Annotated in this window: 49 protein-coding genes and 2 pseudogenes (1 of these 51 running past the window's edge); 23 read left to right on the top strand and 28 right to left on the bottom strand. The window is 57.5% G+C overall.

Annotated features, from left to right (window positions below; all coding sequences use genetic code 11):
* From AC2FLP_RS19485 to AC2FLP_RS19460, 6 genes are all read right to left on the bottom strand, one after another.
* Positions 1-969, bottom strand: the 5' portion of a protein-coding gene (locus AC2FLP_RS19485; RefSeq protein ID WP_496685612.1) for a DUF6638 family protein. The gene continues 369 nt to the left of window position 1, outside the view; 969 of the gene's 1,338 nt are visible here — the first part of the coding sequence; the start codon lies at positions 967-969; its stop codon lies beyond the left edge, outside the window.
* Complete coding sequence (locus tag AC2FLP_RS19480; RefSeq protein ID WP_496685615.1) at positions 966-1,394, bottom strand: hypothetical protein; 429 nt, start codon at positions 1,392-1,394, stop codon at positions 966-968. The genes AC2FLP_RS19485 and AC2FLP_RS19480 overlap by 4 nt, the downstream gene beginning before the upstream one ends.
* A complete protein-coding gene (locus AC2FLP_RS19475; RefSeq protein ID WP_496685618.1) occupies positions 1,394-1,723 on the bottom strand; it encodes a hypothetical protein in 330 nt (109 codons plus the stop codon). The genes AC2FLP_RS19480 and AC2FLP_RS19475 overlap by 1 nt, the downstream gene beginning before the upstream one ends.
* On the bottom strand, positions 1,720-3,654 hold the full coding sequence (locus tag AC2FLP_RS19470; RefSeq protein WP_496685620.1) for an AAA family ATPase: 1,935 nt from the start codon (positions 3,652-3,654) through the stop codon (positions 1,720-1,722). Before AC2FLP_RS19470 ends, AC2FLP_RS19475 begins: the two co-directional genes overlap by 4 nt.
* Before the next feature lie 53 nt (positions 3,655-3,707).
* The gene (locus tag AC2FLP_RS19465) at positions 3,708-4,826 is read right to left on the bottom strand and encodes a hypothetical protein (protein WP_496685622.1); all 1,119 of its coding nucleotides are present in this window, start codon (positions 4,824-4,826) and stop codon (positions 3,708-3,710) included.
* Positions 4,827-5,103: 277 nt separating this feature from the next.
* On the bottom strand, positions 5,104-6,183 hold the full coding sequence (locus AC2FLP_RS19460; protein ID WP_496685625.1) for a hypothetical protein: 1,080 nt from the start codon (positions 6,181-6,183) through the stop codon (positions 5,104-5,106).
* Between the two features lie 284 nt (positions 6,184-6,467).
* Here AC2FLP_RS19460 and AC2FLP_RS19455 point away from each other — a divergent pair, with 284 nt between their 5' ends.
* Complete coding sequence (locus tag AC2FLP_RS19455) at positions 6,468-7,943, top strand: NAD-dependent succinate-semialdehyde dehydrogenase (protein WP_496685627.1); 1,476 nt, start codon at positions 6,468-6,470, stop codon at positions 7,941-7,943.
* Positions 7,944-8,054: 111 nt separating this feature from the next.
* Here the strand turns inward: AC2FLP_RS19455 and AC2FLP_RS19450 are convergent, their stop codons facing one another.
* From AC2FLP_RS19450 to AC2FLP_RS19420, 7 genes are all read right to left on the bottom strand, one after another.
* Positions 8,055-10,280 carry a HEAT repeat domain-containing protein gene (locus AC2FLP_RS19450; RefSeq protein WP_496685629.1) on the bottom strand — a complete coding sequence of 742 codons (2,226 nt, stop codon included), beginning with the start codon at positions 10,278-10,280 and terminating at the stop codon, positions 8,055-8,057.
* 144 nt (positions 10,281-10,424) lie between these two features.
* Positions 10,425-10,892 carry an Hsp20 family protein gene (locus AC2FLP_RS19445; protein WP_117871046.1) on the bottom strand — a complete coding sequence of 156 codons (468 nt, stop codon included), beginning with the start codon at positions 10,890-10,892 and terminating at the stop codon, positions 10,425-10,427.
* Positions 10,893-11,015: 123 nt separating this feature from the next.
* The gene (locus AC2FLP_RS19440) at positions 11,016-11,831 is read right to left on the bottom strand and encodes a trypsin-like serine peptidase (RefSeq protein WP_117871048.1); all 816 of its coding nucleotides are present in this window, start codon (positions 11,829-11,831) and stop codon (positions 11,016-11,018) included.
* The gene (locus AC2FLP_RS19435; RefSeq protein WP_496685634.1) at positions 11,828-12,619 is read right to left on the bottom strand and encodes a trypsin-like serine peptidase; all 792 of its coding nucleotides are present in this window, start codon (positions 12,617-12,619) and stop codon (positions 11,828-11,830) included. The genes AC2FLP_RS19440 and AC2FLP_RS19435 overlap by 4 nt, the downstream gene beginning before the upstream one ends.
* Positions 12,620-12,738: 119 nt before the next feature.
* Positions 12,739-14,052 carry a glycolate oxidase subunit GlcF gene (glcF, locus tag AC2FLP_RS19430; protein ID WP_496685637.1) on the bottom strand — a complete coding sequence of 438 codons (1,314 nt, stop codon included), beginning with the start codon at positions 14,050-14,052 and terminating at the stop codon, positions 12,739-12,741.
* A 4-nt stretch (positions 14,053-14,056) separates the two neighbouring features.
* The gene (locus AC2FLP_RS19425; protein ID WP_299900226.1) at positions 14,057-15,157 is read right to left on the bottom strand and encodes an FAD-binding protein; all 1,101 of its coding nucleotides are present in this window, start codon (positions 15,155-15,157) and stop codon (positions 14,057-14,059) included.
* Positions 15,158-15,186: 29 nt separating this feature from the next.
* Positions 15,187-16,629 (bottom strand): FAD-linked oxidase C-terminal domain-containing protein, encoded by a 1,443-nt coding sequence (locus AC2FLP_RS19420; protein ID WP_496685641.1) that lies wholly within the window; start codon positions 16,627-16,629, stop codon positions 15,187-15,189.
* An 80-nt stretch (positions 16,630-16,709) separates the two neighbouring features.
* Here AC2FLP_RS19420 and AC2FLP_RS19415 point away from each other — a divergent pair, with 80 nt between their 5' ends.
* Complete coding sequence (locus tag AC2FLP_RS19415) at positions 16,710-17,420, top strand: DUF599 domain-containing protein (protein ID WP_299900231.1); 711 nt, start codon at positions 16,710-16,712, stop codon at positions 17,418-17,420.
* Between the two features lie 35 nt (positions 17,421-17,455).
* Positions 17,456-17,803 (top strand): hypothetical protein, encoded by a 348-nt coding sequence (locus tag AC2FLP_RS19410; RefSeq protein WP_299900311.1) that lies wholly within the window; start codon positions 17,456-17,458, stop codon positions 17,801-17,803.
* Between the two features lie 3 nt (positions 17,804-17,806).
* Here the strand turns inward: AC2FLP_RS19410 and AC2FLP_RS19405 are convergent, their stop codons facing one another.
* From AC2FLP_RS19405 to AC2FLP_RS19390, 4 genes are all read right to left on the bottom strand, one after another.
* Entirely contained in the window at positions 17,807-18,292 is a 486-nt protein-coding gene (locus tag AC2FLP_RS19405) for a flavodoxin family protein (protein ID WP_299900233.1), read from the bottom strand.
* Between the two features lies 1 nt (position 18,293).
* Positions 18,294-18,764 (bottom strand): 23S rRNA (pseudouridine(1915)-N(3))-methyltransferase RlmH, encoded by a 471-nt coding sequence (gene rlmH / locus AC2FLP_RS19400; RefSeq protein WP_117871058.1) that lies wholly within the window; start codon positions 18,762-18,764, stop codon positions 18,294-18,296.
* A 44-nt stretch (positions 18,765-18,808) separates the two neighbouring features.
* A complete protein-coding gene (gene rsfS / locus AC2FLP_RS19395) occupies positions 18,809-19,171 on the bottom strand; it encodes a ribosome silencing factor (protein ID WP_117872906.1) in 363 nt (120 codons plus the stop codon).
* Between the two features lie 161 nt (positions 19,172-19,332).
* Complete coding sequence (locus tag AC2FLP_RS19390) at positions 19,333-20,685, bottom strand: mechanosensitive ion channel family protein (protein ID WP_496685645.1); 1,353 nt, start codon at positions 20,683-20,685, stop codon at positions 19,333-19,335.
* 254 nt (positions 20,686-20,939) lie between these two features.
* Between AC2FLP_RS19390 and leuC the strand changes: the two genes are divergently transcribed.
* The 5 genes from leuC to AC2FLP_RS19365 all read left to right on the top strand — a co-directional run bounded on the left by leuC (position 20,940) and on the right by AC2FLP_RS19365 (position 25,771).
* Positions 20,940-22,343, top strand: a complete 1,404-nt coding sequence (gene leuC / locus AC2FLP_RS19385) for a 3-isopropylmalate dehydratase large subunit (RefSeq protein WP_299900239.1) — start codon at positions 20,940-20,942, stop codon at positions 22,341-22,343.
* A 37-nt stretch (positions 22,344-22,380) separates the two neighbouring features.
* Positions 22,381-22,935, top strand: a complete 555-nt coding sequence (locus AC2FLP_RS19380) for an HdeD family acid-resistance protein (protein ID WP_299900241.1) — start codon at positions 22,381-22,383, stop codon at positions 22,933-22,935.
* A 42-nt stretch (positions 22,936-22,977) separates the two neighbouring features.
* Positions 22,978-23,583, top strand: coding sequence for a 3-isopropylmalate dehydratase small subunit (leuD, locus tag AC2FLP_RS19375; protein WP_117871067.1), 606 nt, complete (start codon positions 22,978-22,980; stop codon positions 23,581-23,583).
* A 332-nt stretch (positions 23,584-23,915) separates the two neighbouring features.
* Positions 23,916-24,746 carry a hypothetical protein gene (locus tag AC2FLP_RS19370; protein ID WP_496685648.1) on the top strand — a complete coding sequence of 277 codons (831 nt, stop codon included), beginning with the start codon at positions 23,916-23,918 and terminating at the stop codon, positions 24,744-24,746.
* Positions 24,743-25,771 (top strand): endonuclease/exonuclease/phosphatase family protein, encoded by a 1,029-nt coding sequence (locus AC2FLP_RS19365; RefSeq protein ID WP_496685651.1) that lies wholly within the window; start codon positions 24,743-24,745, stop codon positions 25,769-25,771. The genes AC2FLP_RS19370 and AC2FLP_RS19365 overlap by 4 nt, the downstream gene beginning before the upstream one ends.
* Here the strand turns inward: AC2FLP_RS19365 and AC2FLP_RS19360 are convergent.
* The gene (locus AC2FLP_RS19360; protein ID WP_299900247.1) at positions 25,763-26,671 is read right to left on the bottom strand and encodes a Rossmann-fold NAD(P)-binding domain-containing protein; all 909 of its coding nucleotides are present in this window, start codon (positions 26,669-26,671) and stop codon (positions 25,763-25,765) included. The genes AC2FLP_RS19365 and AC2FLP_RS19360 overlap by 9 nt on opposite strands.
* 84 nt (positions 26,672-26,755) lie before the next feature.
* Between AC2FLP_RS19360 and AC2FLP_RS19355 the strand changes: the two genes are divergently transcribed.
* Positions 26,756-27,649, top strand: coding sequence for a LysR family transcriptional regulator (locus tag AC2FLP_RS19355; protein ID WP_496685668.1), 894 nt, complete (start codon positions 26,756-26,758; stop codon positions 27,647-27,649).
* Positions 27,650-27,652: 3 nt separating this feature from the next.
* Here AC2FLP_RS19355 and AC2FLP_RS19350 read toward each other — a convergent pair whose 3' ends face one another.
* A complete protein-coding gene (locus AC2FLP_RS19350) occupies positions 27,653-28,180 on the bottom strand; it encodes a redoxin domain-containing protein (RefSeq protein ID WP_299900253.1) in 528 nt (175 codons plus the stop codon).
* A 91-nt stretch (positions 28,181-28,271) separates the two neighbouring features.
* Between AC2FLP_RS19350 and leuB the strand changes: the two genes are divergently transcribed.
* A complete protein-coding gene (gene leuB / locus AC2FLP_RS19345; RefSeq protein ID WP_117871079.1) occupies positions 28,272-29,375 on the top strand; it encodes a 3-isopropylmalate dehydrogenase in 1,104 nt (367 codons plus the stop codon).
* 74 nt (positions 29,376-29,449) lie between these two features.
* On the opposite strand, the gene AC2FLP_RS19340 is transcribed toward leuB, so the two are convergent.
* Positions 29,450-31,624 (bottom strand): transglycosylase domain-containing protein, encoded by a 2,175-nt coding sequence (locus AC2FLP_RS19340; protein ID WP_496685675.1) that lies wholly within the window; start codon positions 31,622-31,624, stop codon positions 29,450-29,452.
* 257 nt (positions 31,625-31,881) lie between these two features.
* Between AC2FLP_RS19340 and AC2FLP_RS19335 the strand changes: the two genes are divergently transcribed.
* From AC2FLP_RS19335 to AC2FLP_RS19325, 3 genes are all read left to right on the top strand, one after another.
* Entirely contained in the window at positions 31,882-32,220 is a 339-nt protein-coding gene (locus tag AC2FLP_RS19335) for a P-II family nitrogen regulator (RefSeq protein ID WP_117871083.1), read from the top strand.
* A 34-nt stretch (positions 32,221-32,254) separates the two neighbouring features.
* Positions 32,255-33,577, top strand: a complete 1,323-nt coding sequence (locus AC2FLP_RS19330) for an ammonium transporter (protein ID WP_117871085.1) — start codon at positions 32,255-32,257, stop codon at positions 33,575-33,577.
* A 105-nt stretch (positions 33,578-33,682) separates the two neighbouring features.
* Positions 33,683-34,051, top strand: a complete 369-nt coding sequence (locus tag AC2FLP_RS19325; RefSeq protein ID WP_496685677.1) for a hypothetical protein — start codon at positions 33,683-33,685, stop codon at positions 34,049-34,051.
* A gap of 22 nt (positions 34,052-34,073) precedes the next feature.
* Here the strand turns inward: AC2FLP_RS19325 and AC2FLP_RS19320 are convergent, their stop codons facing one another.
* The 4 genes from AC2FLP_RS19320 to AC2FLP_RS19305 all read right to left on the bottom strand — a co-directional run bounded on the left by AC2FLP_RS19320 (position 34,074) and on the right by AC2FLP_RS19305 (position 37,035).
* On the bottom strand, positions 34,074-35,258 hold the full coding sequence (locus AC2FLP_RS19320; RefSeq protein WP_496685679.1) for an amino acid aminotransferase: 1,185 nt from the start codon (positions 35,256-35,258) through the stop codon (positions 34,074-34,076).
* Positions 35,258-36,112: a 3-mercaptopyruvate sulfurtransferase gene (gene sseA / locus AC2FLP_RS19315; protein ID WP_299900267.1), complete on the bottom strand. Its 855-nt coding sequence runs from the start codon at positions 36,110-36,112 to the stop codon at positions 35,258-35,260. The genes AC2FLP_RS19320 and sseA overlap by 1 nt, the downstream gene beginning before the upstream one ends.
* A gap of 93 nt (positions 36,113-36,205) precedes the next feature.
* Positions 36,206-36,475, bottom strand: coding sequence for a CBU_0592 family membrane protein (locus AC2FLP_RS19310; RefSeq protein ID WP_496685682.1), 270 nt, complete (start codon positions 36,473-36,475; stop codon positions 36,206-36,208).
* Entirely contained in the window at positions 36,472-37,035 is a 564-nt protein-coding gene (locus AC2FLP_RS19305; protein ID WP_496685685.1) for a helix-turn-helix domain-containing protein, read from the bottom strand. Before AC2FLP_RS19305 ends, AC2FLP_RS19310 begins: the two co-directional genes overlap by 4 nt.
* Positions 37,036-37,142: 107 nt before the next feature.
* Between AC2FLP_RS19305 and ilvD the strand changes: the two genes are divergently transcribed.
* Entirely contained in the window at positions 37,143-38,975 is a 1,833-nt protein-coding gene (ilvD, locus tag AC2FLP_RS19300) for a dihydroxy-acid dehydratase (protein ID WP_299900273.1), read from the top strand.
* 199 nt (positions 38,976-39,174) lie between these two features.
* Here the strand turns inward: ilvD and AC2FLP_RS19295 are convergent, their stop codons facing one another.
* On the bottom strand, positions 39,175-39,993 hold the full coding sequence (locus tag AC2FLP_RS19295) for a sulfotransferase family protein (RefSeq protein ID WP_299900275.1): 819 nt from the start codon (positions 39,991-39,993) through the stop codon (positions 39,175-39,177).
* 143 nt (positions 39,994-40,136) lie between these two features.
* Here AC2FLP_RS19295 and AC2FLP_RS19290 point away from each other — a divergent pair, with 143 nt between their 5' ends.
* Together AC2FLP_RS19290 and AC2FLP_RS19285 are read left to right on the top strand one after the other, a co-directional pair.
* Positions 40,137-41,714 carry a DUF5928 domain-containing protein gene (locus tag AC2FLP_RS19290; protein WP_496685688.1) on the top strand — a complete coding sequence of 526 codons (1,578 nt, stop codon included), beginning with the start codon at positions 40,137-40,139 and terminating at the stop codon, positions 41,712-41,714.
* A gap of 391 nt (positions 41,715-42,105) precedes the next feature.
* The gene (locus tag AC2FLP_RS19285; RefSeq protein ID WP_496685690.1) at positions 42,106-45,630 is read left to right on the top strand and encodes a flavoprotein; all 3,525 of its coding nucleotides are present in this window, start codon (positions 42,106-42,108) and stop codon (positions 45,628-45,630) included.
* Here the strand turns inward: AC2FLP_RS19285 and AC2FLP_RS19280 are convergent.
* The 3 genes from AC2FLP_RS19280 to AC2FLP_RS19270 form a co-directional block, all read right to left on the bottom strand.
* A complete protein-coding gene (locus tag AC2FLP_RS19280) occupies positions 45,627-46,790 on the bottom strand; it encodes a hypothetical protein (RefSeq protein ID WP_496685692.1) in 1,164 nt (387 codons plus the stop codon). The two genes, AC2FLP_RS19285 and AC2FLP_RS19280, sit on opposite strands and share 4 nt — an antisense overlap.
* A gap of 20 nt (positions 46,791-46,810) precedes the next feature.
* Positions 46,811-50,086 (bottom strand): adenylate/guanylate cyclase domain-containing protein, encoded by a 3,276-nt coding sequence (locus tag AC2FLP_RS19275; RefSeq protein WP_299900286.1) that lies wholly within the window; start codon positions 50,084-50,086, stop codon positions 46,811-46,813.
* A 108-nt stretch (positions 50,087-50,194) separates the two neighbouring features.
* Positions 50,195-51,088 carry a LysR family transcriptional regulator gene (locus tag AC2FLP_RS19270; RefSeq protein WP_299900289.1) on the bottom strand — a complete coding sequence of 298 codons (894 nt, stop codon included), beginning with the start codon at positions 51,086-51,088 and terminating at the stop codon, positions 50,195-50,197.
* A gap of 87 nt (positions 51,089-51,175) precedes the next feature.
* On the opposite strand from AC2FLP_RS19270, the gene AC2FLP_RS19265 reads away from it, so the two are divergent.
* The 7 genes and pseudogenes from AC2FLP_RS19265 to AC2FLP_RS19235 form a co-directional block, all read left to right on the top strand.
* Positions 51,176-52,633 carry an aldehyde dehydrogenase family protein gene (locus tag AC2FLP_RS19265; protein ID WP_496685695.1) on the top strand — a complete coding sequence of 486 codons (1,458 nt, stop codon included), beginning with the start codon at positions 51,176-51,178 and terminating at the stop codon, positions 52,631-52,633.
* Positions 52,633-53,607, top strand: coding sequence for a membrane dipeptidase (locus AC2FLP_RS19260; RefSeq protein ID WP_496685697.1), 975 nt, complete (start codon positions 52,633-52,635; stop codon positions 53,605-53,607). Before AC2FLP_RS19265 ends, AC2FLP_RS19260 begins: the two co-directional genes overlap by 1 nt.
* A 4-nt stretch (positions 53,608-53,611) precedes the next feature.
* Positions 53,612-55,300 carry a hypothetical protein gene (locus AC2FLP_RS19255; protein WP_496685699.1) on the top strand — a complete coding sequence of 563 codons (1,689 nt, stop codon included), beginning with the start codon at positions 53,612-53,614 and terminating at the stop codon, positions 55,298-55,300.
* Positions 55,297-55,926, top strand: a complete 630-nt coding sequence (locus AC2FLP_RS19250; protein ID WP_496685701.1) for a DUF3726 domain-containing protein — start codon at positions 55,297-55,299, stop codon at positions 55,924-55,926. The genes AC2FLP_RS19255 and AC2FLP_RS19250 overlap by 4 nt, the downstream gene beginning before the upstream one ends.
* Before the next feature lie 11 nt (positions 55,927-55,937).
* Positions 55,938-56,954, top strand: coding sequence for an Ldh family oxidoreductase (locus AC2FLP_RS19245; protein ID WP_496685703.1), 1,017 nt, complete (start codon positions 55,938-55,940; stop codon positions 56,952-56,954).
* Positions 56,955-57,017: 63 nt separating this feature from the next.
* Positions 57,018-57,350 (top strand): annotated as a pseudogene (locus AC2FLP_RS19240) (transposase); the annotation flags it as partial.
* A gap of 75 nt (positions 57,351-57,425) precedes the next feature.
* A pseudogene (locus AC2FLP_RS19235) lies at positions 57,426-57,536 on the top strand (transposase); the annotation flags it as partial.
* Positions 57,537-57,671 lie beyond the last annotated feature (135 nt).

Here is a 57,671-nt window from a genome sequence, read left to right as displayed (position 1 = left end):
CAGTTGCGCCAGACCGTGATAGGCATCAGGCAGGCGATCCGAGTGGTTTCGCGCCAGCCGCCGCATGTCGCTGCGGTCCAACCCGGTCAGGTCAACATCCGCATCCGCCGCTGCGTCAACGGTCAGGAAATCCATCTTCTGTTGCAGGATCGCGGCGGCATCCACGCCGCGCGCCTTGACGATCGGTTCGACAAGATCGTTGTAATCCAGAAACTTGGCGATTTGGTTCCGCTGTGACGGGTCAAACGTGTACTTGATCGGCAGATCGTCAGGCTTTTCACCCATGCAAATCGCTGCCGGATGATCCACATCTGGAAACAGATAGAGCCCGCCAAAATGCGCCGTCCAGAAATTGCGTTGCTCAAAATCCGTGTGGCGCAGACGGACCGGGTTGCGGGTGACGTCGCCGGTTTCCTTGGCCGTCTCGATCATTTTCGCGATCAGCACATCGTCGAACCAGGCGTCCTCTTCGGTTTTGAACCGCTCGACCATGCCCGCCAGTTGCTGCGCCTTGCGCAGGGTGCCGCCCGCGGTGTCGGCCTCGATCTCGATCTTTTTTATGTTCAGCAGATCGCGCGGGGTGCTGAGTTTGATGACCGAGTTCACCAGCTCTCCGGCCACCGCATCGGTTGCGGTCAGAGCAAACAACTGCGCCTCGTTCATCTCGATGAATTCACGCAGGATATCGCGCGAGGTCGAGAATTTGACGTTCAGCAAAGGCGCGCGTTTCTGCTCGGTTGTCAGCAGGATGAACTGGCGGTTGACGCCATTGGGGTTGAGGTAAAGCTCATCCTCCAGCTCAATCCCCACCTCCGGTGAATAGCCCGAGATATCGACATGAAAATCCGTCAACGCCGTGGTTTTGCCCGACAGATGTTGCAGCGCGCGATTATACCGCTCGACCAGAGCCGGGCTGGAGATGTGGACGAGATTGCCAAACATCAGGCCTTTTTTGATGAGGCGGATCAACTTTTTCTGTTCCTTCGAATAGAGCCTGTTTTATTCAAATTAGCCATTTGCCTGCGTTGACGGCGTATGCGCTTTGCGGTTTCCCTTGCTTCTGTATCCATTGGAAAAAGATCGTGACGGGTATAATAGCCTAGACAACAGATTGACGCCGATATCATCGGGCCAATCACAAGAACCCATGGAAAGGCCAAGACTACAATCACAGTTCCTGTAAGAAGGAATATGGCCCCAGCGCTAAATCTACCAACTGACAGCAGTCCATAGACCTCAATAGCGACGCTAGGCACGAGCGCCATACCTACAAGCGGCGCACAAAGAAGCGCTACAATAAAAGGCACTCTTCCTTCAACTGCGAACCAACCTGTGAAAAAGCTGGCTATCGCGGCAATGGGAAAATAACCTACTTCTAAGAGCACATCGTCCACTACCCCTTCCCCTCCAAATACCGCCGCTTGGCCTCGCTGACTACAATCAGGATCGAGGCAACCGAAGATAGGCAAAAACTAAAAAGAAACGAAGCCCAACCCGCTGCAGCGTAAGTTGTTCGATCATGGCTGAGAAGCCGATGGCCAAGGCCAAGATCGAACAACATTCCGATCAGAGAAAGACACAGGATCGAAACTGCTAGCGCCATAATCCATGCCACAATCGAACGCAGGATGAATGGCAGGCGGACAATTTTTTGAGCAATCAAAATGCATGCAGACAAACTAAGACTGGCTGGAAGTGCGAAGATCACAAAGTTAGCAATCACGACCCCTTCCCCTCCAGATACCGCCGCTTGGCCTCTTCCATCCGGCCCATCTCGCGGACGGCGTTTTCGATGGCGACCTCGTCGCTCTTGTCGGCATAGCGGAACTCGCTGTCGGCGTAGCGGTTGATCTCTTGTATCACCATCTCAACCGTAATCGGCTGGCGCAGGTCCTCGATCATCGCCTTCTTGGTGTCGTAGTCGCGGAACAGGAACAGGTCAGGGTTTTCCATCCACTCGTCGGGTAGTTCGAAATCCATCGCGCGGACCTTCACCGCGTCGGTGATGTTCTTGATCGCGCGGCCCGTGAAACGCTCATCCGCCTGCTGGATCGCCTTGAGGTAGGTGCCCAGCTTGGCAATCGTGTCCATCTGGCCGATATCGCCAGACACCCGGTCATAGACCTGCAGCAGCGCGTCCTCATGCGGGCGCGCATGGCTTTCGAAACTGGCGGCGACGGCTTTCTTGATCTCTTGCGCGGCATAGGCTTCGTGCGCGCCCAGCGGGATGTCGTGGTTGCGGCCCATCAGCAGGTGCAGGATGTCGATGTAATCCTCGCGCGTCTGCGGCCCGTCCACAAGGAACCGCGCGCCCGCGCGTTGGCGCAGGGCGTCGTCCACATTCTCGGGGTAGTTCGAGAACATGCCAAAGGTGCAGTTGCCGCGCACAACGGTGTTTGCGCCCGCAAAGCTCTCCATCAGAACGGCGGTGATTTCCAGTTGCCCGGCCGAGGACTGCCGGTCGCCGCGTTTGCCCGCCAGTTGGTCGATATCGTCAATGGTGCCGAAGCCGATGACCGAGGGGTCGATGATCGTGTTGATAAAGGCTTTAGCGTTCTGGCCGGATTTGCCCTGATAGCTGTCGATATTGTCGGTGCTCAGGTTTTGATAGCGAAACGGATAGCCCGCGTTCTGGCAATAGTCGTTGATCAGCCCGGCCATCATCTGGATCAGGGTTGTCTTGCCAGTGCCCGGTTTGCCATCCCCCATGAAGGTGAAGATGAACCCGCCGAGTTCCGCGAACGGGTTCAGGCGGCGGTCGAAGTCATAGGCCATCACCATCTTGGCCAGCTTCATCGCCTGATATTTGGCGATATGGTTGCCGACCACCTCGTTCGGTTTTTTGAACGTCATGGTTAGGGTGGTGGATTTGGCCTTGGAGGCCGGTTCGAACCCCCGGATGGTCAGGTCATCCGCCTCGATATGCCAGGCGGCGTTCTGAAACGGGGCCAGATGGCCAGCGGACTGGGCGCGCAGAGCGGCCTTGTCCATCAGCTGTTCAGCATAGGCACTGGTGGCCGCGATCAGGTGCGCGTCGTCAGGCGCGTGTTTGGCCAGCGTCTGGTCCAGCTCCCACAACGCTCCGTGCAGGGCCAATTGACCATTGTCAGTCAAAACCTCTTCGATTTCGCCAACATCAACAGTGGTTTCGCCCAGATGCGAAGACATCAGATAGGCCAGCGCATTGCCAAACACATGCGAGGTGACCAGAGCCTCAGCCGTCAGCAACTCCGAAAACTCAGTCTTGCGCGCCGCAGGCAGGTCCCCGGCCAGATTTGCGCGTTTAAGGTCGGACAGCGGGGTTTGTTCCGCATAAGCCTCGGCCACGGCCAGAGCGATGGCAATGGCCCGGCGAATGGCCTGCTGTGTGGTGGCCTGTGGCGGCGAGACCAGCGCATCGCCATCATCCGACGCCTCAATCCGTTCGACCAGATGTACACCATCCGCGCGTGCCGTACGCCGCGTCACCAAACCCGGAGTCGTCGAGCGAAACCGCCGCCCGCTCGACACGCCCGGAGACCGTTCGACGGTGGCCGCAACGGGTTTGGCGATCCGCGGCGCGTGTTCAAAACCGTTCAGCAAGGCGGTCGCTGCCGGGTAATGCTTGCGAATATCGTCTTCGCGCAATTCCATCTGATCTGACGTCAAACTCATTTCAAAACCGCCCTTGCTTCATCTTTTCAAAAATACTCCCGCCGGAGGTCAAACTAATAGCGCAACACCTGCCCGCTCTTGCTGACCACGAATTTGCGCACATCACCAAATCCCGGCGGGTTGCGTTCAGCTAGCACCTGAAACGGGCGCTGGGGCAGAATGATTGATCGCTGAGTACGGGTCGCCCCGGTCTCGGCCCCCTGCCCGCCGAACGGGTCCAGTGCAAAAACCTCACGCTCGACGGTAGAAAACCACCCGGCGCGCTCTTCGATCACTTCTTCGCTTTGCAGCTCTTCAGTGGTCCAGGCCAGCGCCCAGTCTTCCCCCTGCGGAGATTGCGCGTCCTCCAGCACTTGCCGCAGGGGGCCGGACTGCTCGGTGTAGGCTGAGGAATACATCGGTCCCACATGAATGCGGCGCAAATGCTTGGGATGGAGGTCGTCGAAATCCTGATCGAACCCTTTGGCGATCGTCACCAGTTTCAAACCGCCCAGCGCTTGCGCCATCAGATGCGCCTGTACTTCGGGCCAGCGACGTTGATCTTTGGGCAAAGCGGTCTTGCCGCTATCCTCAAGCTGCATCAGGTAAATGACCGGCAGGTTGATCTGGCTGTCATAAACCGCCCAGTGGATCATGAACTTGCGCCGCTCGCCCTCATTCCCGATCCAGTGGCATTCGGGATCGTTGCGGGCCCAGAACAGCTGACCCTTCAGCAATTCCTCGTAATAGAGCCTTTGGGACAGCGCGAATTGCAGTTTGGTGGGGATTTCCTGTTCGCTGATGATGGTGCGCACCATGTCGGTCTTAAGGTCATCTTCCGAGGGCATATTCGCCAGATGCACCTGCGCTTGCTGCGCGTCATTGGCCATGGTCAGCAGCTCGGCCGCCACCGGAAACCCGCTATCACGCTTGTCCATGGCGAGGCTGCCAAAGAACCGCCCGGTATCGCGCCCGACCAGTAGGTATTTCATGCTGAGCGCGCGGAAGGTGTAGAGCAGCCCCGAGAGGTAACGCGACACGATCCGCACCTCTTGTTTCGAGATCGCGCCCTCCGCCTCCATCGTCGCGGCCACGCGCAGAAGGTGAACAGTGATCACCTCAAATTTGCGGAAATACCGTCGCGAGGCGAAAGTGTCGGTCAGGCCGACATGGTCTTGGGTGGGGTTAGTCATTATCCACGCGCTCTTTTCTTTGTCGGTGGCCGAATAACTTCTCATCAAGCTGTTCAAGCTTGATCAGACCGTTGGCGAACAAAACGCAGAGGCAGAATGTCGCCAAGAGAACACCCACTATCAGCACAAGTTTGATCACCAAGTGGTCTGGCATCCAATCGGCTGTCAGAAGAAGCAAAGTCAGGAACCCGCCGAAGACAACAAAGAGAATCCCTATCCTGAACCTGTAGCGTATTCCTTTTGGCTTGCCTTTGGAATGGAACGTCACTGAAGCGCATCACCCCCCGTACAAATTCTTATCATGCTTCTCGACAATCGAAGCAAACCGGCGGGCAAAGCGTTCATCTGCCTTGGCCTTTTTCTCCAGCACGTCGCGGGCAAAGACCATGTGGTCCTCATGCGCCTCAAGCATGTCGGCCATTTTCTGGTTGGTCGCGGTGCCGATTGAGGCCATGGCGGTTTGCGCCTCTTGATCCGTCTGCACGCCGATCTCGTTGATGCGGTGGGCCACGTCCTGCTGCTGGGCGGTTTTCAGCGATTTGGTCAGGGCGTCATACAGCACCACGCGCTGCTGGGTGTCTGTCTGCAGCTTGTTGATCAGCACCATCTGTGTCGCCGCCTGGTTTTGCAGTGAATCGACCCAGGTCTTGCCCTTTTCGATATAGCGTTCAAGCGTCTGCGATTTGGCCAGCTTGACCTGCTCTTCCTGAACCTTGGCGTTGTATTGTTTGTTCAGCTCGGCCAGTTCGGTTTCCAACTGCGTGCGCGCGGCGGCGTCCTGTTCGACGCTGATCTTGTTTTCCAGCGTAATAATGGCCGGGTCCATGCCCTGAATCTCAGCGCGTAAGGCTTCCAGCTCGGCCACGGTCGCCTCGCGATCGTCCAGCGTGCCGGTCAGGTTGTCCTCGACTTTGACGCGTTGTTCTTCCAGCACGGCCAACTGCCCTTCCAGTAGTTTGACGATCACGTCGGATTTGGCGATCAGGTCCTGCAGCTTGTCGTCGATATTGGCCGTGCGCATGCGTTCCTGCCGCATCGACTCGGATTTGCCTTTCGAGAAGATGCCGACAAAGGTCTCCCACCCGGATTTCGAGCGCATCTCGTCAAAATCCTTGGAAAAGGCGCTGGTGACGTCGTCCAGACCCATGATCAGCTCGGCGATATTGGCGTTCATCACCTCGGTATGGGCATGCACATCCTCGAGCGTGGCGTTTTCGATGTCGATATCGGCCTCGGCGGTGCCGATCTTGGCGCGGACGGCTTCAATACGCGAGGTCAGCCCTTCGATCTGAGACTGGCTTTCGCGCACTTTGGTTTGCGTTTCCTGAATAAGCGCTTCGAATTGCTGGTTCGACATCTCTGCTGTCCTCTTTTTCTTTAATTACCCAATAAGATAGGGAATGTTACGATGATTTACATCCCCTGGGTCTCAAAATTCACCCAGACTTTGACAAACTCCTTTGCAAAAGGAAAGGCGAGACCGCCGAATGAAAGAAACAGATATCGAGTGACTTCATTAGATTAACTTGTTAAGTAAATTTTTGATCAAATCTGGATTGATTCCACATCCAGAGTGGCCATAGACAATTGAGACATCACCTGATTGGGTGCGCGCAACCCAATTCACGCCGGAGGCTTATCATGCTGGACGCAACGACCGATCTGAAGTCAATCCTGAAGAACCCCGAATTGCTTGTAACCAAAGCCTATATCGGCGGTCAGTGGGTAGACGGTGACAATGGCACGTTCAAAGTCACGAACCCCGCTCGGGGCGATGTGGTCGCCGAGGTGGCTGACGTCAGCCGTGCTCAGGTCGCCGGAGCAATCGCACAGGCCGAAGCCGCGCAGAAAGAATGGGCCAAACTGACCGGCAAGGAACGTGCAGCCATCCTGCGGCGCTGGTTCGATCTGATGATGGAAAATGCCGAGGATCTGGGCAAGATCCTGACCGCTGAACAGGGCAAACCGCTGGCAGAGGCCATCGGTGAGATCGGCTATGGCGCGTCCTTCATCGAGTTCTTCGGTGAAGAGGCCAAGCGCGTCTATGGCGAGACAATTCCCGGCCATCAGCGCGACAAGCGGATCATGGTGATGAAGCAGCCGATCGGCGTTGCGGCCTCGATCACGCCCTGGAACTTCCCCAACGCGATGATCACCCGCAAGGCAGGCCCGGCTTTGGCCGCCGGCTGCGCCTTTGTTGCGCGTCCGGCCACCGAAACGCCCCTGTCGGCGCTGGTACTGGCGATGCTGGCGGAACAGGCCGGCGTGCCCGCGGGTGTGTTCAACGTGGTGCCTTCATCAAGGGCCAGTGAAATCGGCAAGGAGTTCTGCGAAAACCCCGGCGTGCGCAAGCTGACCTTTACCGGTTCGACCGAAGTGGGCCGCATTCTGCTGCGCCAGGCGGCCGATCAGGTCATGAAATGTTCGATGGAACTGGGCGGTAATGCGCCGTTCATCGTGTTCGACGACGCCGATCTGGATGCAGCCGTCGAAGGCGCGATGCTGTGCAAGTTCCGCAACAATGGCCAGACCTGTGTCTGCGCGAACCGTATCTATGTGCAGGCCGGTGTCTATGACGCTTTCGCGGCCAAACTGAAAGCGGCAGTGGAAGCGCTGAAAATCGGCGACGGCTTGACCGAAGGCACCACCACCGGCCCGCTGATCAATGCCGACGCAGTCGCCAAAGTCGAGGAACATATCAAGGACGTAACCGACAAGGGCGGCGCGGTGCTGACTGGCGGCCTGCCCCATGATCTGGGCGGCACGTTCTTCCAGCCGACCATCGTGACCGGCGTGACTCAGGACATGCTGGTGGCGCAGGACGAAACCTTTGGCCCTCTGGCCCCGCTGTTCAAGTTCGAGGACGAAGACGACGTGATCGCCATGGCCAATGACACGATTTTTGGTTTGGCCTCGTATTTCTATGCCAAGGACCTGAGCCGCGTCTACAAGGTGGCCGAGGCGCTGGAATACGGCATCGTCGGCGTGAACACCGGCATCATCTCGACCGAGCTGGGCCCCTTCGGCGGCGTCAAGCAATCCGGCCTGGGCCGCGAAGGCAGCCATCACGGCATGGAAGACTATCTGGAAATAAAATACGTCTGCATGTCGGTCTGATCCAATACGGTCTCTGTCCCATTGCGGTGGACAGAGACCCCGCATCGGGATACGCGATCGCGTCGTTGTACAGACAAATCTATGGCTGCGGCCCAATCGACGTTGACACGGCTAGTCTGCGGATTTGTCGCGTATCTGTTCGATTGCACGGGTCGCGAACTTTCCCTGCAACGAACCGTCCACCATCGCTTCCAGCGCGGGCAGCGCAGACGACGCCGCGCTACCTATTTTCCCCAATGCAATAGCTGCTTCTTTGCGGACAAACACCGACGGGCTATCAAGAAGCGCGATCAATTCCGGCACCGCTGACTCTGCCTCAGGACCAAACAGGGCCAGTGATTGGGCTGCCGCCCTCTGATCTTTTGCATCCCCCCGGGACAGATCTGCCCTGAGACTTGCTATGGTTTTTTCCGGAGGCAGCGCTGCCAGGCGAAGCCCATCGTTCAGCCGGGCGTTCAAATGCTGGTTTTCTCCGACCCAGCGGATGATGAAAAGGTAATTTTGAACAGCGTCCTGCATGACACCGGCGTGCTTGCCCTTTTGCCATCGGTCGATGATGGCCCTGCCACCACGCCGATCACCATTCAGGGCCAGAACCGAGGCTGCAAATGGCATCAGCTCAGTGGCCTGCGGGTTTCTGTTCAACTCTTTCTCGATCACATCTGCCGCGCCCGTCAGGTCATCCAATGCGTAAAGAGCCGCCGCTTCAAACAGCGCGTAGTGGCTGGGATAATTGGGATCCAGCCGGGTCGCGGCCTGCACAAAGGCCAGACCTTCCTCTGGCTCACCAGCCGCTATCAAAGCCCAACCCATCGTCAGATGTGCCTCGGGGTCGCTAGGTTGCAGCGCGATGGCTTTCGCTGCTTCTCGTCTGGCGTCTTCCGTCCCCCGACCTACCCCTTCGGTACTGTCCCAATCCGGAAGGTTGAGACTGACAATCGCCCGGATAACGTGCACCAGGGCGGTGTCCTGCTCCATCATATCCCGGTAATACTTGTAAAACAGGCCGATGTGCATTTGCGCGCCTGAACCCGCAAATCCATTCCAGTGATGAAAGATGTGCGGTCGCAAATGCGCCAGGGCAAGCGTCGCCCAAGCACGCCCATAATCCGGGTCCAGTTCCACGGCCTTTTTAAAATGCGGAATTGCCGCAAGGTTGTCCTGTTCGTTGAACTGCGAATACAGCTCCCACCCGCGTTGGAAGGCTTCGCGTGCCGCAATGGTCTGGGTTTCCACGCTTTCGATGGCCTGCCGGCTTTGAGGGTCGAGCGGAAGATCCAGCTTCTGAGCAATTGCGAGAACAATGGTTTTCTGCACTTCAAAGATATCATCGATCGCACCATCGAATCTTTCCGCCCAGATCAATCGCCCGTTCAAAGTGTCGGTCAGGCGAATATTGATCCGGAAATCTTCATCCGCACGTCGCACGCTGCCGTCAACGACGTAACGAACCCCCAGCTCTTCGGCAAAACGTGCGATGTCGATGTTGCTATCGCGGTATGCGAAGGATGAATTCCCGGCGATGACGAACAATCCGGATATTCGGGACAGGTCCGTGATCAAATCCTCAGAGATACCGTTGATCAGCATCTCCTTGGAAGCGTCATCGGTGTAATTCGCAATCGGCAACACTGCGATGGAAGGTAGATCCGGCAAGGGGTAAACCATCTGCGCCTCTGAGGCGCGCAATTGGCCAGTCTTCCACGGTTTTGCCAGATAAAGCCCAACGACCGCCAACGTCACCAGTAGAGCCGCCAGTGGCAGCCATCGGGATTTCCTCTTCGTGCCGCGTTTTCGCGGTGAAGGCAAAACTTCTGCTTCTATGCGAAAAGCCTGAACCAGGTCAGTGATGTTCTTGACGTTCTGTGGCCCGATCAGAGCAAAACCGTAAGGCACTTTGTTGCGCGCATAGTCGACGATGGATTGTGAAACAACGATGCCACCGGGATCTGCCAGAGCCTCGAGCCGCGCGGCAACGTTCACGCCGTCGCCAAGGATGTCACCCCCGTTCGAAACCACATCGCCGACATTCAGGCCGATTCGAAACGTGATGACGCTATCTTGATCGGTTCCCGCGTTTCTCTTTGCAAGGTCGGCCTGAATCTCCACGGCGGCGTGAACCGCATCGACGGCGCTGCGAAATTCGATCACAAAGCTGTCTCCAGCAGTGTTCGCGATGCGTCCTGAATGCCGGGCGATCGTTGGCTCTATGACTTCGCTGCGGATCAGCCGAAGCCTTGCGATGGTACCTTCTTCGTCCAGACCAACCAATCTTGAGTAGCCGGCGATGTCGGCTGCCAGGATAGCTGCTAGTCGACGTTTTGGTCGGCTCTCCATAATACCGAAGACTATCAGGCGGATAATTTGCTGGGAACCAGTTTTCGAGCACGCCAAAAACACAACACCCCGCGTCTGGAGGAACGCGGGGCGTGTGATGCGGCAGCCCGGGAGGAGTGGACTGCCGCAGGATAGTCAGAAGCCTCAGTTCACGGCTTTGGCGTCCACCACATCCTTCTCGATGGCCTTGGCCGAGGTGATCTCGATCCGGCGCGGTTTCAGGGCCTCTGGAACCTCGCGCTTCAGTTCGATGTTCAGCATACCGTTTTCGTGGCTCGCACCGGTGACGCGGACATGGTCCGCCAAGGCAAACCGACGCTCGAACGCGCGGGTGGCGATGCCACGGTGCAGATAGGTGCGCTCTTTGTCTTCAGCGGCTTTTTTGCCTGCCACGACAAGTGAATTCTCTTTCACTTCTACGGCCAGGTCGTTTTCCGAAAACCCGGCGACGGCCACCGAAATTCGGTAGGTGTCGACATCGGTTTTTTCGATGTTGTAGGGTGGATAGCTGGGCTGGGCCCCATCGTTGGTCAGAACGCGATCCATCATGTCGGCGATCTGGTCAAAGCCAATGGTGGCGCGGTGCAGCGGTGCAAAATCAAACGTACGCATGTGTCATATCCTCATTCTTGAGCGATTTGCGATAAGTGCCCTCCGATCGGACGGGCGATTTCGAATATCGAACCCCGTTGTGGCGATCCGATATACATCACATGGGTAGCGATTTCGCCGAGTTCAACCCCCGCCGGAACTGATGAATTTCGCACCAGATCCTGACTTGCCGGAACCGACCTGCAACCGGCGAATCGACGCCTTGGGCTGAGGTGCGTCGCGCCGCATAATAGCCTTGAGTTCGGCGACTATCCCGTCAAGCTCCATGCCAAACCCCACCTTTCTGCGACCGTTCGTGCCTACCGCCGAAACCACAGACAGGATCTGCCAGCGGGAACCGTTTCTCGCCAGAATTGCAGACCCGGAAGACCCGAAAGTAATGTCGCAATCAAAGGTGATCAGACCCTGCCTGCGGTCGATGATACGGCACGACCGTTCTCGTGTGATCGCCTCGGACCGTCCCCGCCCGTACGAGGCGATGCTGATCTCATTGCCCGGAACACGGCCGCTGTGCAGCGCAAAGGGGTCGGCGACCGAGTACGGAATAGGCTCGTTCAGCCGCATCAGTGCCACATCCAACTGGACACCTTCTTGTGAAAGTGGGTTCTGCGAACCATAGCTGGGATGAACGACGATTTGCGTGACCTGACGCTCGGCCAAAGCGTTGCCGTTGCTGAGGCCTGCACGAAACGTGATGTCTTCGGGTACGTAAGTCTTCCCGGTACGACGATCCACCGCACAATGGGCCGCGGTCAGCACCATGTCCTGCGCAATCAACGTGCCGGTACAATACGAGGCGTCGCGGACATCCAGCCGTCCGATCGCCTCCCAACCATAAAGGTCATCCCGATCGGTCAGCCTGCGCTTGTTGGATTGCGCATGCAGCGCTGTTGCCAAGACGCTCAGGCCAAGTAACAGGCTCCAGAAGACTCTCATCATGGCCGAATGAACCTTGCGCCTATGTTCTTGTTCGTTCCCGATCCGGACGAGGAAAGCCCAAATCCTCGCCCCGCAGAAAGTTCGTCACGCAGCAATTTCAGCGAATGCTCAACCGCGGTTCCAATTGCAACACTCTGGCCGTCCATACTGGCCTTGGCCGCTACCACCGATACGATCTGAGGGCGCGCGCCCGCGAAGGAAAAAACCGGTGCCCCCGAGGACCCGAAATCAACATCGCAGGACATGATCATAAACCCGGCCTGCCGGTTCATGACCGAACAGACCTGTTGTAGAGACGGAGCTTCTGACCTGTCATGCGCATAAGACACAACGCCCACTTCAGCGCCGCGTTTGGGCTGATCGCCCGACTCAAATGGAATTACCGCGGTATTACGGATCGGCTGCCACAGCTCGATCAAAGCCACGTCCGCGCTTACCCGGTCGGCCGTAGAATCGACGCCATATTGGTAATCCGGATGGATCACAGCCTGGCGCGCGGTCCGATACGCCAACGCACGTCCCAAACGCCACCCGGCCAGAAACTCGATATCTGCGGGGTTGATCCGTTGTCCGGATCTTTTGTCAAACAGGCAATGCGCCGCTGTCAGTACAAGCGTCGGCGACACCAGCGTTCCGGTGCAAAACCCTGCGCCGGCGATATCCAACCGCCCGACAGCCATCCACTCGCGCCCCGAATCCGTCGTATTCAGGCTTTCCAGTCCGGTGTCCTGCGCCGTGGCCGCCAACGGCAAGACACAGAGCACGATCGCCTTGATCCAGTTGCGCACGCGGTTCTCCGAGACTCACTTCGAAGCTTTTGTCTTACGTGCCGCGTTGGGCGAAAATAGGGCGGTCAGGCACCGAAGGAATTTTCGTGGAAAATGATGCCCGCTGGCATCAGCATGATTTACCGCAAGACGGGAACCGGGTTCCCTGTTCTGTGCAAGGCCGGTGGCTTTGGCCCGCCCGTCGCCCAGTCCAGCAACTCTACCGTATGAACGATCGGTAGTTGCGTACCAGAACCGATCTGCATCATGCAACCGATATTGCCGGCGGCAATGATATCAGGCTTTTTCGCCTCAAGTGTTCTGACTTTTCGCTGTTTCAACTGGCCCGATATTTCCGGCTGCATCAGGTTGTACGTTCCCGCGCTGCCGCAGCACAAATGGCTGTCGGTAGGTTCGACAACCGTGAAACCCGCGTGGTTCAGCAAATCTTTGGGGTAAGACTTGATCTTCTGCCCATGCTGCAACGAACAGGCGGCATGATAGGCGACGGTCAGGTTTTGGTTTTCGCCCGTCGGCAGGTCCAGCTTGAACAGAAGTTCACTGATATCCATAGCGATTCCAGACACACGCGCCGCATCTTCGGCAAGCGGGTCATTGCGAAACATGTGCCCATAATCTTTCACGGTGGTGCCACAACCGGAGGTATTGATGACTATGGCGTCCAGTCCTTCACCGTCCATTTCCCGTTTCCAGGCTCTGATATTGGCGGTTGCCGCCATATGACTGTCTTGCACCTTGCCCATGTGATGGGTCAAAGCTCCGCAACACCCGGCACCGTCAGCGACCACAACTTCGCACCCCAATCGAGTCAGCAGGCGGATCGTGGCGTCATTGATATCGGTGTTCAGCGCCCTTTGCGCGCAGCCCGTCATCAGCGCCACCCGCATTTTTCGTTCACCGCCGGGCGCAAATCTCTGCGGATCATCGTTACGGCTGACAGGCGGGATATGCTTGGGCGCCATGTCTAACATCGCGCGCAGCCGGGCATCAGGCATCAGGAACCTGAAAGGACGGCCCAGCCTGGCCCCGATCAGGGCCCAACGGAATCGCATCGGATAGGGCAGGATCTGCGCCAAAACCCAGCGCAACACACGATCCGTTAGCGGGCGCTTGTAGTTGGCCTCGACATATTCACGCGCATGATCGACCAGATGCATATAATGCACGCCTGACGGGCAGGTGGTCATGCAGGCCAGACAGGACAGGCAGCGGTCGATGTGCCTGACCGTCTTTTCGTCGGGCACACGCCCGTTTTCCAGCATGTCCTTGATCAGGTAGATGCGCCCACGCGGACTGTCGAGCTCATCTCCCAGCACCTGATATGTAGGGCACGTGGCCGTGCAAAATCCGCAATGGACGCAGTTGCGCAGAATCTCGTTCGACCGCTGGATTGCCGGGTCTTGCAATTGCTTTTCCGTGAATGTTGTCTGCATCGCCCTATCCCATCAGTCCCGGGTTGAACAAGCCACGAGGATCAAATTTCGCACGCAGACCCTTTGTCAGAGCCGATACTGTTGTTGGTTCCGGTTGAAACCGCCCCAGCTTTGTGATCGTTGCGTGGTCAGAACGCACCAGCGTGGCATGACCAGAAAACTCACCAAGTCGGGCACGCACATCCGTGCCGGCCGGGACCCGCAGCCAAACAAGACCGCCGCCCCAATCAAACAGCGCTTGATCCGCTTCGACCCGCGCGGATGTTTCGGCCGCGTCACCAGGTTTGACAGACAGCCGCCAGATATCTCCGCCTTTCCCTTGGAACGGATGAACGTCGCGGATCCCGGTCCAAAGCGTGACGGCATCTCCTTCGTCTGTCACCTCTCCGAAACCTGACAGTACGGCGGTCAACCGACCGATCCGATATGCAACCGAATCCGCAAAGCCTTCGACCCTAAGCAAGGCTTTTCCGCCCTCAGGGTTGTAGACGGCCCCGGTCACCTCAAAGGGTGACTTCAACGCAGCAGAAAGAACTTCCACCGCGCTTCCGACGTCCTGCACGGCGACGGACAAGGTCGCCACGCTTTCCGGCTTGGGCAACACCTTCAACGACACTTCGGTCAGAATGCCCAATGTCCCCCAAGACCCGGCCATCAATTTGACCAGATCATAACCGGTAACGTTTTTCATCACCCGCCCGCCGTTCTTGATCACCTGTCCACGCCCGTCGACGAAACGCACGCCCAGCAGGAAATCCCGGCATGCACCGACCTGAATCCGCCGCGGGCCAGAGATATTGGCCGCCACAACACCGCCAATCGTTGGTTCACCCTGAGTTTCAAGCAAACTGCGGTGGTCCATCGGCTCAAACGCCAGCTGCTGACCTTCCGCCTCAAGCACGGCCTGGATCTCTGCCAATGGCGTTCCGGCATTGGCCACAAGAGTAAGCGCCCCGGGTTCGTAAAGCGAAATGCCACGCAGAGCCCCGGTTTCGATATTCGCTTCAGGACCGGAGATTGCGCGCGTACCGCCACCGACGATGCGAACAGGGTCTCTCAACCCGGCCACCATGTCGGCCAGTTCAGATTCTGTTTCTGGTTTCATGGCAAAATCCATTATTAGAGCCTGATATTTTAGACAATCCGTGCATCGCGGCGGGTTTCCGACACGTTCAGAGGGAACACTTTGGCAGGGTTCAGAAGCCAATCGGGATCAAAAACGTCCTTGACCGCCATCTGCGCCTCAAGATCGGCAGGGGCATATTGATGCGACATGAGATCCCTTTTCTCGATACCCACGCCATGCTCACCGGTGAGGCAACCGCCTTCGTCCACGCATAGTTTCAGAATTTCGGCCCCGAAGGCCTCGCATTTTTCCAGATCACCCGGTTTATTGGCATCGAAAAGGATCAACGGATGCATGTTCCCGTCACCTGCGTGAAAAACGTTCCCGACAGGCAGCTCAAATTCTTCACTCAACTCGCCGATGCGGCGCAGCACCGTTGGCAGGGCCGACACCGGGATCGTACCGTCAAGGCACATGTAATCGTTCAACTGCCCCATGGCGCCGAATGCAGATTTCCGACCAAGCCAGATTTTTGCGCTTTCTTCGGCTGACTGGCTTTCTCGCAGTTCGACCGGGTTGTGGCGTTTGGCGATCTCGATGATTTTCGACAGTTGATGGTCGATTTCGGCTTCCGACCCTTCCACTTCGACAATCAACAGCGCATGGCAGTCGGGGTATCCGGCGTGCGCAAAGTTCTCGCAGGCCTTTATGCACAGCGTGTCCATGAACTCGATCGCGACCGGCAGAATGCCCGATTTGATAATGTCCGAGACACACCGGCCCGCGACTTCATTGTCGTCGAACCCCATCAGAACCGGCCGCGCGCCTTCGGGTTTGCGCAGAATGCGCAGCGTCGCTTCGGTCACCACGCCCAGCTGACCTTCCGAGCCGCAAATGACGCCCAACAGGTCCAGACCGGGCGCATCCAGATACGCACCGCCGATTTCAACGGCATTGCCATCCATCATCACCATGGTCACGCCCAGAAGGTTGTTCGTTGTCACACCATATTTCAGGCAATGGGCACCACCTGAATTCATCGCGATATTGCCGGCAATGGCACAGGCCAGTTGCGAGGATGGATCAGGCGCATAGAAAAAGTCCTCTTCCTCGACCGCGCCGGTAACGCTCAGATTTGTGCGGCCAGTCTGCACCCTGATGAAACGGTTGTCATAATCTACCTCCAGCACCTCATTCATCCGCGCGACACCCAGAATGACACAATCGGCAGTCGGCAACGCCCCACCGGCCAGCGACGTACCCGCACCGCGCGGAACGACCGGCACGCCTTCGTCATGGCAAATGCGCAAAACATCCGAGACTTCCTGCGTGCTTGACGGCAACACGGCTAGCATCGGAGGGCATTTGTACGCCGTCAGCGCATCACACTCATAGGCCCGGGTTTCAACCGGATCATGAATGATTGCATCTTTTGGCAGGACCTGCGCCAGCCGGGCGACAACCTTACTTTTCCGGCTCAGAACATCCGCACTTGGCTTTGGCATTTCCATGGCGTTTCTCCCTTTGGTAAAATAATATTACCAATTTACCGCACTGGCAAGTTCCGATCTCCGGTCGTACTGTCGCGCCCATGACCTGGATCGAACGTGCCGCCCTTTTTTCCCCTCTGGATTTTTCCGCCATGGCAATATTGCTGGGTGCGTGGCTGTGGATCGGATGGAAGATCGAACATCCTTCGCCACGGAAACGGTCCGTCGCCCTTATGATGGATGGCTACCGCCGCGACTGGATGCACGAGATGGTGACGCGCCAGCCACGCATGTTCGATGCTCAGGTCGTGGCCGCCATGCGGCAAGGCAGCACCTTTTTCGCCTCAACCACGATGATTGCAATCGGGGGCGGTCTGGCCCTGTTGGGTAATACCGAGCGATTGGCCGGGGTGGCTACGGATCTTGCCATCGGCAGTGCACCGGCGATGGTCTGGGAAATCAAGATACTTGTCGTCGTCCTGCTGCTGGCCAATGCTTTCCTGAAATACGTCTGGGCACATCGTCTTTTTGGCTACTGCGCCGTTTTGATGGCCTCGGTCCCAAACGATCCCGAACACCCGCAAGCCTATCCTCGGGCCGGTCAGGCGGCCGAGATCTGCGTGACCGCCGCCCGAAGCTTCAACCGTGGTCTCCGTGCCACCTATTTCGCCCTTGCTTCGCTGGCGTGGTTTCTTGGGCCGATGGCATTGGTCTTAGGCACCGTAATTGCATTCGGTGTCCTGTATCGCCGCGAGTTTGCATCGCAGTCCCGCGCGATCCTCATGGCCCAAACCTCAAACACAGAGACGTGATCCCCATGCACCGCGTTAAACCGTACGTTCGATCCATGCGATATGTGATTCTCAGTGCCCTGCTGGCTGCGCCTGCCCTTGCGGACCCGCCGACAATCGAACAGGTCCGCGCCAGTTCCAATGGTGATGCCTGGCGGTTTGACGTGACGATCCGGCATCCCGATACTGGCTGGGATCATTACGCCGACGGCTGGCGCGTTCTGGACATGGACGGGAATGAGTTGGGAATGCGTGTGCTGCACCATCCGCATGAGACCGAGCAGCCTTTTACACGCTCGCTTGGTGGCGTGGTCATTCCTGAAATCGTTTCTCAGGTGCAGATTCAGGCACGGTGCAATGTGGATGGCTGGAATGAAGACACCACATTGATCAAATTGGACTGACCTTCAGAATATCCCCATGGCCAGGCCCGCACCCAGTGCGGAACCGATCTCGCGGCTCTGATTCAGTTGATCATTCGGGATGGTCTTTTCGGCCAAAATGGCCTCGGGCGTTTGTGCATGGGTGCAGATGATCAATGGAGGCTGAACCTCTTTCAATCGCCAGCCAGTGGCAATCCGGGCAATCTGGCGGGCGGCATTCTGTCCGTCTGATCCGGCGCAAACCATCTGTGCATATGGGCGGCCCTCGATCTTTCCCAGCACAGGGTAATAGCAGCGGTCAAAGAACTCCTTCATCAGGCCCGAGATCGCCGCCAGATTTTCTGGCGCGCAGAAGATGTAGCCGTCGGCGGCCAGTACATCTTCAGGCCCGGCCTGATCCGCGGGAGCGAGTTTCGTGTCTGCCTCACCTCGCGCTGCTTCAGCAGCCGCTTCGGCCATCTGCCGGGCACCGCCTGTGCGCGAGTGGTAAACGATCAGAAGCTGCGCCATGTCAGACCCGGTGATAGGGACCGCCCGACAGAATGGTCGCGGCCCGATAAAGTTGCTCGGCCAACATCACACGGACCAGCATATGTGGCCAGACCATCGATCCGAACGAGATGGAAAAATCAGCCTCGGCCCGCAGATCAGGGTCTATTCCGTCTGCTCCGCCGATGATCAGCGCCAGATCCTGCCGCCCCGCATCACGCCAACCGCCCAGCTTTTTTGCGAAGTCGGGCGAAGACATGACTAGCCCACGCTCATCTAACGTACAGATCACAGCGCCCTTGGGCAGTACCTTGCGCAGCAGCGCGGCTTCGGCACCCATGCCTGCGTTTTTCTTGTCTTCGACCTCGATCACCCGCGCAGGACCAAGGCCCAGGCCACGGCCGGTCCGGTCAAAGCGGGTCAGGTAATCGTCAAGCAGGGATTTCTCCGGTCCGGCGCGCAATCGCCCGACCGCAACTATGCTGATACGCATATCTCTCTCGCCTCCGGCCCCTCAATGCAGGCCGGGATGGCGCCTCAGTTTGCCGAGGCGCTGCCGCCCTGAGGCAGCCACATCTTTTCCAGCTGGTAGAATTCGCGCACTTCGGGGCGGAAGATATGGACGATCACATCGCCCGTATCGATCAGCACCCAGTCGCCGACATCCTTGCCTTCGACCTTGGAGGTGAAACCGAATTCCTGCTTGATGCGATCCGTCAGCTTTTCCGCCATGGCCGAGACCTGACGTGTTGAACGTCCGGATGCAATGACCATGTGATCCGCGACGGACGACTTGCCTTGCAGGTTGATCTGCACGACGTCTTCGGCCTTGTCATCGGAAAGTGAGGAAAGGATACGCTCAAGCAGCTTGTCGCTGATTGACTGAGAGTGGGCCATCATGTTGGCCCGGTCATCGGCGGGCAAACCCGCCTGTGTATGTAGAGACAGGACATAGTCCTCCTTTGCTGCGCGCCGCAAAACCCCGGCGCCGGGGTACTAATAAGGTAGCAAGGGGATTGCAACATTTCAATGAAAGCACATCCAGCCCCGCGCAAGGGTGATCACTCTTCGGCGATCTGTTGCAGGTTTGCGTTTTCGGGCAAAAGTCGAACCTCGCGCTGCGGGAAGGGGATCGAGATGCCTTCTTCTTTAAATGCATCCCATAACGCAAGGTAAACGTTACCCCTTATATTGGTCAGCCCTTTGGTGGGATCACTAATCCAGAACCGCAGGACGTAATCCACGCTGCTGTCACCAAAACCGGTAATATGGCAAACCGGTTCATGTTTTCCGCCACTCAGCACGCGGGTCACAGCCTTCACAGCCCGGATCGCCGTCGCACGCACTTTGTGAGGGTCATCCTCATAGCTGGTGCCGAAATCCAGATCCAACCGCACGAATTTGTCGGAATGCGACCAGTTGACCACCTGGTTGGTAATCAGGTCCTCGTTCGGGATCAGGTATTCCCGCCCATCCCGCGTGACAACCGAGACATAGCGTGCGCCCAGCGCGTTGATCCAACCGAACGTGTCACCAAGCGATATCACATCACCCGGCTTGATCGAGCGATCCATCAGGATGATGATCCCGGAAATCAGGTTTGACACTACTTTTTGCAGGCCGAACCCGATGCCCACACCTATTGCACCGGACAGCAGCGCTATGCCGGTCAGATCGAAGCCCAGCGTGCGGATCGCGGCCAGAAAAACCGCGCCGTACAGCAGCACCTGTATACCCTTGGCCAATAGCACCTGCATGGACGGGGTGATGTCATCATTGCTCTGCAATCCGCGCTCAGCCGCGCGGGTGCCGATACGCGCCAGCGTCAACAGGACGCCAATCAGCAGAACGGCCTTGAGAATACCCAGCACCGAAATGTGCAGGTCCCCAATGGAAATCGCGACACCATCAAGGAATTCGGCCACGTCATCCGTCAGATTCAACGCAACAAGCGTTGCATAGACCCACATTGCCCACTTGAATATCCGTCGCAGCGTCCGATTGCGGACAAGCCTCGCGACCAGTGCAATCGCCAGCCACGCGGTTGCCAGAGTGGCAATGACCCCAATGAGGTAACTGCGCGACGGCCAGGTGACATGCTGCATAACCTGATACAGGAACCAGGACAGCAGCACAAAATAGACCAGCGTCAGCCGCTGCATCAGTTGCACCATGATGCGAAGCCGCCATTTCGGCCATCCGGTGCGGGCACGCGTCCAAACGTCCCACCCAGGCTGTGTCAGAACTTTCAGAAGGAAAGCCAGCGCCCAAAGGAAAAGGATGATGATCAACTGATACTGCCGCCAGCCCGGCGTAACCACCAACTCGATCAGATCTTGAATTTCCGAAGAGAACCCCGCGACCATGTTGTTGTAAAGGTCAGACAGTGAGCCGGGGATCAGGTCTTGGTTCATACACGCCTCCTACATGACAGCTTGGACAGCAACGCCGGGCGTTGCAAGCCTGACACCGGTTTTGAACCTTGATTGCAGCGAAGACGCAGTATATCTGGACCGCATGAGACTCAATGTGGCCCAAGAACAGAATTTGGAAGATCGTGCCCGCTTGCGCGAACGGTTCTTTGGGGCTGCCCGCACGGTCCTGGCACGCCTACCCGTCGCCTGAGCCAACTCGCCAGCCATTTCTCATTACATACGGGAGAGGACCGATGTCCCCCAAAACACTCTATGACAAGATCTGGGATGCCCATGTCGCGCACGAAGCCGATGATGGAACCTGCCTGCTTTATATCGACCGCCATCTGGTGCACGAAGTCACCAGCCCGCAAGCCTTTGAAGGGCTTCGCATGGCGGGTCGTCCAGTACGCGCGCCGGAAAAGACCATCGCCGTGCCGGACCACAACGTTCCGACCACAGCGGATCGGGTGAACGGGATCGAAAACCCCGAATCACGCATTCAGGTCGAAGCGCTGGACAAGAACGCCAAGGATTTCGGCATTCACTATTACCCGGTGAATGATGTGCGTCAGGGCATCGTGCACATCGTCGGCCCCGAACAAGGCTGGACCCTGCCCGGTATGACCGTTGTTTGCGGCGACAGCCACACCGCCACCCATGGCGCGTTTGGTGCGCTGGCCCACGGCATCGGCACGTCCGAGGTTGAGCATGTTCTGGCCACGCAAACTCTGATCCAGAAGAAGTCCAAGAACATGAAGGTGGAAATCACCGGCAAATTGCAGCCGGGTGTGACCGCCAAGGACATCACTCTTGCCGTTATCGGCGAGACCGGCACTGCTGGCGGCACCGGCTATGTCATCGAATATTGCGGCGAAGCCATCCGCAACCTGTCGATGGAAGGCCGCATGACCGTCTGCAACATGGCCATCGAAGGCGGCGCACGCGCGGGCCTGATCGCACCGGATGAAACCACGTTCGAATATGTCAAAGGCCGTCCGCATGCCCCCATGGGCGCGCAGTGGGAGGCCGCTCTGAACTGGTGGAAAACGCTCTATACCGATGAAGACGCGCATTTCGACAAGGTCATCACCCTGCGCGGCGAAGACATCGCGCCTGTCGTCACCTGGGGCACCAGCCCCGAGGATGTGCTCCCCATCACAGCAACCGTACCGCAACCCGAGGATTTCGAAGGCGGCAAGGTCGAGGCGGCCCGCCGGTCAATCGAATACATGGGTCTGAAAGCCGGTCAAAAACTCAGCGACGTGGAAATCGACACGGTGTTCATCGGTTCCTGCACCAATGGCCGGATCGAAGACCTGCGTGCCGCGGCAAAGATCCTCAAAGGCAAGAAGATCAAGGACGGCATGCGCGCCATGGTCGTGCCAGGATCAGGCCTGGTCCGTGCTCAGGCCGAAGAAGAAGGCCTGGCCGACATCTTCAAAGAGGCCGGCTTCGAATGGCGTCTGGCAGGATGTTCGATGTGTCTGGCGATGAACCCGGACCAGTTGCAACCGGGTGAACGCTGTGCCGCCACCTCGAACCGCAACTTCGAGGGCCGTCAGGGTCGCGGCGGGCGCACACATCTGCTGAGCCCGGCGATGGCTGCCGCAGCGGCAATCACGGGACGGCTGACAGACGTCCGTGAATTGATGTAAGCTGCCCTCATATCTAGATATTTGAGGGACTGAAAACATGAGTGACTGGATTAAATGGCTCCTGCTGGGGTTTCTATCGATAGCGTTTGGCGTCTTTGCGCTGGGCAATGCGATTGCGGCTTCGCTTGCCGTAACGGTCGTGACCGGCGCGCTACTGCTGATTGCGGGCGCGATGCAGGTGGTCGGCGGTTTCACCGTCGAAGGCACAGGCAACAAGATTCTGTCACTTATCATGGGTGTAGTCATGCTGTTCCTGGGCTGGTCCTTTCTGGATCACCCGTTACAGGGAACGCTGACGCTGGCGACCGTGATGCTAATCCTGTTCATGGCAGGCGGCATTGCACGGGTCATTCTGTCGTTCCAGATGAAAGGAACACAGTTTTTCTGGCCCACGATGATCTCGGGCATATTGTCGATCATCCTCGCAGGTATCATCTGGTCTTACGCAAGCAGCGAACCCGCCGCTTTGCTGAGCCTTCTGGGTATCCTGCTGGGCATCGAGATGCTGTTTAACGGGTTCGGATTGGTGTTCATGGCGCTCTTCTTAAAAAGCGCACCCATGGGCGAAACAACAGAAGCGAAAGAAGCTTAATCGCAGGACACGGGCGCGGCCCTCTCCTGCAGGAGTGTAGACATGGAAAAGTTTGAAAAAGTCCACGGGGTGGCCGCCCCGATGCCATTGATCAACATCGACACCGATATGATCATTCCCAAAGTGCATCTGAAAACCATCAAACGGTCCGGCCTCGGCGTCGTGCTGTTTGATGAAATGCGCTATCATGATGACGGGCAGGAGAATGAAGAGTTCGTCCTGAACATGCCCGCCTATCGTGAGGCCGAGATTCTGGTCGCCGGCGACAATTTCGGCTGCGGCTCGTCTCGCGAACACGCGCCTTGGGCAATCAGGGATTTCGGCATCAAGGTCGTGATCTCAACCAGCTTCGCCGACATCTTCTTCAACAACTGCTTCAAGAACGGCATCCTGCCGATCGTGGTCGAAGAAGAACATCACGCGATCCTGATGGAAGACGCACATAAGGGTGAGAACGCCCGCATAACCGTACACCTGGAAGATCAGCAGATCACCACTTCGGACGGGGTTGTGATCGAATTCGACATCGACCCGCACCGCAAGCACTGCCTGCTGAACGGGCTGGACGATATTGGTCTGACCATGGAGAAAGATCACCACATCGACAAATTCGAAGATCACGCAAGTCAGGCCCGCCCCTGGGTGTGATTCCCAAACCGATTCTTCGGACACTCAACCTAACGGGGTCGCCAAGGCGGCCCCGCTCTCATTCTTGGGGTTGATTTTTGGGAAACCACTACATCTTGGTCTCACATTGAGATACACGTCGGATTTGCGTCGAAAATGATGCAATCCCGCACCAGTTGCGCCATCATTTTGCCCGAAATCACGTGTTTTCTGCACCCTGTCTTGAGCGAAATGCCGCTTATCGTCCATGTTGGCGCTAAAGAGGCATCCGTCAAAAACTCGAGACGATGGGCACAAGTTGGAATGTAAGTCGGCGAAGATCGACTTATCCGGTTTGAAAAAGGGTTCGGATAGTGATTGCGCGCACAACAGGGGCGGCGATACGTGGAATACTTGTGGCACTGATGGTGCTGACACCCGCGTTGTACCTGCCTGTATCATCGACGAACGGGACCGAGATCCTGGTCTTCCTCGCGATTCTCGCGTTCATCCTGACGTTCGCCGAGTACAATTCTGCCTTTCCCAGCTTTATTGAATTTCGCGATGCTCCACCGGTGAACCGCCTGCGATTTGTCGGGTTGATGTCGATGGTCACCTTTCTGACGCTGGTTTGCAAAAACGCCTATGAACCGACTGAACTGACCACGTTTGCCTACGCTGTGGGTCTGGCCGTCGCGAATGTCGCGGACTTCCCCTACTCCCCGGTTCGACTGATCGTGCTGATGCTGCCCGTTGATGCCAGCCAGCCGTTGATCGAACTGGTTCGGATCGCAGCCAGCGTAGCCTACGTGGCCGCCTTGGTCACCGTCGCCAGCTTTGCCTATGCGGTCAAGGTGCGTGGCTGGCCCACTGGCAATGGCGCCTTCAACGTGTGGACCAATCTACCGCTGTTTGATCCCACCAAAGGCGGCGATGTTGTTACCCGCCTGCAACGTGACGGACGCCTGAATATCTGTATTGGTGTTCTGCTCCCCTTCGTCATCCCCGCTGTCATCAAGCTCATGAGCAGCGTTGTCGCCCCGATCTCGCTGAGCAATCCGCAGACGCTGATCTGGACCATGAGCGCCTGGGCCTTCCTGCCCGCCAGCATGATCATGCGCGGCATGGCGACGCTTCGCATCGCAGGTCTGATCGTGGAAAAGCGCCGCGCCTATTCGACAAGCGAGACAACGCAAGCCGCATGATCCGTGCCCTTGCTTTGCTGCTGCTGCCTTTCTCGGCACAGGCAGAGGTTTATCGCATCGCCACCTACAACACTGAACTCAGCAGAAATGGACCCGGTCTTCTGCTGCGCGACATCCAGCGGGACGATGCGCAGGTTCGCGCCGTCGTCGATGTCATTACAGCGGCACGACCTGACACAATTGCCCTGCAGGGCATCGACTGGGATCTGGACGGCGCAGCCCTAAGCGCCCTGTCCGAGAAACTGCGCGATGCGGGTCTGGATTTCCCCTATCACTTTTCCGCTCGACCAAATGCAGGGTTGGAAACACCGCTGGATCTGGACGGCGATGGCCAAACGCAAGGTCCCGGCGACGCGCAGGGCTGGGGGAAGTTCACGGGCCACGGAGGAGTGGCGGTGTTGTCCCGTTTCGAAATCCTGACCGATCACGTTCAGGATTACTCCGATCTTCTGTGGAAAGACCTGCCTGGGGCCACTTTACCAAGCAAAAACGGCCTTCCCTTCCCATCTGAAGCGGCGCACGAGATTCAGCGCCTGTCCTCAACTGTGCATTGGGTGCTTCCGATCAAAACCCCGCATGGGCGCCTCAGCCTGATGACCTTTCACGCTACCCCACCCGTTTTTGACGGCCTCGAAGATCGTAATGGTCTGCGCAACAGGGATGAAATTCGCTTTTGGTCGGTTTTGCTGAACGGCGGTCTAGGGCCAGTTCCCAAAGGCCCGTTCGTGATCGCTGGAGACGCCAATCTCGACCCGACCCGCGGAGAAGGCCGCAACCAGGCCATTCGCACCCTTTTGACCAGTTCCCATGTGCAAGATCTGGTGCCGGCAGACCCGTTGGGTTCATCAGCTACAGTCGATTGGAAAGCCACCGGAGAAATGCGCGTTGATTACGTGTTGCCGTCCAGCGATCTGCAAATCTCTGAAACTGGTGTTGTTTGGCCCGAGAAAGGCGACAGGTTAAACGACAGCGCCCAACGTGCCAGCAGGCATCGATTGGTCTGGGTTGACATAATCCTACCCTAAAACCTCGCCCATATTCCCAGCTTTTGTCGATGATGCGGCACATTGGGGGGGAATTGCCGAACGCAAGGCATCCTCCAAGTTCGATTTGGGAAACGAGCCCAGCAATTCTCTCATATAGCCGCCATCCAGTTGATGTGGCACGCGCCAGAGGTATCGCATCTCAATCAAGCAGGGGGCCAAACGCCAGAAAGGGCGCGCCACCTGCAAAGGCCACCATTTCATGCGCTGTACAGAAACCGTCCGACCCGTAACCTGCGAGAGGGTTTGTGCGATCTGAACCCCGGTCAATGTAAACCCGTCGAATGGAACATCGCAGAAACGGGGGAGATCTTCGCGAATCTCAGCCAGTGCGACGGCAGCGCGGGCCAGGTCAGGCAGAAAAGCCCAAGCGTGCGGCGCCTCCGGATCACCGGGATAAACGAACTGACTACGCGAAAGGCGCTTGATCATGACCTGATCGAACCAGTTCCCGGACGCATTGGTGTCAATGAAGTCCCCGGCACGCAACAGGATGGTGCGCACCGTCGACGCGCGATAGGCCTCTTCCATGTCGATCCGGATCCGGCCCAGAGGATTGGTGGCCTTATGCGGGGTCCCGCCCGACCATGGGCCCGGCGTATCCTCGCCAAATACGTAGACATTCCCCGGCACAATCACGGTCGCCCCCGTATCTGACGCCGCATCTATCACCCGCTTGGTCAGTACAGGCACATCGCGCGCCCAATCGGGATAGGGCGGGTTCCATCCGTTCACGATGACATCCATGCCGCGCGCTGCCTGTGACAGCGTACCAGACCTGCGGTCAAACTCTGTCACATCCCAGCCCGCGTGCCTGAATGCCAGTGCTGCATTGCGTCCAAAGCGCCCCGATGCGCCCAGTACCAGTGCTGTTTGTGCCATGTCTGCCTCCTGTCTGAGGTCAATCTACCCATTCACGTCGCGCAGGGAATTGCCGTAAATCGCAGAATGTGTATTCATTTCTGAATGGACAAAGCACTGACACATGCAGATTGGTCGCTGATCCAATGCTTTCTGGCCGTGGCCGAGACGGGATCGCTGTCTGCCGCCGCACGACATCTCAATCGCAGCCAACCCACTTTGGGGCGGCAGGTCCAAAACCTCGAGGACGAGTTGGCTGTCTCCCTTTTCGATCGCCACGCCCGCGGTCTGAAGCTCAGCGAAGCGGGTTCACAGCTTTTGCCGATGGCCCAGCAGATGCACAGCGCCATGACCGCGTTCAGTCTTGCCGCTGCGGGGCAATCGCAACAGCTTGAAGGCTCGGTGCGTATCACCGCATCGGTCTTTGCCTCGCATCACCTGCTGCCACCGATACTGGCGTCCATCCGCAAGCATGAACCCACGATTCAGCTTGAACTGGTGGCCACCGACACCACCGAGAATCTGCTCTATCGCGAGGCGGATATCGCCGTGCGTATGTATCGCCCTGCGCAGGTGGATCTCATTTCCCGCTATCTCGGGGATGTGCCGCTGTGTTTTTGTGCCGCCAAGTCCTATCTGGACCGGAAGGGGCGCCCCAAGACGCCGGAAGAACTGTTTACCCATGACCTGGTGGGATTTGACGCGAACCAGGAGATCATCAAGGCCATGCGGGAAAAGGGATGGCCAGCCAGCCGGGACAGCTTTGCCACCCGCTGTGACCTGCAAAGCGCCTATTGGGAACTGATCCGGGCGGGCTGTGGCATAGGTTTCAGTCAGGTACAGGTTGCCGAAGCCGACCCCGACGTGGAAATTCTGCCGCTGGATGTGGACATCCCGATTCTACCCGTGTGGCTGGCCGCACCTCAGGCCATGCGCCAGACCCCGCGCATCCGCAGGGTCTGGGACTTGTTGGCTGAAGGGCTCAAAGCCGCTCTTTGAGCGTCAAAGCAGGCCAGTATAAGTTCCACGCGCTGGATAGTTGTTGCCCAGTGTGAATTTCAAGCCACCTGAAATATCCGACATCGACGGGCGACCGAAAGGCGTGGTCTGTTGCCAAGCGTAGTACAGCGTCCGGTCGGGTGCGACGTAGAAATGTCCGGGCTCTGCGAACAGGTCCGGTTCGGCGCTGCCTTCGCGCTTGATCGAGATGTTCAGTCCCCAATCGTCCCGCGCTGCAGACAGCGGCAGGCTGTGACCCACACGCAGTCGCGACGCTCCGGCTTTTTCGGCGGTTTCCGCCGCGCGCTCGGCTGTATCGGTGGTGATCATGATGACATCGACGCCCAGCGCCGCGAAGTCATCCAGCGCCGCTTCGACCTCGGCCATCTGCCTGATGCAGATCGGGCAATGCAGCCCGCGATATTGAATCACCAGCGTCCCGTTTTCGCCCTTGTCCGCGTCAAGATCGAAGCTGCCATGGGCAACAGTTTCGATTTTCAGCGCAGGAACTGGATTTCCAGGTGTCAGCATGTGATTTCCTTCTGTTTTGGCATGTTCGTCTCATTGACCCGATGCAACGCAGACGCTAGGCCCTGTGCAACAAAACGCAAGGAGACCCTTCATGTCCAACCCTTCGCTCCTTATCCTGCCCGGAGACGGAATTGGCCCGGAAGTCATGGCCGAAGTGCGCAGAATCATCGATTGGTTCGGCACCAATCGCGGTCTTCAATTTGACGTGAGCGAGGATCTGGTCGGCGGTGCGGCCTATGACGCCCACGGCAAGCCTCTGTCCGATGAGACGATGGCCAAGGCGCAGGAGGTTGACGCGGTTCTGCTGGGCGCTGTCGGCGGTCCGAAATACGACGATCTGGATTTCAGCCTGAAGCCCGAGCGCGGGTTGCTGCGCCTGCGCAAGGAAATGGACCTGTATTCGAACCTGCGCCCGGCCCAGTGCTTTGACGCGCTGGCTGACTTCTCTTCGCTGAAAAAAGACATCGTTGCCGGTCTCGATATCATGATCGTTCGCGAACTGACCTCGGGTGTTTATTTCGGGGAACCGCGCGGCATCTTCGAAGAAGGCAATGAACGCGTTGGCATCAACACCCAGCGCTACACCGAATCCGAGATCGAACGGGTTGCGCGCTCCGCCTTCGAACTGGCGATGCGCCGGAACAAAAAACTGTGCTCGATGGAAAAAGCCAACGTGATGGAATCGGGCATCCTGTGGCGCGAAGTCGTCAACCGCGTTGCCGCTGATTACCCCGAGGTCGAACTGAGCCATATGTACGCTGACAACGGTGCCATGCAGCTGGTGCGCGCACCCAAGCAGTTTGACGTGATCCTGACCGACAACCTGTTCGGCGACATCCTGTCCGACTGCGCCGCGATGCTGACCGGGTCTCTGGGTATGCTGCCGTCAGCGTCGCTGGGCGCTCCGATGGCCAATGGACGCCCCAAGGCGATGTACGAGCCCGTACACGGGTCTGCCCCCGATATCGCAGGTCAGGGCAAAGCCAACCCGATCGCCTGTATCCTCAGCTTTGCGATGGCTCTGCGTTACAGCTTTGATCACGGCGAAGAAGCAGATCGTCTGGAAGCAGCGATCGAAAAAGTTCTGGCCGACGGTGTGCGTACCGGCGACCTGCTGGCGGATGAGGGCGTTCAGCCCGTGTCGACCACCGAAATGGGCGACGCGATCCTCGCAGCTTTGGACGCAAGCGTCTAAGTCACGAATAAAGAATGACAAAAGGCGGTGCCCGGTGCACCGCCTTTTTCTTGTTTCGGCTTTTCGAGTTTGCTTTAGTTGCCGCCAAAAATGTTCTTCAGCAGGTTATTGATGTCATCGGCAAAACCTCCGCGCTTGCGGCGGGGCTGCGGCTGGGCGACCTGAACGGGTGGTTCCGGCGCCATCATCGGCAAGGGTGTGGGTGTCATCCCCTCGGTCACGCGCAGCATGGTTTCCTTCCAGATCTCGGCAGGCAACCCGCCCCCGGTTACGCCGGACAAGGGCGTGTTGTCATCATACCCCATCCAGACGCCAGTTACGTAATCCGCCGTGAACCCGATGAACCACGCATCGCGTGCGGCCTGGGTCGTTCCGGTCTTGCCCGCCACCTGCCAGCCGGGCAATTTGGCCCGCGCGCCGGTCCCTTCAGAGACCACACGTTCCATCATCCAGGTCAGCTGTTTGGCAGCCGCTTCATTGATGACTCTCTCACCAATACCGGTCGTCGTGACCATGACGGGTGTTTCGTCGCCCAACAGCTTCAGTTCGGTCAGCCCATAAGGTTCAACCTGTGACCCGCCATTCAGGATGCCTGCATATGCGCCGGTCATCTCGATCAACGTGCTTTCAGATGCACCAAGCGCCAGCGCAGGCCCCTGTGCAAGATCGCTGGCAATCCCAAAGCCGCTGGCGATCGTCCGAACATTGTCCAGCCCGGAAATCTCGGCCACTTTCACCGCCGGTATGTTCAGCGAGTTTTTCAGCGCATCCGCCAAGGTCACCCGACCATAATACTTATTGGTATAGTTCTTGGGACACCACTGGCCTGACCCCGGAATATCGACGCAATAGGGTTCATCCATCACCGTATCCAGCGGCGAATAGCCAAGTTCCAACGCGGTGGCATAGACGAACGGCTTGAACGATGATCCCGTCTGACGCAGCGCCTGTGTCGCCCGATTGAACGCGCCAGACACGCGTGTCTTGCGCCCACCAACCATGGCACGTACCGCACCGTCTGCCGACATCACGACAATGGCGGCCTGCGCTTTTGAGCCTTCACGGACTTTTTCCTGAAAGATGAACTTCAGCGCTTCTTCCGCAGAAGTCTGGATGCGCTGATCCAAGGTCGTACGGATCACCACATCTTCGGTCGTGTTTCGGGTAAAGAACTCGGGCCCGCTGGCCATGACCCAATCCGCAAAGTACCCCCCGGCCCGCGCAGCCGCCGCCTCGGACAGTTGGGCAGGCCGCGCTCGTGCTTCGCTGGCCTGCGCGGCGGTCAGATAGCCCTGATCCTCCATCAGACCGATCACAAGGCGGGCCCGGTCCTGAGACCGTTGCAGGTTGTTCGTCGGCGCATAGCGCGTGGGTGCAACCAGCAGGCCGGCCAGCATCGCTGCCTCAGCTGGAGACACTTCAGCTGCGGACTTTCCAAAGTATCGCTGGCTTGCGGCCTCGAACCCGCGCGCGCCTGCACCAAGGAACGCCCGGTTCAGGTAAATCGTCAGAACCTCATCCTTGGAGTATTTCACCTCCATGGCAATTGCGTAAATGGCCTCCTTGGCCTTGCGCCACAGTGAACCCTGACGGCAATCGGCTTCATAGGCAGCCTCTGATTCCCATTCAGCCGGATCATAAGGCTCGCCCAGACACAGCAGTTTGGCCGTTTGCTGCGTAATGGTGGACCCGCCATGCCCGGACAACGGGCCGCGCCCTTCGCTCAGGTTGATGCGTACGGCGCTCGCGACGCCACGCGGGCTTACGCCGAAATGGCGATAGAAGCGTTTGTCCTCGGTCGCAATGACGGCGTTTTTCAGATGCGGGGACACCGTATCAGCCGTGATCACCCCGCCAAACTGGTCACCGCGCCACGCGAACACTTTGCCGTCCCGGTCCAGCAGCGTGACCGACCCCCGCGCGCGCCCGTCCAACAAGGCGTCCAGGTCCGGCAAAGAGGTATAGACGACGCCCACTGCCAAAGCGATCAAAATGGCCACAACTGCGCCAACCCGCCAGGTCAGACCCCAGACCATACGCCAGACCCAGCGGAAAAAGCGACGCAGGATCCCACCGCCCTTGCCGCCCGATCTCTTGCGCGTCTTCTTGCGCGCGGTTTTGCGCGTGGTTGTCTTGCGGGCCGTCGCCTTCTTGCCCGCCGGGCGCTTGGACGCCGACGGTTTACGGCCCTTTGACGGGTACCTTCTATCCGCAACCAATTTCGGCTTGCGTCGCTTGGACTCAGTCATGCTCAAACTCTGCCCGGTTTTTCTTTTGCGCCACCATACCCCGCTGACCTGAGTATGTAGAGGTCCGATTTTCCGAAAATTCCCCTCACAACACTGCCCGATATTTAATCAGCTCGCCAAGTTTGTGCAAAAAATGTGCAACTTTACGCCATTTTACGGCCCATTGGCGTCCAATAGCCGTTTCTTCCCACGCTCAGTCGCGCATTTTCTGCAGGTGCAAACAAACCGGTTCCGCCGGAGAACCAGAGGGGAAAGACGTGAAACTGATCATTGCGACAATCAAGCCGTTCAAGCTGGAGGAGGTGCGCGAGGCACTGACCGAGGCCGGCGTGCGCGGCATGATGGTAACCGAGATCAAGGGCTTCGGCTCGCAATCCGGTCACACCGAAATCTATCGGGGGGCCGAATATGCTGTGAATTTCGTACCCAAGATCAAGCTCGAGATCGTGGTGCCCGCGACAATGGCCGACCAGATCGTCGAGACCATCACCAAAACAGCCAAAACCGGCAAAATCGGTGACGGCAAGATTTTCGTCCTCGATGTCGAGCAGGCGCTGCGCGTGCGGACCGGGGAAACCAACGAGGACGCGCTGTAAAGCGCGCCCACTCACACTCATTCGAGGAAGACACATGAACCTGATGAAATCTCTCATCCCTGCCGCCGCGATTGTCGCGCTGCCGCAGATGGGCCTTGCGCAAGAGGCCGCAGGCGAGGCCGCACAGCACACGCAATACATCCTGACCTCACTGCTGTTTCTGGTCGGCGGTTTTCTCGTATTCTGGATGGCCGCGGGCTTTGCCATGCTCGAGGCCGGTCTGGTGCGTTCGAAAAACGTGGCCATGCAGCTGGTCAAGAACATTGGCCTGTTTTCCTTTGCGGCCATCATGTACTGGCTGGTGGGCTTCAACCTGATGTACCCCGGTGATGGCTGGACCATCACAGGCATTCTGGGCGCGTTCTCGCCAACGTCACTCGAGCCGGTTGGTTTGGCCGACACCGAAACCGCGCTGGATTATGCTTCCGTCGGTTCAGACTTCTTTTTCCAACTGATGTTCTGCGCCACCACCGCGTCCATCGTATCGGGCACCATGGCCGAGCGCGTCAAACTGTGGCCCTTCTTCTTCTTCGTGATCGTCCTGACAGGCATCATCTACCCGATCGAAGCGTCCTGGCAGTGGGGTGGCGGCTGGTTGTCCGAGATGGGCTTCAGCGACTTCGCCGGCTCGACCCTGGTGCACGCCGCAGGTGGCTTCGCGGCTCTGGCCGGTGCCATCGTACTTGGCCCGCGCATCGGCAAGTACAACAAGGACGGCAAGGTTGTTCCGATCCCCGGTTCGAACTTGGCGCTAGCAACCTTGGGGACGTTCATCCTGTGGTTGGGTTGGTTCGGTTTCAACGGCGGCTCGCAGCTGGCAATGGGAACCATCGGTGACATGGCCGATATCAGCCGTATCTTCGCCAACACCAACATGGCCGCTGCCGCCGGTGCCGTCGCCGCCTTGATCCTGACGCAGGTGATGTACGGCAAGGTTGACCTGACCATGGTTCTGAACGGCGCGCTGGCCGGTCTGGTGTCAATCACCGCTGAACCCTTGGCGCCGTCGCTGTTTCAGGCGCTGATCATTGGTGCAATCGGTGGTGTGATCGTTGTCCTGACCGTTCCGATGCTGGACCGCATGAAGATCGACGACGTGGTCGGTGCGATTCCGGTTCACCTGATCGCAGGCTTCTGGGGTACCTTCATCGTGGCATGGACCAACGGTGACGCGTCCTTCGTGACCCAGATCATTGGCTTCGCTGCCATTGGGATCTTCGTCTTCGTCGTCAGCTTCATCCTGTTCTCGGTCCTCAAGGCAACAGTCGGCCTGCGGGTCGGTGAGGAAGAAGAGATCAACGGGCTCGACATGGGTGAGTTGGGGATGGAAGCGTATCCCGAGTTCTCGAAAGGTTGAGATCGTTGAATAACAAAAGCGGCCCTAGCCCTGTGCTGGGGCCTTTTTTTTGTGCGGCAGTCGTTTTTGGGTTAGAATCTGCGTGTCAAAATAGGGGGGAGTGCAATGCCGAACGCACCGCGCACACTTGTTGGCACAAGCCTGAAATGGACTGGGGTCCACCACTCCGGACATGGCGATTTCGAAGACTTATCGACACACACGGTCAGTTACGAAACCGAAAACACCTGCTATGTCACCGCGAACGGCATGCTGGCAGGCGAGGCGGATTACACATATCGCCGCCTTGATGAACAGGTCGGCATATGTATCTACCACCCGCGAGAGTATCAGGGCAGAACTGATGTCGTGCTAAACGCCATATTCGACTTTCGCGCGATGAAAGATCGGGCCGTGATAACCGCAGGTGGAAACCCATTCGCCGTGGCTGACGGGGATATGCAGTTCGTCAAAACTCCGCCACGCCCGGGCTGAACCAGACGTGACGGTTGTCCGGTCAAACCCCGACGTCGACAATCGCCTTGGCCAGGATCGGCACGGTTGTCGCGTTCAGACCGGCGATGTTCAGGCGGCTGTCGCCGACCATATAGATGCCGTGATCGACACGCAGTTTCTCGACCAGTTCCGGGGCCGCCCCCAAGCGTGAGAACATGCCACGGTGCTGGGCGATGAAACCAAAGCGGTCCGAGCCGCTCAGACGCTGCAGCTCGTCGGCCAATTGCTGACGCAAATCCAGCATGGACAGGCGAACCTCTTCCAACTCGGTGGCCCAGTCTGCGCGCAACGCTTCATCCATCAGAATGGTCGTCACAACACGTGCGCCGTGGTCAGGTGGAAACGAATAGTTTTGGCGGTTCAGGAATGACAGCGTCCCTTGGTTCAATGCGGTCTGCCCGGCATCGGCGCTGATGGCCATCAGCAAACCAGTGCGTTCGCGGTACACGCCGAAATTCTTCGAGCACGACGCCGCTATGAGGCATTCCTTGACCGAAGATGCGACCAGACGTGTTGCTTGCGCATCCTCTTCCAGACCGTCGCCGAAGCCCTGATAGGCGATGTCGATCATCGCTACGAGGCCAAGTGCGTTGATCAGGTTCACGACTTCCTGCCATTCAACCATGTTGAGGTTGGCACCGGTCGGGTTGTGGCAGCAACCGTGCAGCAGAACCACGTCACCCGCCGTGGCGGTCTTCAGGTCTTCGATCATGCCGTCGAAATCGACGCCACGTGTGTCACCATCGAAATAGCGGTATTGAACCGTCTCGATCCCCAGGTAGTTCAGGATCGACAGGTGGTTCGGCCATGTCGGGTTCGTCACAAACACGCGGGCTGACGGGTTGGCCATGCGGATCATCTCGAACGCCTGACGGCAGGCGCCGGTGCCGCCCGGTGTCGCCACAGCCGCGATATTGCCGCGCTGAACCGACGTGCCGAGGATCAACCCGATCATCGCATCCGCATAGACCGGATCGCCGGCCAGCCCGGTATAAGCCTTGGTGTCCTGCTCTTCCCAGATGCGCCGCTCGGCCGCTTTGACGGCGCGCATGACCGGGGTAATGCCTTCTGCGTTCTTATAAACGCCAACACCCAGGTCGATCTTCTGATCGCGCGGGTCTTCGCGGTACATCTGCATCAGCGCCAGGATCTTGTCGGCAGGCTGCGGTTTCAGGTTCTCGAACATCAGGTCTCTCCGGTTGCGACGGGCAGGGTCGGGAAGGCACCCCATTCAGCCCATGAGCCGTCATAAAGCGAGTGGTCTTTCTTGCCCATGCGCTCCAGCGCAAGGCTCAGGATCGCGGCAGTCACGCCAGACCCGCACGAGGTGATCGCCGGTTTCGACAGATCGACGCCCGCAGCCTCGAATATGGCGCGGCACTCTTCCGGCGACTTCATGGTGCCATTGGCGTTCAGCAACTGGCCAAAAGGGACATTGCGTGAGCCCGGAATATGGCCCGAACGCAGACCCTCGCGCGGCTCGGCTTCGGCCCCGGCAAACCGGCCGGCAGAGCGGGCGTCGATAATCTCATGATCACCAAGCTTGGCGGCGGCGGACACTTGCGTGACGTCCCGGACAAGCTGGTTTTGTACCCGAACGGTCATATGACGATCACGGATGACCGGCGGCAGATCTTCAACCTCGCGCCCTTCCGCCTGCCATTTGGGGAACCCACCATCCAGAACCGCGATGTTTTCCTGCCCCATCAGACGGAACAGCCACCAGACGCGTGCAGCCGACATCAGCCCAGCGCCATCATAAACCACGACCTGATGACCATCGCCCACACCCATCGCCCGCAGGCGCGACATGAATTTCTCGACCGGAGGCGCCATGTGCGGCAAGTCGGAACGGTGATCTGATATCTCATCAATATCAAAGAACCTCGCACCGGGGATGTGGCCTGCATCATATTCGGCCTTTGCATCACGATTTTGTGCGGGCAAGTACCACGACCCGTCCAGAATCCGCAGATCCGGATCCTTCATATGCGCGGCCAGCCATTCGGTAGATACGAGGGTTTTTGGATCGTCCTGCATCAAAGCCTCCCCAAAGCGAGCTTGGAATTTCCCTATACCCGGCAGCTTGGGGGTTCAAGACTGGATAGCGCTAGCGCCTGTTAACCGCTGGATTTATCGCACCCGGCGCAGGCGGACGTGCTGAATGATACCGATGATACTGATCACGATCCAGAATCCCTCGATCAGCATCGAGGCCAGATTGAAATTCTGCAGCAGGGAATAGACGATCAGGACGGATCCCAGCAGGTTGATCACCGGAAAAGCCAGATCATCCGAATTCATCATTCGCATCTGCGTCGCGAAATATGCGGCCACCACGATCAGTGCTCCGAACGAGCCGATGACGTCCACGATGGTCAGGTTGTCGAAAAATGCGGTCATGTAGGGTTCCTGCCGTTTTCAGGAAACTCTGTGTCTTGGGCGTAATGATGCATGTTCAGAAATGCAGCGCCGTGCACACCGGCACGGTATCCGTGCGGCACATCTGCCGCAAACCGCAGACCCTGCCCTGCCTGCAAGGAAACCCATTCCCCATCACGAAGAATTTCCAAAGTGCCGCTAAGGACAAACACTTCCTCGGTCACCCCGGCAGCATGCGCGGGCGAGTCGTGACTCTGGTTTGGGTTAAGACTCACGTGAAAGGTTTCGGCCCCCAATGCATGATCGAAGGGGAAGACGATCTTTACCTCGATACTGCCGGGGAAAGTCACGGTCTGAAAGACCGATGGGTCGCCCTGCATTGTGTCGATCAACGCGCTCAAGGGCACCTGGAACCCTTTGGCGATCTTCCAGAGCGTGGCAATCGTCGGGCTGGATTCGCCCCGTTCGATCTGACCCAGCATGGCTTTGCTGACACCCGTCATTTCCGCCACCTTGGACAGGCTCAGCCCAGATGCCGCGCGTACATCCCGTAACTTCAGCGTAATGTCGTCCATTGCCATCGTGTCGTCTTTCGAATCCTCTTGTGCGTTATAGCGCACATGTGATACGTGCGCTATAACGTACGAACCCCAAGACATGCAACCCGAGGCAATAGGGAAACAGCATTATGCCATTGTACCGATCCAGAACCTCAACCCATGGCCGCAACATGGCCGGCGCACGTGGCCTTTGGCGTGCCACAGGCATGGGTGACGATGATTTTGGCAAACCGATCATTGCCATCGTCAACTCGTTCACCCAGTTCGTGCCCGGTCATGTTCACCTGAAGGATCTGGGCCAGATGGTTGCGCGCGAGGTTGAAGCCGCTGGTGGTGTTGCAAAAGAGTTCAACACGATCGCGGTTGATGACGGCATCGCAATGGGCCATGACGGCATGCTGTATTCGCTTCCTTCCCGCGAAGTCATTGCGGACTCGGTCGAATACATGGTCAACGCGCATTGCGCGGATGCGATGGTCTGCATTTCGAATTGCGACAAGATCACCCCCGGTATGCTGATGGCTGCTATGCGCCTGAACATCCCGGCCATTTTTGTCTCGGGCGGGCCCATGGAGGCCGGCAAGATCGATATCGCTGATCTGGATGCCAAAAAAATCGACCTCGTCGATGCGATGGTGGCCGCGGCAGACGACAAGTTCACGGACGAACAGGTTCAGCACATCGAAGAGAATGCCTGTCCGACCTGCGGGTCCTGTTCGGGCATGTTCACCGCGAACTCGATGAACTGCCTGGCCGAAGCGCTGGGTCTGGCCCTGCCGGGTAACGGCTCGACACTTGCTACACATGCCGACCGCAAAGAGCTTTTCCTGGAGGCAGGCCGCCGGATCGTTGAGATCACCAAGCGCCATTACGATCTGGACGAAAAGGGTTTCTTGCCGCGCGAGATCGCCACCTTTGACGCGTTCGAAAACGCCATGAGCCTCGACATCGCCATGGGAGGGTCGACCAACACGGTTCTGCATCTGCTGGCGATCGCCCATGAGGGTGAGGTTGATTTCACCATGACCGACATGGACCGCCTGAGCCGCCGTGTTCCCTGCCTTTGCAAAGTCGCGCCCAACACCGAAAACGTGCACATGGAAGACGTCCACCGCGCCGGTGGTATCTTCTCGATTCTCGGAGAGCTCAGCCGCGCAAGCCTGCTGCACGAAGAATGCAGCACGGTACATTCGGCAACGATGGGCGAGGCAATTGCCAACTGGGACATCAAGGTCGCCAATAACCCTAAGGCACAAGAACTGTTCAAAGCCGCCCCTGGTGGTGTGCGTACCACACAAGCGTTCAGCCAGTCCAACCGGTACAAGGAACTGGACACCGACCGCGAAGGTGGCGTGATCCGTTCGAAAGAACACGCGTTCAGTCAGGATGGCGGTCTGGCCGTTCTGTTCGGTAATATTGCCCGCGACGGCTGTATCGTGAAAACTGCTGGCGTAGACGCAAATATCCTGAAATTTACTGGCTCGGCTTACGTGTGTGAAAGCCAGGATCAGGCAGTCAACGACATTCTCACCGGCAAGGTGAAAGAAGGCGACGTGGTGGTGATCCGCTATGAAGGCCCGCGCGGCGGCCCGGGGATGCAGGAAATGCTGTATCCGACGTCATATCTGAAGTCTAAAGGACTGGGTAAAGCCTGCGCCCTGCTGACCGATGGTCGTTTTTCGGGCGGCACATCCGGTCTGTCGATCGGACATGTATCACCCGAGGCGGCCGAAGGCGGTGAGATTGGTCTGGTGCAGAACGGTGACACGATCGCGATCGACATCCCCAACCGCACCATTCATCTGGCGGTTTCGGATGAAGAGCTGGCAGAGCGTCGCAAGGAACAGGACGCAAAGGGTTGGGAGCCTGCCGCGCCGCGCAAACGCAAGGTGTCCACTGCGCTCAAGGCCTACGCCAAGCTGACGACCAGCGCGGCGAAAGGGGCAGTACGTCAAGTCTGAACATCTGCGGAACCGGTTTACTGACTCAGCAGACCGGTAAATCGGCCGCCCACAGGAACTCCCGCTCCCATATCGCACCATCAGCTTCGCTGAGGCTGCATTTGGCTTTGGGCCCGGCGCCGCGCAATGCGCGGCGCCGGGCCCAACCAGAGGAGATGTTTCGCAAGAAATATCGACGATGGGCGGGAGCACCCTACCGTCAGTCGCCCAACTTGGCGTGAATTTCGTCCAAATCAATTTCGCCGATCGGCATCTTGTTGGCCGGGTTTTCGAAGTCGTATTTGAACAGCTCGAAATCCTGCTTGTAGATCTCATAGACCAGATGCATCGACAGATCGTCGAAGTAATCCTCGACCGGATGCGCACGTTTTGGTCCGTGGCCTTCTGATTCATTGAACCGTGGGATCTCGGACAATGTAACCGAGTGCTTCAGCTCGACATTGTCCAGAACATACCGCATCCCGTCGTTGAACGCTTCGGTCCAGAAAATCCGGTCATAATGACCGCCGTTCACGATGAAAGTAGACACGTGGCCTGACATCGCAGACCAGTGAATGTCCGGGTCCATCGGACGCCGCCACCGGATCGTATCGCGCGCAAACAACAGAAAACGGCGGAAGCTGGCGATCTGGTCAAACTCTCCTTTGCCGTCGTCACCGCCCACTTCGATCCCATAGTTGTAGATCAGCGTCGGAACCAGATTGCCGCGGTATCGCTTACCGTTGCGCTGAATGCCGCAGATCTTGTCAAAGAATGAGCTTAGGATGCGGGTATAAGGATTGCGCACGCAAGTAAAAGAATACGACGCGTGATTGCGCACATTGTTCGATATCAGGCCCTGACTCTGATCAAACGCCCATTTATGCATGCCGTCCTTGGCGTCATGGATATCACCATCGAAAAACTGACCATGGTCCGAATAATACATGATCTGACCAATGGTCGAGCAGGCACATTTGGGCACCACACGGTACACCATGCTTTCGCTCTCGGTCATCCAGGTACCGGGAAACCCCATCTGCTGCGCCTCCTTCGCTGGCCTGGTCTCGATCCGATACACCAGCTTTTGGTAACAAAGAACCAAAATTATTCTGTTTATTCAATCGTTCATCCTCAGTATCACGGTTGAAATCAGGCAGAAACGGATATTGCGTTATCACTATGGCAAAAGTCGCCTATATATTGCTGTGTCACAAGGACCCCGAGGCCATCATTGCTCAGGCCGATCAACTGACCGCAGCTGGCGATTGCATGGCCATCCATTTTGACGCCAGCGCCAGCGCCAAAGCATATGAACGCATTCGGTCCGCGCTGGATCAGAACCCCAATGTGACCTTTGCGAAAAAGCGCGTCAAATGCGGCTGGGGCGAATGGTCTCTGGTGCGGGCCACGCTGAACGCCCTGCAAGCCGCCGTCGAAACTTTCCCCCGCGCCACTCATTTCTACATGCTGTCCGGTGACTGCATGGCGATCAAAACGGCAGAATACACGCACCGTTTTCTGGATGAGCACGACAAGGACTTCATTGAAAGCCACGACTTTTTTGCCAGCAACTGGATCAAGACCGGCATGAAGGAAGACAGGCTGATCTATCGCCACTACTTCAACGAGCGTACGCAGTCCAAGCTGTTTTATGCGGCCTATGAAATGCAAAAGCGCCTTGGTCTGACACGGGACATCCCCCAAGACATTCAGATGATGATCGGCAGCCAATGGTGGTGCCTGCGTCGCAGAACAGTCGAAATGATTCTGGATTTCCTGCGTCAGCGCCGGGATGTGATACGGTTTTTCTCGACCACGTGGATACCTGATGAAACCTTTTTTCAGACCCTGGTGCGCCACCTGATCCCGAAAAGCGAGATTGAAAACCGAACGCTGACATTCCTGATGTTCTCGGACTATGGAATGCCGGTCACGTTCTACAACGACCATTATGACATGTTGCTGGGCCAGGACTATCTGTTCGCGCGCAAGATCAGCGCAGAGGCGCTTGAGCTGAAAGACCGTCTCGGCTCGCTGTATGCGAGCGAGGGTGTTGATTTCCCTGTCTCGAACGAGGGGCGCAATCTGTATGCGTTTCTTACCGGTCGAGGGCGCATCGGCCGCCGGTTCGGACAACGCTTTTGGGAGGCTGGAAGTACGCTCGGCCCTGAACGAGAACTGTTTGTGATCGTCTGCAAGAAGTGGCATGTCGCCAAACGTCTTGTCGACCAGATCGCGTCGGAAACGGACATCCCCTGTGTTGAATACCTGTTCAACGAAGAACATACTTTGCTGCCGGAATTGGGCGGGATCGAATCCACCTTGGCCAAGCGTTCCCGTCACCGGCGCGCCGTTCTGGGCCTGTTGTTCGACAGTTTCGGGTCAAATCAGCTGTCGCTGTGCCTAGACCCAGCCAATCTGGACGCACTTGAGGATTTTTGCAACGACCAGGCCAAAACCCATGTGCTTGAGATCGAATGCGAATACTCGGACGAATATCTGATCGGCCACGCGCGTCGCGTCGGGCTTGCCGGAGACAACAGTCCAACGGAAACCGTTGCATCTCTGCTGCCGACTCTTCGCAACGATCTGAGTTACGAATCCGAACAGATCCGTGCCGCTCGGCTGGGCAATTACCTGCGCCTGCGGGAAACGGCACCGCGCGCCGAAAATGAAGCGGTTATTGCCAAGTTTCTTGGGGTCGACGAAAAAACAGCCCAGGCCATTATGCGGTTGGACTACCTTTTCCTCGACTAAACCAAAAAAAGCCATTCATTGATTGCTGCCTGCGAGCAGGCACCGTTGGCCCGTGCATTCCATATCTCGGATGGCAAATGTTCCGCCACGCAAGGCACCCTCAGCCCCTGTAACTGCACTCGTGATTTTTATTCAAAAATCAGATACTGTGCAGCCAATTGGGCCATTTTGTTCAAACTTTTTCCGTCAGCAATACGGCCCTTGCCAGGAAAAGCACGGAAAGCAGACAGGTCTTTTATTCTGAATGGCCGGTATCTGAGCTTCGAAGAACCAGAAAAACTGGCTGATCGAAGATTGAAGTATTGAAACGCAACTCCGGGGGGAAACAGTTGTGCCCATAGATCAAATTTCAAAATCAAGATCATACATCCCAAATGACGCAGACTGGAAGGTGATATATGATGTCCTTCCGGGGAACCCAGCCGTCATCAACCCGCATTTCGAGTGCATCGAGGTGACCGGAAACACGGTTCTGCCAGCGAACGGCATGTATATCGTGCTGCGCGGCGTGGTTCAGTTGCGCCAGAACGGAAATCCATTGGCCAGTGCGGATGTCGGCGATTACTTCTATGAAGAACACCTGCAGATCTCGGATATCCCCGTCAGCCTGGAAGCGCTTGCGCTGGACGGAACCCGGCTGGCGTACCTGTCCAGCAAGAACTGGCTTCAGATACCAGAAAGCATCCGGCAACCCTGTTTTGCAACGATGTTTGGTGATCTGGTCAGCGTTCAGTTGCATAATTTTCAACAGCCAATCAATTGTTGCAGTGTCACCGCGGCCGCCCTCAGCATGTCGGCGCTGGGGTTCAGCTGCGAAGTGAATGACATCTTCCGCGAATGCGCATTGCCTTCGTCATTTGTCGTGAACGATGGAATCTCGCTGGGCGAGCTTTTTGACGTCGCCTGCACTTACATCCACACACAAGGGCTTCGCGAGAGGGTTCAGGTTCAGGCCTATTTCATGGACGCAGACACAACCAGTGTGCCGCTGTTGCTTGAGGCGATCGACGAATCCAACCGCCTGGGCGGTGACAACGACATTCTGGTGGCGAATTTCCAGGTCGGTGTCGCCCATGGCAAAGACAATATGCCCGGCGGCCACTTTGCCGTCATCGCCAAGTGCAACCCAAGCACGGGGCTGGTGCATATGATGGATGTGCATCCTGAAAAATACGGCAAGCTTTGGGTAACAACCGTGGAGCGGTTGTGGCAAGCCATGTCAGATCGAGACGGAACCTCGATGCGGTCCCGCGGCCTATTGCGGTTTTCGGCAAGGGCAGCGGTCAAGACGCATCTGAAGACGTTCAAGCAGCGGTGCAATTACGTGGACAGCACGCGTTACCTGGCAAAAGATCCCAAGAAACGCCGCAACCTGTTCCGCCGGGCCACGCCCAATATGAACTCATTGGGTGTGTTGGCGGAAAGCCTCGCCATTCACGGCGACAACAGAGTGGACGAGGACGAGCTGCTGCGGGCGACAGAGGCATCGTTTACGGATGCCGTCAGCCGGGTCGCCACTGCCGAAGACATGCATGACATGGCGCAAAAATACCTTAGCCAGTCAGAGAACGTGCATCTGAGCAGTTCGTTTCAAAGCTTTGAAACCCGTAACGATACATCGATCCAAACCCCGCAAGACTGGTTCAAGGCACTCTTGAAAAGCCTGAACACCAACAAAGATCGTCACCTGATGATCAATATCGATTTCAATCGCGTCACCGGGATCGAAGCGATCCGCCCGCCGGACAACGTGTACCGGGAAACCGCCCTGCTGGAAGAGTTCTGGTGTCTTTGCATTGCTTATGACGAGGACCAGGACGTTGTCACCATAGTCGACATGAGCCCTGCGACATCGCAGGTCTGGCAGGCACCGCGCGGCAACATCTTCCGCGGGTTGCGCGATCTGGAAGACCCCGCATTGGTGATGATCGAAGAGATCGACCCGCCCGAAGACCCAAGCGATGTTGCCAGTATCATCAAGCACAATAAGATGGTTCTGTTCTACGAAGATGAGGACCCCTGGTCCTACATGCTGCGCAGCGTTCTTTCGAATATCGGGGCAACAACCGTCAAGCAGATCGATGTGGGTGGACGCGATCCCAATATGATCAGGATGCGGCGGCAATTGGTGACACTCGGCGAAAGACCAGATCCGCCATATTTGTTTTTCAAAGGCGGGTGCATCAGCAAAAGCGATGAGCTGGAAGACATTGTGGACATGATCAGGGCCGGTGAATTGCAGGCTAAGATGCGCACGGAAGGGTTGCCTGTATCAGAGCTGAATGAGACCCCTAGCCTTGAAAAGAACCCGTTCGGCTATCCCAAAGGAGTTATGAATCAGGTCAACGCCGGCAAGCGAAACGTATTGTTGTGCGCCTGCGGGTCGTCGGCGGCAGATAAAATCCCGGAACTCGTCGAACGCATCGTCGATGCAGGGCATAACGTGAAACTGATCCCCTCCGTCTCGGCCGAGAAGTTCTTTCGCGATTTCGGGGCCGAGCGGATCGACGCCAAGATCACCCATCATGACTATTATCGCGACGATGATGAGTGGAATTTCCGCTACTTGAAATTTGACATGCCGGTGCGGGCATCGCATCTGGCGCTGTGCGACTGGGCCGATTGCGTCATCGTGGCGCCCATCACCTGCAACACGATGGGCAAAGTGGCCAACGGTATTGCCGACAACCTTCTGACCTCGGTCTTTGTGGCGTGGCAGTATCAGAAGAAACCGGTGATCCTTTGCCCCGCCTGCAACACGAACATGTGGAACAACATTACCACGCAGAACAATGTCGACAAGCTGAAAACGCTGGGTGTCGACTTCATCGGGCCGCGCGAAGGTCGCCTGTCAAACGGCCGGATGGGTATCGGCATGATGGCAACTCCGGACCAGGTCATGGAAGCTTTGGCGGACGCCTTCGAGGAGTTGGACGATCAAAAATATCGCGTCTGCAAATGGGCGCGCGAAGCTGCCGCCGCCGATGACATCAACGAATGGAAACGCGTGTTCCGCGCCATCGACGAAGAGATCGTCGGCGTCAACATCGTGGACGAAGCCCATGGCGATTCCCTGCTGCACTATGCAGCCGGTGGTGAAGGTGAGCTGAACGAAAGCGGCCATGATCTGGGCAAGCCGGATTATGAAGCTGCTCAGGACCTGATCGATCGTGATATCGACGTCAACATTGTCAACGATCACGGGTTCACGGCATTGCATGTGGCGGTGATGAACAAGGCGCCGAAGATGGTCGAGATTCTGCTGGGTGCTGATGACATGGATGCGACCTCGTGCATCGAATTCGTTCAGGGCATGCAGATCGAACCCGAAATCCGAACCATGCTGGACGCTTGGGCGAAAGATCACAACCTGAAGATGGCCGACCCTGAACAGGATCGTGACGAAAGCTTCGTGGCCGTCAAAGAACCCTCTTACCTGTATTTCACCTATGGGTCCCTGAAGCAGGGGTTCCCCAATCATGACGCACACAGCAAAGTTCTGAACGACTTCGTGGGAATGGCGCGCACCCGGCAACCGATGCCCCTGATCATCCCGAAGGAACCATTCTGCGACAATCCCAACTGTGGGTATCTGCATCGCATGGCAACGCTTGTGGATCAGCAGGGGATGGGCAAGCAAGTGGGTGGAGAAGTCTACCGTGTCACCGAATCCGGCCTCAGCGAACTGGACCGGCTGGAGGGGTATCACGGCCCCGGCTCACCCCAGAATGTCTATGTCCGCAAGAAGATCAACGTCGTCGTCGAGGGTGTAATGAAACCTGCCTACGCCTATGTGATCGCGGATCCGGAAAAGTACCTGAAAAGCTGGCGCGAGGGCACATCTGAAGTGGTAAGCGACTACACGCTGGATATGGCGCAGGGCGAACCCAAACCCGGGTTTGAACCCGTGGTCTAGCATTCTTGCGTGCTGATCGGTGGCGGTTCGGAACTGTTCTTGATGCTGAGATTATAGGCCGTGATCGCCACCATGCACAGCAACACGAAAGGCCAGAAACTGGCCTTTGGAATCAGGTTGTCCCGATAGTGGATGATCCGCAGCGACGGCACCGCCTCTGAGGCGAAAAGGTAGGTATTGATCGAAACCGCCAGCAGCAAGAAATACATAAGGAAAAAGAACGACTCCATGTAGATCACAGGTGAGCCTGCAAATCCTTCGCGCAGCTGCACATGGGCCAGCAGGATCACGAAGAACAGAACCGAACAGGTGCCGATCACGCTGGACGTGCTGAAGTCATGTCGCTCCACCAGACCCTCGCGGCGCGTGACGGTCATGACCGCACCGAACAGCAGCATCACCACAACAAGCAATGGAATCATGTGAACGATGAACGCGTTTGCGAAATTGCGCTTGATAACGAAGTTGTAATGCAACTCGGGTGCGTTGGTTTGGTATGCGTTCTGTCGTATGCCCAGCGTCGTATCCAGATTTGACAGCTTGTAATCGAAATAGGTGTTTTCACGCTCCCACGTGCCCATCACGATCCGGTTGTCGATCCCAAAGATGTCATCCGGTCCGGTCGCCGGATAAGCCTCAAAGTCGGGCACCAGCGCGACATTGACCTCAAAAGAGGCCGGCCAGAACCGTACCCAAACCGTTTTGTGATCGAAGGGGTAACTGGTGTAGTCGAAGCTCTGGCGCAGAGTTTGTTCGAAATACCAACCAATCAAAACGCCGTCGGGTTGCGGCAACCGATAGGCCTGTTCGATAAGGCCGTTTGCCGTATCGACCGCTTCGGGCAGAAGAAACCCAGCCTCACCTTCGGCAGGAATGATCGCATCATGTTCACCTGCTTTGTAGTGCTGCCAGATATAGCCGGTAAGCTGTATATCGCTGGCGCCAAGAAAGCTGAAAGACTTTATGAAAATCCCCGTTCTCAAACGGTAGTCCGGTGCAACGTCCAGCTTGCACAGATATGCATCTACCGCAGCCTGATCAGGCAGTTGTGTCGGGTCTCCTTCGAAATGGTTCAGTTCGATCCAAAGCTTGAGCAACAAAGCGGCCAACCCAAAGGTCAGCAAACCCGAGATAAGCCACACCTTTCTTTCGACGCTCATTCAGCCACCTGCCTTGCCGCCTATTCTGCCAGAAAATCCGCTCGGCCCAGCAACGATTGCGTGATGCCCATCGCCGCAAACTGCTCATTCAGATCGGCAAATCCGCTATGCTGTGACGGTGGGATATTCTGCTTCCCGCTCTCGGCCAATAGTCGTGCTTGACGAATGGACAGGTCAACCATTGGCAAAGGCTCATTCTTGGTGAACGCGGCAAGCCCATCCGCATATTCAATTGCGGCATCCCAATCACCGCGCGCCAGCATGACAACGCTGGCATCGGGGTAAAAGTGCAAATGGCTGTGGCCGACACATCCCTCGGCGATGATCTCAGAGCCCAGCTTCAAAAGGCGTGTTTGCTCATCCGGGTCCGTTTCGGCCATCGCAAGGGCTGACAGGGCCTTGGGTCCAACAAAACTCCGGCCATGTTCAAGCGCAATTTCGACTGCTCGCAGACCAGTTTCACGTGCGCGCCCCGCTTGACCGGCATACACCTGCGTTCTGGCCAGGTGTTCCAACGCCTGTGCTTCAAGGCGTTTTGCCCCCACGCGCTCTGCGATTTCGGCAGAGACACCAAAGGCTTCAAGCGCACGGTCGAGACTGCCCAGAAAGGTCTCGGCCACACCAAGGCATGTTTGCGCGACGCATTCCGGAACGAAGGCAAAATACGTCTGCGAGATTTCAATCGCCTCGTTGGCATCTGCTCTGCCCTGCCCGACATCCCCCGTATAGCTGCGCGCAACACTGAGATTGTGGAGGTTGGCCGCAAGGTCTCGAACCAGCCCTTTTTCACGCGCCCGTTCAACGGCTTGAGTGTAGAATCCTGTCGCCGTCTTCATCGTGGCATTCATGAAATTGGCGTCGCCAAATCCACTTAGGGCGCCGACTTCCAGACGAGCAGACTCGAGCTTGCGAGCCAGCGAGAGGGCGCGTTCGTTGGCCTTCAGCGCTTCGGTGTTCCGACCCAGCGGGAAGTAAACGTTACCGCGCACGTAGTTTATCTGAGCCACATCTTCTTCAGACCCGCAGCGCTCTGCCGCTGCCTCAGCAATGTCGAGCGCTTCCAGCGCGTCCTGATACAGGCTTGCTTGCCGCGCCGCCTGCGCCAACCCGGTATGCGCCCTCGCGACTTGTTCATCGGTTTCCGCCAAACTGGCCGCGTCCTTGAACTCCTCCAAGGCTTCGTTTGACAACCCCTGCAACCGATGCGTTTCACCCCGCGCGCACAGCAGGTCAAATCGGACACCCGCCGGGGACGGCAATTCCAAAGCACGCTCGATCAATGGGCTGGCGTCGTCGAACCGGAAGGCTTGGATCAATTTATCCGCAGCCTCCAGATAGGCTTGCGCTGCGTTATTGGCTCCGGCCCGGTCCAGATGCTGGGCGCGCAAGGTGGCATCTCGATCCTCGAACCACTGAGCCGCCTGTCGATGCAGACGGGCCCGTTCGGATTTGACCAAAGTAGCATAGGACCCGTCCCGGATCAGCGCGTGGGCAAACATGAGATCAGGTCCGGCCTCTCGGATCAACGCCGACCGGATCAGGTTACTTGTGTCCAGATGTCCTTCGCCCAGAATGAAATTCAGAACTTCGGGCGAGAACCTTTGACCCAGAACCGATGCGGCCTGAAGGGCGGTTCGACTGGTGCGATCCAATGCATCCAATCGCGACTGGACGATACCCTGAATACTTCCGGGCACACTTTCCTGCTTGAGTACGTCTGTGTTGCGCAACAGCTGTTCCAGAAACAACGGGTTGCCGCCCGCCCGTTGCACACATGTTTCCAGCAAGTCCTGATCGATGGCCCGGAACTCTTCGACCAGTTGCCTGACATGCTCCTCTCCCATAGGCGCCAGTTCCAGCTTTGACACCAGCGCGCCGTCCGTCGCCATCTGCCAGTCCCTGTCGATCGGATCGCCCTCGGCTCGACTGGACATCATCAACACACAGGGAATATTCCGCGTCGCTGCGGCGATATGCGAACAGGCCGTCAGGATGTCAGGGGTCGCCCAGTGGATGTCCTCAATCTGAATAAGCAGGGGCGATTCCTGGCTGCTGGCCGAAAGCAGTTCCTCAAGAACCTGACGCCGACCCCGCAGGCGGGTCTTGTTGTCCATCACGGCATAGACCTCGGCCAGACCCGGGTCTTGCTCAAGCTCAAGCAAGGCATTGAGATGCGCGGCGTTGGAAGGACTGACCCAGCCCCTGCTGATCGCGTCTTTTGCGACAGCCGCCCCTGTTTCCGCCCCATCCGACGCTTCAAGTCCCAGAATGCTGCGGGCGACGGTCTGAATGGCTGAATGACCTTCGCGCGCACCGAAATCCACCACAACGCCGTTGTGGATCGTGTAGGACAGGCTGGTGGCCAGTTCCGCCACCTGCTCGGACAGGTGGGTTTTTCCAATTCCGGGTTCGCCCAGAACGATATGTACTTCACCTTTGCCATGGCGCTGGCACCGGTCGAACGTGGCTGAGAAAATCGACATCTCACGCTCGCGCCCAATGAATTTGTGCCGTCTCGTTCGAATGTTCCTGGCCAACCGGTCCAGACGCCAGACCTCAACCGGTTCGTTCAGCCCCTTGATCGCCTTGACCCCGATGGAGTCGCCCACGAACAACGGACCCAGCGCGCGTTGAATGTCATGTGAGACCAGCGTTTCCCCTGCCGCTGATATGTCCGTGAGACGGGAGGCCAAGTTTACACCATCTCCTGTCACCGTGTATTCCGTATGTGACTGGCTGCCGGTTGAACTGGCAATGACCTGACCCGAAGAGATGCCGATATGGCAGGAAAGCGGCGGCGATAACGTCGGAAGAACCGCGTGAATTTCAGCCGCAGCGCGTGCTGCCCTTTCCGTGTCGTTGGTATGTGAGATCGGCGCCCCGAAAACAGCCATGACCGCATCACCAATATGCTTGTCGATGCGACCCCCGTATTTTTCGACCACATTGTCCACTTTGCTGAAGAACTGATTGAGCAGCGCGTGCAGATCCTCGGCATCCAGTTCGCTGGAAATTTTCGTGAACCCGGTCAGGTCAGCAAACATCACCGTGACCTGCCGCCGCGCGGGTTCATGCGGAGCCGTTGGTTCAGGCTCTGCCGCGGTGTGGGCGGAATCAAGTTGCTCGATAGCACGCAAAAGCCGCCGACGATCGCCGACAGCAGTAACACCGATTTCGATCAGATCCTCTGCCGTCAAATCTGGCAGAATGGAAAAGTCGATCTTGTTGTCAATGAAGGCCTGCGCGTACTCGTTCAATCCATTTGCGCTCAACCAGCCCCTCAGGTCTTGAGACATATCGCCCCTCTGAAGTCCCCCACTTCAAGCGGGAACCTAGCATGGCAGCGGGCCCGAGTCTGCAAAAACCAAATTAATTCGTGATTTTGAGCAGGGTTAATCCATTTTTCATGCGTTCACCTGGCTTGCATTTCCAAACCCGCTCGACAGAACAAATGAACGGCAGGCCTCGGAGATTTCTCGAAATCGCGCTCTTTCCCTTACATAAAGATACACCTCGCGCCTGTCCGGCAAATCCGAAATCGGACGAAAGGCAACTGCGTCCGGGATGAATTGCGCGACGGTCTGCGGCAGGACCGTTATCCATTGGCCTGCTCTGACCGTCGTGATCAGGGAATGCGTGTTGTGAATAGTAACCTCGGCCCCGTCCAGAATCTCTCTGAAAGACGCGGACTCGATAAAGTCACACAGGGCGTTTCGAACGAAAGGCTCAGCCACCAGATCCGAAATGGCTGGCGGTTCTGCCCGTGTCATCAGCGGATGATCGGACGCTGCAACCAACCCGAAGCGATCCTGAAACAGCGGCTCTGCACTGACCCCGTTTAGTGGATGATGGCCGGACGCAATGCCGATATCAGACGTGTCGCCGGCAACCGCATCCAAAACCTGCTGCGAATCTCCGTCACGCAACTCGATCTTCAGGCCGGGAAAGCGAGAAGTCATATGATCCAGCAGGGCAGGAAAGACCAACGCCCCCACGGACGGCACCGATACGATACGGATCAACCCATGCTCGGCCTGTGCCGCCAGTTCAATGTTCTGAACGGCCTGGTCAAAATCCCGCACCTGTTTGAGTGAGAGGTCAAGAACTTGCTGACCCAGCGGCGAAAGGTGGTTTTTCCGTTCCCCTTCAAACAGCTTCTTGCCCAGATGCTCTTCGAATTGCTTCAGCATCATTGAGACGGCAGATTGTGTCCTGCCCAGACGGCTGGCTGCCTCGGCAAGATTTCCGGTTTGTGCCACGGTGCAAAAGCACCGCAGCATTTCTACTTTCACGGCCATACTTCAGTCTTTCTGAAGTTTACTAAAGTTATTTGAGTTTGACTGATATCGCCAGCAAGTTCCATTCTTTCGCAAACTGAACTTACGATGTTGGGGCCTGACGTGACCAAACTGAATCTGATTGCCGGCGAATGGCTGGCGGGTGAAAGCGAAATTGAAAACCGCAATCCATCGGACCTGAGCGATCTGGTCGGTATGTTCGCGCAGGCCAGTGCCGATCAGCTTGAGGCAACGCTGGACCAGGCGCGTGTGGCACAGTTGGAGTGGGCTGCCTACGGGTTAGAGCGCAAGCAGGCCGTACTGAACGCCATCGGCAACGAACTGATGGCCCGTGCCGAGGAACTTGGCACATTGCTGAGCCGCGAAGAAGGCAAGCCGCTGGCCGAAGGCAAGGGCGAGGTTTACCGTGCCGGTCAGTTCTTCACTTACTATGCTGCCGAATGTTTGCGACAGATCGGTGAGAACGCCGATTCCGTGCGCCCGGACATCGAGGTTGACGTGCGCCGCGAGGCTGTTGGCGTGGTTGCCATCATCAGCCCGTGGAACTTCCCCACCGCGACGGCCTCGTGGAAGATCGCCCCGGCGCTTTGCTATGGCAATGCGGTTGTGTGGAAGCCCGCCAATATCACCCCTGCCTCGGCCGTGGCACTGACCGAAATCATCACGCGGCAAGACATCCCCAAGGGTTTGTTCAGCCTGGTGATGGGCTCGGGCCGTTCCATCGGTCAGTGTCTGGTGGAAAGCCCCAAGGTCAATGCGATTTCATTCACCGGATCGGTTCCCGTGGGTAAAGGCATTGCTGCTGCGGCGATCCAGAACCTGACCAAAGTGCAGATGGAAATGGGGTCCAAGAACGCGCTGGCCGTGATGGACGATGCCGATTTGGATTTGGCGGTGACGCTGGCACTGGGCGGGGCCTTTGGCGGTACCGGTCAGAAGTGCACCGCTTCGTCGCGTCTGGTCGTCCACGCGGGCATCCATGATGCCTTCGTCGAAAAACTGGTGGCCGGTGCACAGGCCATGAAGGTTGGCCACGCGCTGGAGGACGGGGTTCAGATGGGTCCGGTCGTCAGCCAGCAGCAGTTGAATGAAAACCTCGCCTATGTCGATCTGGGCAAATCCGAAGGCGCCGAACTGGCCTGTGGTGGTCAGCGGCTGGAGATGCCCCATGACGGTTTCTACATGTCGCCGGGCGTATTCCTGAACACCACCAACGATATGCGCATCAACCGTGAAGAAATGTTTGCGCCTCTGACATCCGTCATCAAGGTCGGCAGCTATGACGAGGCGCTGAGCGTGGTCAACGACACGAATTTCGGCCTGACCTCGGGCATCGTGACCAAGTCGCTGGCCCGCGCCACCCATTTCCGTCGCAATGCACGCACCGGCGTTGTGACAGTCAATCTGCCCACCGCTGGTACTGACTATCACGTGCCTTTCGGCGGTCGAGGTGACAGCTCGTACGGACCACGCGAACAGGGCAAGGCGGCGGCTGAATTCTACACGACCGTCAAAACCGCCTATATCAGCGCGGGCCCTGTCTGATGCGAATCGACGGCCTGCAATATGCCAACTGGTCGGAAAAGATCTTCCGCCAATTACGCGAAGGGGGCGTGGACGCGATCCACGTCACCATCTCCTATCATGAGAATTTCCGCGAAACGGTTCTGAACTTCGAGAAATGGAACCGTTGGTTCGAGCAATACCCGGACTTGATCATGAAAGGCCGGTGGGCCAGCGATATCGACACAGCTCATGAAACAGGCCGAACCGCAGTGTTCTTCGGATTTCAAAACCCGTCACCCATCGAAGACGATATCGGACTGGTCGAAATCCTGCACGATCTGGGCGCGCGGTTCATGCAATTGACCTATAACAACCAATCCCTGCTGGCGACCGGTTGTTACGAGGCCGAAGACACCGGCATCACACGTATGGGCAAGCAGGTCATCAAAGAGATGAACCGCGTGGGCCTTGTGGTCGACATGAGCCATTCGGCAGACCGTTCCACGATCGAGGCGGCTGAAATCTCGGACCGGCCCATCGCGATTACACACGCCAATCCGCACGAATGGTCCCCGGCCCTACGCAACAAGCGGCATGACGTCATCCGCGCGGTAACGGAAAAAGGTGGGATGCTGGGTTTTTCGGTCTACCCTCACCACCTGAAGGACAAGTCCGATTGCACGCTGGAGGGCTTCTGCGAAATGATCGCCCGCACTGCCGATAAATACGGGGCCGAACATCTGGGGATCGGCACTGACTTGTGTCAGGATCAGCCCGACAGCGTCGTTGAATGGATGCGTGTGGGGCGCTGGACGAAAGAAATCGACTATGGCGAAGGCTCGGCCTCGGCTCCGGGCTTCCCACCAATGCCGGGCTGGTTTCAGGACAATCGAGACTTTGGCAACATCGAAAAAGGGTTACGCGCGACCGGCCTGAACGATGACGAAGTGGCCGGAATCATGGGCAGGAACTGGTATCGGTTCTTTGCCGAGAACTTCGTCCCACAAAGGTAACCAAATGGAACCACACGCGCAGACAGAGATCGCCAGACGTGACCCAGCCACGGTCATGCGGTTGTCACGGTTGGGATCGCTACACCAATGTCGGCTCAGCTTTATGCGGCAACTGACCCGCCGCATGGCCGAAGAAAACTGGAGCTTTTCACGTCCCGCGTTTGAAATTGACGACAGAGGTGTAGGTCATGCGGTCTATACCGCGCAAGGCCCCGATCGGGCATATTCGCTGGTCGCCTTTGCCCACGACCTGCCACCCGAACAACGATCCGACCGGGTGATCGCCGAGGCTTGGGATGCCACCTTCACCTTGTTTGACGGCATTCCAACGGCGAAAGATATCGATCGTCTATCGCAGAACGTTCCATTGCAAGAAGCCGGACGTGTCAGCGAAGCCGAACTGTCCCTGTCCCGAGCCAACCGTTCCGTGCGGCTTTGGGCTCATGTGGTGGATCGTCTTGCAGTGGGGCAGCAACCCGATCTCGAACAGATCTACAAGGTCGGCTATCTGATGCGGACCACGGCAGTTTATGGGTCGGGCAAATTTGGCGCAGCGGACCGTGAAAAGACAGCCTGCCGGGCTGAAGTCAGCGGTCCATTCCAGATCGAGATGCTGTCAGTCTATCTGACCCGCGCCTTTGTGCGCGATCTGGTGCAGCATATGGCGCAGGTCAAAGGCGGAGATCGGACCGCAGAGCTTGATGCAGACATCGCCCGTTGGTTGGGCATCGGAAATTCGACTGGTCTGGGTATGGCTCCATTCATCGTCAATCACCCGGTGTTGTTCAACAACTGGATCATGGTGCGGGAAGAGGCAATCTCGCGCGTTCGGTCTATTGGGGCGGCTTCGGTTAAGGAGGCCCGCACATTTCGCGATATCTTTACGCGCAGCAAACAGTCAATCGCATGGTGGCAGTCTGAGCATCCCGTTCAGATTAGAAAGCTGGCGGCCCTGAATTCGGATCTGCAAAAAATCGAAGAGTATCTGGCCAAGGATGGCCTGACACAGGACCACCCCTGGAACCGTCTGATCTGTTGGTCCAAAACCACGCTGACCGAAGAAGGCCAAGAGCTGCTGGCCTCTCTGATCCTTGAACCTTATGGCACGCTTGTTGACGGGCTTGCGAGTTGCATGGCGGACACCAACACGGCCGCGCAGGTGATTGATGGTACAATGCCGGTATCGGCGGTGCGTGCGTTGATCCGGAACAGTTTTGACTGGGCCCTGAACCTTGATTGGACCGCCGCCGAAAACTGCGCGCGTGCGTGGTACGTATCCGAAGAAAAGCTGGAACCCCGACTGGGGGAACGGTTCGAAGAACCGATCTCGGATTATGAACAACCTCTTGCACCGGCACGGGATGCGACCTTGGCTTTCGATGCAATGCAGGACTGGCCTGATGACACTCCGATAGCAGAGTTTCTGTTGCGCCATCCGGAACACCGCCATACCGTACGCCGCGCACAAATCAGCCGCATCGCACCGTACGGTGAAATTCGTGACAACACGATCAGCGCGCAGGTGATGCCCATTGATATGCTGCGCGCCAAACTGTCCTTCTTTGGTGCAACGCATTTTGACCCGCGTTCGGATCGGTGGGTGCGTATCTGCATGTATGCAGGTGCACCCTACCCGGATGAGCTGAACACCGGGAACGCCGATCTTTGGGTTTATCCGGAGGTTGTGCAATGACCTTCTCGTTGAACGAAGTAGAAGCCACCGCCAAACGCGCAACCCGTGGGGCCGGATATGCCTGGGGTGTGGCGGAAGAAGCCGCAAAAGCAACCCGATGGCTGTGCGCCCAGGGGTTCGACGGACCCGCGATCCTGGCTCAGCTGCTCCGGCGCGAATTTGTACCCGGCTTGGAACATCACGTTCCAGAGGTCCAGAACGGTATATGGACCAGTGAACAGGACCTATGCCCGCTGATGACCGGAACGGCTTTGTCGGACTCTCCGACTGCGCTGTCCCAAGGCGCGGTTTCGGTTTCAAACGTTGCCGCGCCGCTTCTGCTGCTTCCCTTTGTCGCCACTATGGCTAAAAGGCGAAAGACAATCCTGGAAGTCACGATCGACGGTGTTTCCGCGAAAACAGATGGCATTCATCTAAATTGTGAAGACTTCGGAACGGACCTGGCTGACCGTGTCGTGATAGCCGAAGTTGACCACATTCAATCCGCTCGTTCCATGCATAGCCGCGCTGCTCCAAATCCTGAGACCTGGCAGCTCCTCAACACCGTGGCGCATCGCACCTACGCTCCCGCAACTGAAGAATCCCGACTGCTTGGCGCTGGTTCAGGCTTGTCAGACAACGATTGAAGGATGATCCGATGACTGAAACCAGAACTCTCTCGCTTGCCGAAATCGAAGAGCTGTCCTTCAATGCGCTGGTTGCCGCCGGCACAAGCGAAGAAAACGCACGCCCTTTGGCTGTTGCCACAGCCGCGACCGAGGCAAACGGCGTTGCCAGCCATGGGCTGGCGTATATCCCGATCTATTGCGAGCATGTTCAGTGCGGCAAGGTGGACGGTCAGGCAAAACCGGCCCTTGAAACCCCGCGTCCCGGCCTCGTCCGGGTCGATGCCAAAACCGGGTTTGCACATTCGGCCATTGATCTGGGTTTTGAGGCGTTGATCCCGGCGGCACGAGAACAGGGTATCGCCGCATTGGCAATTACCAACAGCTACAATTGCGGTGTTCTCGGCTATCACACTTATCGGCTGGCCCAGGCAGGGCTGGTTGGATTGGGGTTCACCAATGCGCCAGCATCCATCGCACCTTCAGGCGGATCGAAACCTGTTGTTGGTACCAATCCGTTCTCCATCGCTGCGCCGGGTACGGATGGTCAACCCGCGCTGCTGATTGATCAAAGCGCCAGCACCATCGCCAAGAGCGAAGTGATGAAGCATGCACGGGAAGGAAAGGCCATTCCCGTCGGATGGGCGCTGGACGCTGACGGGAACCCGACAACGGACCCTAACGTTGGTCTGAAAGGCAGCATGGCCCCTTCGGGCGGCTACAAAGGCGTGGGTGTTGCTTTGCTGACCGAAGTCATGGCCGCTGCCCTTACGGGATCAACACTTGGGTTGAACGCTTCGCCTTTTTCCGGAACTGCCGGTGGCCCCCCAAAGACCGGGCAGTTTTTCATTGCGATTGATCCCGCAGCGTCGTCCGGTGGCGCGTTTTCGAACGCCATGGCGACTTTGATTGAATCGATCAGAGCTCAGGACGGTGCGCATCTGCCCGGCGATGGCCGCCGCAGGAGCCGACTTGCATCAAGCAAAGCGGGTGTCGCAGTGAATTCCGCAACCCTGTCAAAGATTGAAGGAATTATCGGGTCAGACTAGGGTCAGGCTGCATTGATTTTTGGTGCGCCGCGTGATTCACGGCTGTCAAAACCGAGCGGTGACCTGAGCGACCTTTGTTGGCTAACCGACGAGCTGATGGCGAAGCGCGCGCCCTTCTTCCGGAAGTGGCGCGGCAAGCCTCGGGGTGATGCCAATCGGGTGTTGAGTGGGATTATCTTCATCAATCGCAATGGTTTGCGCTGGCGAGATGCCTCTGGCAAATACGGGCCTCACAAGACGCTTTGCAGTCGATGAAAGCGTTGGAGCCAGAAAGGCATCTCCGCGCGGATCTTGGCCGGTCTGACCACCGTGCACGGCGAAGAGAAGACGGTCCTGATTGACGCAACCTATCTAAAAGCAGACCGCACTACGACCAGTATGGCCGCAAAAAAGGGGGCGTGGCCGCCCGACACAGTCCCCTGAAATCATGCCATTGAGATGTTAGTAATCCGTCCAAGAAAAGGATGGCTCATGAAACGCAGAGTTTCAGACGAACAGATCATTGGAATGATCAAGGAGTACGAGGCGGGCGTGAAAGACCAGGAGCTTTGTCGCCGCTACGGCATCAGTGATGCGACTTTCTAAAAATACAAAGCAAAGTTTGGCGGCATGAATGTGTCGGATGTCAAGGAATTTGCGGGCACCGTTGCAGCGCCGGATGCGGATGCCCCAAGCGCAAGGAGCGCCCCTTGGAGCGCTAAGTTCTTGATATTTTAC

Source organism: Ruegeria sp. CDSA141, assembly GCF_059612005.1.
This window is presented reverse-complemented; position numbering and strand designations above follow the sequence as displayed.

Excerpts from the sequence above, each read along its gene's own strand:
- AC2FLP_RS19470 (WP_496685620.1), bottom strand. The coding sequence starts at position 3,654 with ATGAGTTTGACGTCAGATCAGATGGAATTGCGCGAAGACGATATTCGC.
- AC2FLP_RS19465 (WP_496685622.1), bottom strand. The coding sequence starts at position 4,826 with ATGACTAACCCCACCCAAGACCATGTCGGCCTGACCGACACTTTCGCC.
- AC2FLP_RS19460 (WP_496685625.1), bottom strand. The coding sequence starts at position 6,183 with ATGTCGAACCAGCAATTCGAAGCGCTTATTCAGGAAACGCAAACCAAA.
- AC2FLP_RS19455 (WP_496685627.1), top strand. The coding sequence starts at position 6,468 with ATGCTGGACGCAACGACCGATCTGAAGTCAATCCTGAAGAACCCCGAA.
- AC2FLP_RS19450 (WP_496685629.1), bottom strand. The coding sequence starts at position 10,280 with ATGGAGAGCCGACCAAAACGTCGACTAGCAGCTATCCTGGCAGCCGAC.
- AC2FLP_RS19445 (WP_117871046.1), bottom strand. The coding sequence starts at position 10,892 with ATGCGTACGTTTGATTTTGCACCGCTGCACCGCGCCACCATTGGCTTT.
- AC2FLP_RS19440 (WP_117871048.1), bottom strand. The coding sequence starts at position 11,831 with ATGATGAGAGTCTTCTGGAGCCTGTTACTTGGCCTGAGCGTCTTGGCA.
- glcF (WP_496685637.1), bottom strand. The coding sequence starts at position 14,052 with ATGCAGACAACATTCACGGAAAAGCAATTGCAAGACCCGGCAATCCAG.
- AC2FLP_RS19425 (WP_299900226.1), bottom strand. The coding sequence starts at position 15,157 with ATGAAACCAGAAACAGAATCTGAACTGGCCGACATGGTGGCCGGGTTG.
- AC2FLP_RS19420 (WP_496685641.1), bottom strand. The coding sequence starts at position 16,629 with ATGGAAATGCCAAAGCCAAGTGCGGATGTTCTGAGCCGGAAAAGTAAG.
- AC2FLP_RS19415 (WP_299900231.1), top strand. The coding sequence starts at position 16,710 with ATGACCTGGATCGAACGTGCCGCCCTTTTTTCCCCTCTGGATTTTTCC.
- AC2FLP_RS19410 (WP_299900311.1), top strand. The coding sequence starts at position 17,456 with ATGCGATATGTGATTCTCAGTGCCCTGCTGGCTGCGCCTGCCCTTGCG.
- AC2FLP_RS19405 (WP_299900233.1), bottom strand. The coding sequence starts at position 18,292 with ATGGCGCAGCTTCTGATCGTTTACCACTCGCGCACAGGCGGTGCCCGG.
- rlmH (WP_117871058.1), bottom strand. The coding sequence starts at position 18,764 with ATGCGTATCAGCATAGTTGCGGTCGGGCGATTGCGCGCCGGACCGGAG.
- rsfS (WP_117872906.1), bottom strand. The coding sequence starts at position 19,171 with ATGATGGCCCACTCTCAGTCAATCAGCGACAAGCTGCTTGAGCGTATC.
- AC2FLP_RS19390 (WP_496685645.1), bottom strand. The coding sequence starts at position 20,685 with ATGAACCAAGACCTGATCCCCGGCTCACTGTCTGACCTTTACAACAAC.
- leuC (WP_299900239.1), top strand. The coding sequence starts at position 20,940 with ATGTCCCCCAAAACACTCTATGACAAGATCTGGGATGCCCATGTCGCG.
- AC2FLP_RS19380 (WP_299900241.1), top strand. The coding sequence starts at position 22,381 with ATGAGTGACTGGATTAAATGGCTCCTGCTGGGGTTTCTATCGATAGCG.
- leuD (WP_117871067.1), top strand. The coding sequence starts at position 22,978 with ATGGAAAAGTTTGAAAAAGTCCACGGGGTGGCCGCCCCGATGCCATTG.
- AC2FLP_RS19365 (WP_496685651.1), top strand. The coding sequence starts at position 24,743 with ATGATCCGTGCCCTTGCTTTGCTGCTGCTGCCTTTCTCGGCACAGGCA.
- AC2FLP_RS19360 (WP_299900247.1), bottom strand. The coding sequence starts at position 26,671 with ATGGCACAAACAGCACTGGTACTGGGCGCATCGGGGCGCTTTGGACGC.
- AC2FLP_RS19355 (WP_496685668.1), top strand. The coding sequence starts at position 26,756 with ATGGACAAAGCACTGACACATGCAGATTGGTCGCTGATCCAATGCTTT.
- AC2FLP_RS19350 (WP_299900253.1), bottom strand. The coding sequence starts at position 28,180 with ATGCTGACACCTGGAAATCCAGTTCCTGCGCTGAAAATCGAAACTGTT.
- leuB (WP_117871079.1), top strand. The coding sequence starts at position 28,272 with ATGTCCAACCCTTCGCTCCTTATCCTGCCCGGAGACGGAATTGGCCCG.
- AC2FLP_RS19340 (WP_496685675.1), bottom strand. The coding sequence starts at position 31,624 with ATGACTGAGTCCAAGCGACGCAAGCCGAAATTGGTTGCGGATAGAAGG.
- AC2FLP_RS19330 (WP_117871085.1), top strand. The coding sequence starts at position 32,255 with ATGAACCTGATGAAATCTCTCATCCCTGCCGCCGCGATTGTCGCGCTG.
- AC2FLP_RS19325 (WP_496685677.1), top strand. The coding sequence starts at position 33,683 with ATGCCGAACGCACCGCGCACACTTGTTGGCACAAGCCTGAAATGGACT.
- AC2FLP_RS19320 (WP_496685679.1), bottom strand. The coding sequence starts at position 35,258 with ATGTTCGAGAACCTGAAACCGCAGCCTGCCGACAAGATCCTGGCGCTG.
- sseA (WP_299900267.1), bottom strand. The coding sequence starts at position 36,112 with ATGCAGGACGATCCAAAAACCCTCGTATCTACCGAATGGCTGGCCGCG.
- AC2FLP_RS19310 (WP_496685682.1), bottom strand. The coding sequence starts at position 36,475 with ATGACCGCATTTTTCGACAACCTGACCATCGTGGACGTCATCGGCTCG.
- AC2FLP_RS19305 (WP_496685685.1), bottom strand. The coding sequence starts at position 37,035 with ATGGCAATGGACGACATTACGCTGAAGTTACGGGATGTACGCGCGGCA.
- ilvD (WP_299900273.1), top strand. The coding sequence starts at position 37,143 with ATGCCATTGTACCGATCCAGAACCTCAACCCATGGCCGCAACATGGCC.
- AC2FLP_RS19295 (WP_299900275.1), bottom strand. The coding sequence starts at position 39,993 with ATGGGGTTTCCCGGTACCTGGATGACCGAGAGCGAAAGCATGGTGTAC.
- AC2FLP_RS19290 (WP_496685688.1), top strand. The coding sequence starts at position 40,137 with ATGGCAAAAGTCGCCTATATATTGCTGTGTCACAAGGACCCCGAGGCC.
- AC2FLP_RS19280 (WP_496685692.1), bottom strand. The coding sequence starts at position 46,790 with ATGAGCGTCGAAAGAAAGGTGTGGCTTATCTCGGGTTTGCTGACCTTT.
- AC2FLP_RS19275 (WP_299900286.1), bottom strand. The coding sequence starts at position 50,086 with ATGTCTCAAGACCTGAGGGGCTGGTTGAGCGCAAATGGATTGAACGAG.
- AC2FLP_RS19270 (WP_299900289.1), bottom strand. The coding sequence starts at position 51,088 with ATGGCCGTGAAAGTAGAAATGCTGCGGTGCTTTTGCACCGTGGCACAA.
- AC2FLP_RS19265 (WP_496685695.1), top strand. The coding sequence starts at position 51,176 with ATGTTGGGGCCTGACGTGACCAAACTGAATCTGATTGCCGGCGAATGG.
- AC2FLP_RS19260 (WP_496685697.1), top strand. The coding sequence starts at position 52,633 with ATGCGAATCGACGGCCTGCAATATGCCAACTGGTCGGAAAAGATCTTC.
- AC2FLP_RS19255 (WP_496685699.1), top strand. The coding sequence starts at position 53,612 with ATGGAACCACACGCGCAGACAGAGATCGCCAGACGTGACCCAGCCACG.
- AC2FLP_RS19250 (WP_496685701.1), top strand. The coding sequence starts at position 55,297 with ATGACCTTCTCGTTGAACGAAGTAGAAGCCACCGCCAAACGCGCAACC.
- AC2FLP_RS19245 (WP_496685703.1), top strand. The coding sequence starts at position 55,938 with ATGACTGAAACCAGAACTCTCTCGCTTGCCGAAATCGAAGAGCTGTCC.